This is a genomic window from Paenarthrobacter nitroguajacolicus, assembly GCF_051027655.1.
Taxonomy (GTDB): Bacteria; Actinomycetota; Actinomycetes; order Actinomycetales; family Micrococcaceae; genus Arthrobacter; species Arthrobacter nitroguajacolicus.
The window spans coordinates 952,378-1,010,048 of record NZ_CP073234.1 but is presented as its reverse complement, the minus strand read 5'-3'; the positions used below and the strand labels follow the sequence as shown (position 1 = coordinate 1,010,048).

Here is a 57,671-nt window from a genome sequence, read left to right as displayed (position 1 = left end):
CCTGGGAAACCGACCCTGATCGTGGTGCCTCCCGACGGCAGCGCCTGCTGGCCCGCGGCCCCTACGAGTCCGCAGTCGCTCCCGAAATCGCCGCTTTGGACCCCATCATTGATTCCCGCACCCAGGCGCTGGCAGAGGCGGCAACGGTAGAGATGGTCCGCTTCGACGCCGAGCTGGGCCGGGACACCACACCGTTTGCGGCGTTGCTGCTGCGCAGCGAGTCGGCGTCCAGCTCCCAGATCGAGAACCTGACCGCCGGGGCACGCAAAATCGCATTAGCCCAGCTGGGTGACGCCTCCAGCAAGAACGCCTCGCTGATCGCCTCCAACGTCAGGGCTCTGCAGGCGGCGATCGACCTGTCCGAGGACCTGTCAGTGGAGAACATTGCAGTCATGCACCACGCCCTGCTGAACGCCTCAGACGAAAACATCGCCGGTGAGTACCGGGACGCCCAGAACTGGATCCGCGGCAACTCCCCGCACACGGCCGAGTTCGTCCCGCCTCACCCCGACCGGGTGATGCCGGCGGTCGAGGACCTGGTGGTCTTCATGCAGCGTGACGACATCCCGGCGCTGACCCAGGCGGCGATTGCGCACGCCCAGTTCGAGACCATCCACCCGTTCGCTGATGGAAACGGCCGCACCGGGCGGGCCATCGTCAGCGCGCTGCTAAGGGCAAAGGGCGTTACCGAAAACGTCACCGTGCCCGTGTCCTCAGGATTACTGACGGACACCCGCCTGTACTTTGACGCTCTGGGTGCCTACCGCGAAGGGGACATCCAGCCGATCGTGGAGCGCTTTGCGGAATCCGCTGTCCGCGCCGTCGACAACGGCCGGCAACTGGCGGCAGACATCAAGACGGTAGAAGCAAGCTACCGCGAACGCCTGGCCAGCGGCCCCTCGTCCGTCCGCAAAGTCCTGGACCTGATACCACGGGAGCCGGCACTGACCGCTGACATGGTCGCAGAACACACCGGGGCATCCCTGGCCACCGCATACCGCGCCGTGGAACGGCTGGAGGAAGCACGCGTCCTGGCATCCGCCGGCAAAATCCGCGGCACCCGTGTGTGGGTGGCTCCAGACATCATCGCAGCCCTGGATGCCTTCGCCGACCGGGCAGGACGCCGGAACAGGCACCACTAAGGCCGGAAACGCCCGATATTTTCAGGCTGCCCGTGGCCTTCACAGCATGCCGAAGCAATCGTGTCCATCACGTCTGGCCGACGAACCTAATGCTTAGGCTTCGGGCTTCTGGTTCGCGGTTACCTTGGCATGGAGTCTCGGGCACGAAAAACCCCTCCACCCCGGAAAAATCCGGGATGGAGGGGTTCGTGGAGCCCCCTGTCGGATTCGAACCGACGACCCCCGCTTTACAAGAGCGGTGCTCTGGCCAACTGAGCTAAGGAGGCACGCTCCGGTTACCCGAAGCAAAGCGCAAAAGAGCGCTAGATAAGGTTAGCCCAGACCATCCCCGTCAACGAAATTCACCGCCCAACACCGCCACCACGCAACAGCGGCCAGCCTCCCGCAAGGGTGACCAGCCGCCGTCGTGATTTTTCAAAAGGGGTTAGCCCTTGGCGCCAATTGCTGTCTGGATCTCGGCGTTGAGGTCGGACCTGCCGTCCCACTGCTTGCCATCGATGAACACGGTGGGCGTACCGGTGACGCCGATTGCTGCAGCTTCCTGCGTGGCGACCTTCACCCACGGACGGAACTGCTTGCTGTCGATGCAGGAGTCGATGTTTGCCGCACCAATTTCGGTGGCCATTTTTTTGAGGTCGTTGTCGGAGATGCCTGCTCCGCCTTCAGCCGGCTGGCGTTCGAAGAGCAGGTTGAAAAATTCCGCGTACTTCTCCGGGGAAGAGTTGACTACGCAGGCAGCAGCGTTGGCTGCGCGTGACGAGTAGTTGGTGGTGGACTGGCGGTCCAGGAAGCCGAGGGCGCGGTACTCGACGGAAATCTTGCCTTCGTTGCGAAGGTTCGTGAGTGACTCGCCGTAAGCGGTCTCGAACTGCTTGCAGACCGGGCAGATGAAGTCGATGTAGGCAACAACCTTGACGGGCTTGCCGGCCTCGGCCTCGCCACCCGGTACGGTCACCGTAGCCGGCTTGGTAGCAAGAGGAGCCGGCACATCTGCCACGTTGACGGAGGCGGGTTCGGACTTCACAACTTCCGTGTTGGCAAGCAGCGTGATGCCGCCATGAACGTTGCCGTTGGCCGGTGTTGGCCCCTGGTCAGCCACGGGTGCGTTGTTCTGAGCGTTACCGATAACAACAAAAGCAACCAAAGCGATGATGACCACCACGGCCACCACGATGCCCCAGCCGACAAGGAGCTTGTTGCGCTTCTCCTTCTTCAGCTGTTCTTCGCGGATTGCACGCGCTTTCTCCCGCGCCTGGGCGGTCTTTTCGGCCTTGGACAGGCGTGGTTCGTTTGCGGGGCTCATCAGTTCCTCGGGGTATTCGACGTCAAGTGCATAGCTAGGGCAACGGGGTCAGTTTACGGGAGCAAACTTGAGCTTTGCCCCACACCTCGCGGCCCGGTAGTTGAACGATCAACTGCCGTGGAAGATTCCGCTAGTAGGCTGGGAGTTGAGTCACAGCAACCCCAGGGAGCGTTAATGCAGGATTTGGCAAGCGAAAAACTCGCTAACGAACAAAGCGCCAAGGCTTCTCCAACCAAGAAGCCCACGGCGAGCACGTTCGATTTCATGGTGGTTTCCAACCGGCTGCCCGTGGACCGGTGCAGCAGCGACGGTAACGACGACGGCGGAGATGGCTGGCGTCGTTCGCCCGGCGGCCTGGTCACAGCTCTCGCCCCGATGATGACAAAGTCCGACGGCGCGTGGGTGGGTTGGCATGGCGCCCCGGATGAGACTGTGCGTCCGTTCAGCCACGAAGGCATGGACCTGGTTCCGGTTCAGCTCAGCAGCCACGAAGTGGAGCTGTACTACGAAGGTTTCTCCAACGCGACCATTTGGCCGCTTTACCACGATGTCATCGCACCGCCCGAGTTCCACCGTACGTGGTGGGATTCCTACCGCCAGGTCAACAAGAAATTCGCCGACGCCATCATTCGCCACGCGGCCGAACGCGCCACCGTGTGGGTCCAGGACTACCAGCTCCAGCTGGTTCCGCGAATGCTCCGCGAGGCCCGGCCGGACCTGAAGATCGGCTTCTTCAACCACATCCCCTTCCCTCCCCCGGAGATTTTCGCTCAGCTCCCGTGGCGCCGGGAAATCATTGACGGCTTGCTGGGCGCTGACCTTCTGGGCTTCCAGCGCCCCAGCGACGCAGGCAATTTCATGCGCTCTGCACGCCGGTTCCTGGGTGCCAGCGTCAAGCAGCAGCAGGTTCACGTGAAAGGCCCGGATGGCGAAGTCACCCACATTGCCCGTGCGCAGGCCTTCCCCATCTCCATCGACGTTGACCAGATCCGCGAGCTCGCGGCCAGACCGGACATCATCGAGCGGGCAAAGCAGATCCGTAAGGACCTGGGCGATCCCAAGACCATTCTGTTGGGTGTTGACCGACTGGATTACACCAAGGGAATCGGCCACCGTCTGAAGGCTTTCGAGGAACTCCTCCGCGAAGGCAGCATCAAGGTGGAAGATGCAACCCTCATCCAAGTGGCGAGCCCCAGCCGTGAACGCGTGGAGCAGTACAGGCTGCTGCGCGAGGAGATCGAAGGCACGGTTGGCCACATCAACGGCACCTACGACACCATCCAGAACACGGCAGTCCGCTACCTGCACCACAGCTATCCGGTGGAGGAAATGGTGGCGCTGTACCTCGCGGCGGATGTCATGCTCGTAACCGCCCTGCGCGATGGCATGAACCTGGTGGCAAAGGAGTATGTCACCGCCCGCTCGGAAGACGACGGCGCCTTGGTGCTCAGCGAGTTCGCCGGTGCCGCCGACCAACTCAAGCAAGCACTCCTGATCAACCCGCACGACATTGACGGACTCAAGTCGGCCATCCTGCGTGCCGTGAACCTCCCGCCTAAGGAGGCCCGCCGCCGCATGAAGCTGATGCGCAAGCAGATCCTGGACCACGATGTGGATCATTGGTCAGCCGAGTTCCTGGCTGCGTTGGAGGAAAAGGTGGTGCGTGATGACAGCTGAAAACCTCACCCTGTCACCGGAACTGTTGGACGCCGTCCGACGCATTTCCGGCACGGAGCACCTCCTGGTTGCCCTTGACTTCGACGGTACGTTGTCCCCTCTCGTCGACCACGCGGAGGACGCACGCCCCCTGCCCCGGTCCGCCGCTGCGCTGGAGGCCCTGGCAAAACTGCCACGCACGACGACGGCACTCATCTCGGGCCGCGCACTGGACAGTTTGCGGCTGGTCGCCTCGCCTCCGGTGGATACGCTGCTGATCGGCAGCCATGGCGCCGAGGTCTGGCTGGGTGAGGGTTCTTTGGGCCTGGAACTGGACGAAGATCAGCGGCTGAAGCTTGCCGCGGTTCGTGAGGTTCTGGCGGAAATCGTGAACATCGCTCCGGGGACGTTGCTCGAGGACAAGCCTGCCGGCGTCGTCCTCCACACGAGGATGGCCGACGACGACGTTGCCGAAGACGCCGTCGAGGCCGCCATGCGGGTGCTCCGCGAGCATCCGGGGGTCTACCTGAAGACCGGCAAGCGTGTGTTGGAGACCTCGGTAGTCCACGCATCCAAGGGTGAGGCCGTGGAGTTTCTCCGTCAGGCGACGGGTGCTACAGCCATCCTGTTTGCCGGTGACGACGTCACGGATGAGGATGCGCTGGGCCGGCTGATGGGTGACGACGTCGGCATCAAAGTGGGCCTGGACTTCACCCAGGCGCAGTACCGGGTGGAAGCGCCGGTGCACGTGGCGGAGTTGCTGGAAGCCTTGCTGCGGGAACGCCGGCGGGTGACCGCGGAGGCTTAGCGAGTGACCAGCACAACATGTGACGTTTGTAACATTTAGGTAGTTCGTCCAAAAGTCTGACATACTCTTGGATGTGATGTGACGCACAGTACCGTGCGACGTCACACGATCCTCCCCGGCCATCGGCCGGGGAGTTCAACTGAAGAAAATGAACCATTCACAACGGATCGTCCGGCACGTACCTGCCGGTGAAGGGATTGATAACTGTGGCTACAGTTACTTTTGATAACGCTACGCGTCTGTACCCGGGCACGGATAAGCCCGCCGTCGATAAGCTCAACATCGACATCGCCGATGGCGAATTCCTGGTCCTCGTTGGACCCTCCGGTTGCGGTAAGTCCACCTCGCTGCGCATGCTCGCAGGCCTTGAGGACGTCAACGCCGGCCGCATTCTGATCGGCGATCGCGACGTCACGGACGTACCGCCGAAGGACCGCGACATCGCAATGGTCTTCCAGAACTACGCCCTGTACCCGCACATGACCGTTGCGGACAACATGGGCTTCGCACTGAAGATTGCCGGCGTCTCCAAGGAAGAGCGCGCCGAGCGTGTCCGCGAAGCCGCCAAGCTTCTTGACCTTGAGGCTTACCTGGACCGCAAGCCGAAGGCACTCTCCGGTGGTCAGCGCCAGCGTGTTGCCATGGGCCGTGCGATTGTCCGTAACCCGCAGGTCTTCCTCATGGATGAGCCGCTTTCCAACCTTGACGCCAAGCTCCGCGTCCAGACCCGTACGCAGATCGCATCCCTGACCCGCCGTCTCGGTGTCACCACCGTTTACGTGACGCACGACCAGGTCGAAGCAATGACCATGGGTGACCGCGTTGCAGTCCTCAAGGATGGTCTTCTGCAGCAGGTTGACACCCCGCGCAACCTTTACGACCGCCCGCAGAACGTCTTCGTTGCAGGCTTCATCGGCTCCCCGGCCATGAACCTGCTTGAACTGCCTGTAGTGGACGGCGGCGTCCAGTTCGGTGGAACGGTTTACCCCGTGCCACGCAACATCCTCGAAGAAGCTCACGGCCAGACCGTCACGGTGGGTTCCCGTCCGGAAGACCTTGAGACCGTCGGCAACGGCGAAGGCCTCCAGGTTGAGGTTGACGTCGTCGAAGAACTCGGCGCTGACGCTTACGTCTACGGCCACACCATCCTGGATGGCAAGAGCCACGACATCGTTGCCCGCGTCGACGGTCGTCGCCCCCCGATGAAGGGCGAGTCCATCTTCGTTCGTCCGCAGTCCGGCCACGTGCACCTGTTCGACACCAAGACCGGCCTCCGCCTGGGCGACTAGTCCCCACCGCGGCGCTGACGCGTCTGTACGTTCCGCATTTAGATAGCGGCCCGACCCCTCCCGGTCGGGCCGCTCTCGCGTTAACCTTTCTCCCGGAAAGAACGGCATGAACACCACAGATAACCTGATCCCCCGTCCATCGCACGTCGCGCATGTAGACGGGTCGGCCTTCACACTTGCCCCTGCCGCGCGGATCGCCGCCAACGGCTCAGCGGTGCCGGTCGCCGAGCAGCTCGCCTCGCTGCTGCGCGGCGCCACGGGTTTCGAATTGCCCATCGTTGAGGACACCCGCCCCGGCGACATCTCCCTCGAGTTGACGGACACGTTCGACGGCGGCCCGGAAGCTTATGCGCTAAGCGTCACCGTAGGTGGGGCCGGGCTCACGGCCTCTACTGCCGCTGGACTCTTCAACGGAGTGCAGACGCTCCGTCAGTTGTTCCCAGCCACCATTGAGGGTTCCAACCCGGGTGTTGGCACTTGGGTGATTCCCGCCGTCGAGATTGCGGACGCCCCGCGATTCGCGTACCGCGGGCTAATGCTGGACGTCGCCCGCAGCTTCTTCACCGTGGAGGAGGTGAAAGAGCAGATCGACGTCATGACGCAGTTCAAGCTGAACACCCTTCATTTGCACCTCACGGACGACCAAGCCTGGCGCATCGAAATTCACGATCCCGGGTCCGCGGGCAACCCGTCCGGGCTGCCTTACGCCAATCTGACCGCGATCGGCGGCCAAGGCGCTGTAGAGGTGCCCACGGCGAGGCCGGCGAGGGGGCGCGAAGGGTTTTACACGCAGCAGGACTTCAAGGACATCCAGGCCTATGCCGCGAGCAAGAACGTCCTCGTGGTACCCGAGATCGACCTCCCGGGACACGTCAATGCTGCCCTCGCCGCCATTCCGCAGCTCAACCCTGACGGCCAAGCCAAGCCCATGAGCACTACGGCGGAGGTGGGCTGGTCGACTCTCACCTCGGATTTGCCGGCAACGTATGAGTTCGTCCGGGAAGTCCTCGGCCAGCTCGCGGCCATCACGGTCGGCCCGTACCTCCACATTGGTGGCGATGAAGCCTTGGTGACCGGTCATGAGAACTACGTGACCATGGTTCAGGAGTTTGCCAGGATTGCCGCCGGGACCGGCAAAACGGTGGTCGGCTGGAACGAGTATTCCGCCGGCGCCCTTCCCCATGGCGCTGTGATCCAGTTCTGGCACGGCGACCTCGCTCCGGTTGTCCAACAGGCGGAGTCCGGCGGTTCACCCGTGATCATGTCGCCGGCCGCCAATACGTACCTGGACCAAAAGTACGCGCCCGACTCGCCAGTTGGACTCGAGTGGGTGGAAGGCGGACCGTTCACCTGGGCGGAGTACTACAACTGGGATCCTGCCCAAGGCGGGCTGAAAGATCATCAGATCCTTGGCGTCGAAGGTCCCCTGTGGACTGAAACAGTCCGTGACAACCAGCAAGCCCAGTGGCTCCTTTACCCGAGGGCGATTTCCCTGGCCGAGGTTGCCTGGTCCGGTCAGGAAGTCCGCAACGCGGGTGACTTCCGACGCCGCTTGGGCGCCTTGGGCGAGCGGCTCGCCAGCCAGGGAGTCGCCTTCCAGGAGGCACCCGACGTCGAATGGTCCGCGACGTCGAACTGGCCGTTTCCGGACGCGACGCCGTCCTTCCCTTCCAAGTACGGAACAATTGAGGCATGAGCGAGCAAAACGAAGCCCAGTGGCACGACGAACCCACCGACTACGGGCAGATCGGCAAGCTCCCCAGGACCGAGGCCGCCAGTGCGCAGGACACCGCGCCGCCCGCGAGTGTCATCGGTTCCCTTAACATCACTGCAGCTGCTGCGGATCCGGAATTGCTGGACCTCCCGTGGCATATTGCCTTGGAAGACTGGCCCGCCGAAAACCTGGCCGCGCTCCCCCGCGGTATCTCCCGGCACATCGTCCGCTTCGCGCACTTGGGTGGCTCGGTGATCGCCATCAAGGAAACGTCGGAGCACGTTGCCCGCCACGAGTACCACATGCTGCGGAAGCTGGCCCGACTGGACGTTCCCTGTGTTGAGCCCGTGGCCGTCATTACGGGCAGGACCACCGCGGACGGCAGGCCGCTGAACCCCGTACTGGTCACACGGCACCTGAAGTTCTCCATGCCGTACCGCGCACTGTTCTCACAGATGCTCCGCAAAGACACCCTGACTCGGCTGATCGACGCCCAGGCACTGTTGCTGGTGCGCTTGCACCTTGTGGGCTTCTACTGGGGCGACGTTTCGCTCTCCAACACATTGTTCCGCCGTGATGCCGGCGCCTTCGCCGCGTATTTGGTGGATGCCGAGACGGGCGAGCTCTACCCGGACCTCTCCATGGGCCAACGCGAATACGACCTCGAAATCGCCCGCGTGAACATCGCCGGCGAACTGATGGACCTGCTGGACGGCGGGCTCATCGAGGAAAAAGTGGATCCCGTAGCCACCAGTGAGCTGATCATGGACAGCTACCGCCGGCTCTGGACTGAGCTGACGGAGAAAGAGTCCTTCGAGCTTGGTGAACGGTGGCGCGTGGCCGCCCGCATCAGGCGCCTCAACGAGCTCGGCTTCGACGTGGAGGAGTACGCCATCAAGACCACGGCGGATGGCTCCACCATCCAGCTCCAGCCGAAAGTTGTCGACGCCGGCCACCACCAGCGGCGGCTGCTTCGCCTTACCGGTCTGGACGCCCAGGAGAACCAGGCCCGCCGGCTCCTCAACGACATGGACCAGTTCCGGGCGGACAACAACCCGGACCTGGACGAGGAAATCAGCGCCCATATCTGGGTCAGCCAGATCTTCGAGCCCATTGTGCGTTCCATTCCCCGGCACTTGGCCGGGAAACTTGAGCCCGCGGAAGTGGTGCACGAGGTCCTGGAGCACCGCTGGTACATGAGCCAGAAGCAGGACAGGTACGTCCCGTTGGCTGAGACCGTCCAGTCCTACTTGGACACGGTGCTGCAACACCGCCGTGACGAAGCTGCCATCATGCTGAACCCGGACACGGAACTGCTCAAGATCCTTGAGGTAGAGGTGGAGGAATCCGGCCGGTACGACGACGAGGAAGAGTACCCGGACGCAGACGACTAGCTACGGCTCCAGCGTCTCGGCGAGGCCGGCCAGGACTGGTTCGCGGCCCAGCTCAATGTGCGAGTACGCCAGCGAGTAGGCCAGATCCGGCTTACCCTTCAGGATCGCGTTGCAAAGTTCCGTGTGCTCATCGCGTTGGAGTTCGTTGCTGCGGTTGTGGGCCAGCCCGAAGATCCAGCGCATCCTTCCGAACAGCGGCTTCACGGACTCAATCAGCAGCCTGTTCCCGGATAGGCGAACGATTTCGGCGTGGAGCTCGGCGCTGATCAGGGCGACGTCGTCGGTGCGTTCGTCGTCGATCGCTGCCTTGGAGGCCTCCATAAGTTCTTCCAACCGCCCGCCGTCGCGTCCTTCGGCTACACGCGTGGCGGCCATCCGCGCGGCGAATGTCTCCAGGCAGAGACGGACGTCGAAGAGTTCGTTGACATCGGTCAGGGTCAGTTGGCGCACCACGGCACCGCGGCGCGGGAAGGTTGCAACGAAGCCGTCCTGCTCCAGGCGTTGAATGGCTTCGCGCACGGGAATACGGGAGACGTTGTAAAGCTCCGAAAGTTCGCGTTCCCGCAACCGCATACCTTGCGCATACGTGCCCGTGACGATGCCCTCCAACACCAGTTGGTAGACGTTCTCCGCGCGGGCCTCTTCGTCGCGGCCATTTCCGGTTTCCGGCATCGCCTCAGCCACTGTCGAACTTCCCTTCATGCCAGTGTCCGCTCCATGTGCCGGACGGCGCCGGTCAGCGTTCCAACCGAGCATACACGGGAGGAAACAGCTCATCCGCCGCACGGTTCCGGGCGTCCCTGACGGTGTAGGCGTTGCGCATCTTATCGAAGAGCTCCTGCCCTTTTGCGCGCCAGTAGTCCAGGTCCACTCCCTCGATCACACCGTTGGCCATGATGGTCCTGCCTGCCACCACTGAGAGCACGGCCTGGCGGGCAGTGCCGTTCAGGATCAGGGTCCGGAGCGGGTCGTCGTGGACGCCGTCCCGGATGTCTCCCAGTGAGAAGGCCACGAGATCTGCTTGGGCACCGGGTTCGAGGCGTCCAAGGTCAGGACGCCGCAGTGCGTGCGCTCCTCCCAGGGTGGCGGCGTCGAAATATCCGGCGACGTCGCCGGCGTCATTGGTCCCGGCCATGATCTTGGCGAGCTGGACGCCGGCATCAATGCCGCGGATCAGGTCCGGCGGGAACGAGTCCGTACCCAAGGAGATGTTGATGCCTGCCGCCTTGTAGGCGTCGAAGGAATCCAGCGTGCTGCCATAACGCATGGAAGTCAAAGGGCAGTGAATGATGCTGGCACCGCTGGCCGCCAGTCGGGTGAGGTCGCCGCGGTCCTCGCCGTGGACCGCAGGATTTCGGTCCGTGTAGGTGGCGTGCGGGATCAGCAGGCGTTTGTTGAGCATCCCTACTTCTTCCAAAAGCTCCAAGGGTGTCACTCCGTGCCAGTCAAGGATGAGCTCGCGCTCCACGAGGCCCTGGAGTGAGTGCAGACGCACCAGGATGTCCCGCTCGCTGGACGCTGCTGCGGTGGCCTTAAGCAGCTCGATGTCCAGCGTCTCGATCCTGCACGGTAGCAGGACTCCGTTGACCAACGGGTCATCGAGTTCCGTTGCGTGGTCAATGAAGCGCAAGGCATCGGCCAGCCCCTCCCGCCCGCGGTCGTCGTCGAACATCACTGAACGTTCGTCGTTCTCCGACACGACGTTGACTCCCGAGCGGTACGCCGAGCCCAGGTAGCCGCGCAGGCCCAGGCGTCGGCTGGACTCAGCCATGCCCACGAGTTCTTCGAATGGTTCAGCCCACTCGGAGTGAACTTCCGATGCGATGGGCATGTACGTGGTAATGCCGTGCAGAATCAGCTGGATCAGGGCGTACTCGCGAAGCTGCTGGCGTTCTTCGGCGGTGAAGACGTCAGCGCGGCGGTAACGGAAATAGTCCTCGGACCACTGGTGACCCTTGGCCTGCTCCGGACCTGCCCAACTGTCCAGGATGAGGTGGTCAATGTCCGTGAGGGCATCGAGGTCGATCAGGCCGGGCATGAGCAAGGCATCGCCAAGATCGCGTTCCTCGTCCACCTGACCTGTGTAGTCATTCCCCACGTAGTCAATGGTGTGGCCGCTGTAAACCACGCACGCGTTTTCCAGCAGCACGTGGCGTCCGTTGTGATGGCCCAGCACGTAGCGGGCGGTGACCTTGGTAGGCACGGCGACTCCTGTTTCCTGTCCGCCAAGGACAGCTCGTAATACTCTCTGGTATTCCAAACAGTACATTATTTGTGATTTACATCGCATCAATCCTGCTCTAGTCTATTTTGGTATACAAGAACTCCGGAGCCAGCTCCTGATCATGAAACGAGCAGAACCGTTGACCCAGATACAGTCCGTCGAACCAAGCATCGGCAGCCCGCCGCTCCCTCCGGCAACGTCGCCGGAGGCCAACGCACCTGCCGAAGCACGTTCCCTCCTCGCCACGGCCTGGATGAGGATCCGGCGCAGCAAAATCGCGCTCCTCAGCCTGTGCGTGGTGGTTGCCATCCTGCTGTTCGCCATCCTGGCTCCCGTCCTCAGCGCCATGTCCGGCAACGACCCCTACACGTCCAACACCAGTCCCGAGGTACTGGATGACTTCCAAACCCCCGGGTTGCCGCTCCCCGGCTATATGTATCCCTCGGCCCAGCACTGGTTGGGCGTCGAGCCAGGGTTGGGACGCGACCTGTTCGCCAGGCTCGCCTACGGCGGACAAGTGTCGCTCACCATCGCGCTACTCTCCACGGTGGTTTCAGTGGTCCTCGGAACTGTCCTTGGCGCGGCAGCCGGCTACTTCGGCGGTAAGACGGACGCCATCATCAGCCGCATCATGGACTTGTTCCTGGCCTTCCCGCACCTTCTCCTGGTGCTCTCCCTGACACCCATCCTTCAGTCACGGCTAAGGGACACGCCGCTGGGCGAAGGCAGCTTCCTGCCCATGGCCTCCCTGGTGATCATCCTGGGCTTCTTCGGATGGGCGTACCTCGCCAGAATCGTCCGAGGCCAGGTGCTGAGCCTCCGCGAGCGCGAGTTCGTCGAAGCAGCCCGATCATTCGGCGCCTCACACCTGAGCATTCTCTTCCGCCAGATCATCCCCAACGTCATGGGAGTGGTCCTGGTGTACGCCACCATGCTGATCCCCACCAACATCTCGGCCGAGGCAGCCCTGTCCTTCCTGGGCGTCGGCGTCAAGGACCCCACACCGTCGTGGGGCCAGATGCTCAACGCCGCGCAGTCCGGCAACTGGTACCTCAGCGATCCGTGGTTCCTCGCAGTCCCCGGCATCATGCTCGTCATCACCGTCCTGGCCTTCAACCTTCTGGGCGACGCCGTCCGGGATGCCCTGGACCCTAAAGCTTCGCGCCACTAACACTCATCCCCCGCATCGCCTTTCACCCCCCTCACAAGGAGCATCATGAAAACCCCTGCAAGAGCTCTGGCACTTTCGGTGTTGATCGCCATGGCCGCTACCGGCTGTGGAGCCGGCCAAAGCCAGCCAAGCAGTTCCAAGCCCGCCGGTTCGGTCACGGAACTGGCGCCCAACGTGGTCAAGTCCGGCTTCACTGCCAAGGGCGGCAACATCAACGTGCTGATGTCTTCCGATTTCCAGACTCTGGACCCCGGAAACAGCAACTACGTTCAGACGGCAAATGTTGGCCAGCTGTACTACCGCACCCTGACCATGGCCAAGGAAACGGCGGGCCAGCCGCCAACAGTGGTCCCGGACCTCGCAACGGACACCGGCAAGGTCTCCGACGACGGCCTCAGCTGGACCTTCACCCTCAAGGAAGGCGTGAAGTTCGAGGACGGAACACCCATCACCTCGGCGGACATCAAGTACGGCGTGGAGCGCACCTTCGCGCAGGATGTCTTCACCCAGGCGCCGCAAGAGTTGAACGCAGCGCTCGACGCCGGCGGGTACAAGGGGCCGTACAAGGATCCTTCCGCTGTGCTCAAGGCCGTTGAAACGCCTGATGAGCGCACCGTGGTCTTCCATCTGAAAAAACCGTTCGCCGAGTTCCCGGCGTTGGCATCCCGGTCCAATACCGCTCCTGTCCCGAAGGCCAAGGACACCAAGCTGGACTACACCAACCACCCGGTGTCCTCAGGACCGTACATGGTGGAGTCCTACAACCGTGGCAAGTCCCTGAAACTGGTTCGCAACCCGCACTGGGATCCCGCGACGGACCCCAACCGCTCGGCACTCCCGGACACGTTCAGCTTCTCGCTTTCCACCTCGCAGGCCACCATCAGCCAGCAACTCCTGGCCGACTCGGACCCCAACGCCATCACCCTTGACTCCAATGGCGCGCTCCAAACCTCGGACTCCGCCAAGCTGGCTGATGCCCAGGTGAAAGACCGGGTGGCTTCGGGTCTTCTGGGATGCAACGACGTCCTGAGTTTGAACACGGAGAAAATCAAGGACCCGGATGTCCGCAAGGCGATCGCTTTGGCTCTGGACCGCCAGTCCATCCTGGTTCAGTACGGTGGACGACGCTTCGGTGAAATCACCCAGAGCCCGCTGAATGCCAAGATGCGCGGTTATGTGGAGACCGAGCTCGAACTGGACCCCACGGGTAAGCCCAAATTAGAAGAAGCCAAGAAGCTCCTGGAAGGCAAGGACTTCCCCAAGACCCTGACGTACGGCTACGCCAACAACCGCGATGCGTTCAAGAACACCGGCACGGTTGTCCAGCAGAACCTCAAGGCCCTGGGCATCGAGGTTGAGCTGGTACCGATCCCGGCACCCAACTACTACTCCGTCCTGGCCAGCGAGCAACTGCCGGACATGGGGCGTTCCGGCTGGTGCGGCGGTGCCGACCCGGCGTCAGTCCGCACCTCCGCGGACCCCCTGCTGGGACCGAACAATGAAGGCACCAGCTACGGCTTCTCCAACACGTCCCGCTACTTCGATCCCGTAGTTTCCAAGGCCATGTTCGATCTCCGCAATACGGACGGCACCTCCGAGGAACTGGGCAAGAAATGGTCCGAGGCGTTCGGCTCAGCCCTGAAGACCTACCCAATCGTCCCGCTCATCCGCAGCCACACCAACAGCGTGGTGGGTTCCAACGTCCGCAACGCCCAGGTGGGCTACTTCTTCGGCGGCATCGATCTCTCGATCGTCGGCGTCGAGCAATAACCGGGCTTCGAAAACTATTCGGGCATAGTCCAGAAGGAGAAGCGGGCCGCCTGCCTCAGCGGGCGGCCCGCAACCACCACCATGATGACTTTCATTCTTCGCCGGACCGGTTCGTTGGTCCTGCTTCTCGCCGCGGTCAGCTTTATTACCTTCACGCTTTTCCAGCTCGGCCCCTCTGATCCCGCAGCCGCCGCGTGCGGTCAGGAGTGCACACCCGAGCGCGTGGCCGAGGCCCGTGTTGCTTTGGGCATGGACCAACCTTTCTTCGTCCAGTACGCCGATTACATCCGCGGGCTCTTTTCTTCGCGAATGATCGGCGCCCCGGGTGCGCAGACTCTTTGCGAATGGCCGTGCCTCGGAAAGTCCTTCCAAACCAATGAGAACGTAGCCGACATCATCGGCCGTTCACTCCCTTACACCTTCTCCATGGCCATCGGCGCGCTGGTGCTGTGGACCATTACCGGCGTCGGGCTTGGCCTTCTGGCCGCCCTCCGCAAGGGCTCTCCCGTGGATAAGTTCATTGTGGGCGCCGCCTCCGTGGGCGTTTCACTGCCGATCCCCGTCACGGGCCTGTTCCTGCTGCTCCTGTTCGTCAATCAACTACACTTGTTGCCCTTCACCACCAACGAGATCAACAGCCCGTTCGGCCCGCAAGGTCCGGGAGCCTGGGTGGCCAACTACCTGCTGCCCTGGATTGCGTTGGCCGTGCTTTTCAGTGCCTCCTACATCCGTGTCACCCGGACCAACATGATCGAGACGTTCGGCGAGGACTTCATCCGGACGGCCCGCGCCAAGGGCCTGGCACCACGGATGGTCACGTTCAAGCACGGCGTACGGGCCGGCATCACACCGGTTGTGACCATGCTCGGCATGGACATCGGCTTGTTGCTGGGCGGCGCGGTCCTCACGGAACAGATCTTCTCCGTCCCCGGCCTGGGCTTCACGGCCGTGCATGCCGCCATTTCCGGCGACCTTCCCGTCACCATGGCCATCACCATGCTGGCTGCGTTCTTCGTCATCGTGGCCAACGTCGTGGTGGACCTCGCCTACGCCGCCATCGATCCCCGAGTGAGGCTCCAATGACCCATGTGAACACCACCACTCAGCAGGCGGGCGGCCTCGCCACCGCCCCCTTCCTGGAGGTCCGCGACCTTAGCGTGAAGTTCCCTACGGACGACGGTGTTGTCTCCGCAGTGAACGGGATGGACTTCTCCCTTGAGCGCGGTCAGACCCTTGGCATTGTGGGCGAGTCCGGTTCCGGAAAATCCGTCACCAGCCAAGCGCTGATGGGCCTGCTCAAGGGCACCTCGGCGCAGGTGAGTGGCCAGGCGATGTTCCAAGGCAAGGACCTTGTCACCCTGCCCGAGTCCGCGATGCGCCCGCTCCGCGGCCGCAACATCGGCATGATCTTCCAGGATCCGCTCTCGGCGCTGCACCCCTTCTACACTGTGGGTCACCAGATCGCCGAGGCGTACTTGGTCCACAACAAGGCGAGCAAGAAGCAGGCCCGGGCGACCGCCGTCGACATGCTGGGGAGGGTGGGTATCCCGAGCCCTGACCAGCGCTACGACGAGTACCCCCACCACTTCTCCGGTGGCATGCGCCAGCGTGCCATGATCGCGATGGCGCTGATCTGCGAACCTGAGCTCTTGATCGCGGACGAACCAACCACGGCGCTGGACGTCACAGTTCAGGCGCAGATCCTGGACCTCATGTCCGAGCTCCAAGAGGAAACAAACTCGGCGTTGATCCTCATCACGCACGACCTCGGTGTGGTTGCCGAGGTCTGCGACAACGTGTTGGTCATGTACGGCGGGCAATGCGTCGAGTCCGGGCCGGTGGACGGGATCTTCTACGACACCCAGCACCCCTACACACTGGGCCTGCTCAACTCCATGCCCACGCTCAACAGCGCATCGAGCCAGCTGAACCCCATACCCGGCCAGCCGCCGTCGCTCCTTGACCTCCCCAAGGGCTGCATCTTCAGCGCAAGATGCCAGTACACAGAACTCACCGGCGACGGCATCTGCGCCAACCAGCGGCCTGAACTGCTGGTGGAGGACGGGCACGGCAAACGCTGCCATCTGAGCGGCCCGCAGATCATCACCATTCGGAATTCGCGTTAGGACCGGCCATGGAACATCAGCCAATTCTTCAGGTGGAGAACCTGCAAAAGCACTTCCTGCTGAAGGGCGGCCTGCTTCCGGGCGCCGCCAAACGCTCTGTCAAAGCGGTCGACGGCGTATCGTTCAGTCTCGCCCGAGGCCAGACTTTGGGACTCGTAGGTGAGTCCGGATGCGGTAAATCGACCACTGGCCGTATGGTAGCCCGCCTCATGGACCCGACGGGCGGCCGGATTCTGGTGGACGGCGAGGACATCAGCCAACTTCGCGGCAAGGATCTGTACAACTTCCGGCGCAAGGTCCAGATGATCTTCCAGGACCCCTTCGCGTCCCTGAATCCGCGGCAGACAGTGGGTACAGCTATCGCCGCTCCCATGGTGGCGCAGAGGATCAATCCGCCAGGTGGCCTCAAGAACCGGGTGAAGGAACTCCTGGACCAAGTGGGGCTCAAGCCGGAGCACTACAACCGTTTCCCGCATGAGTTCTCCGGGGGCCAGCGTCAGCGCGTGGGTATCGCCCGGGCGATTTCCCTGAGTCCGTCAGTGATTGTGTGCGACGAACCAGTGTCCGCTTTGGACGTCTCAGTGCAGGCACAGGTGGTGAACCTGATGCAGCAGATCCAGCGCGACACCGGCGTTTCCTACATCTTCATCGCGCACGACCTCTCTGTGGTCCGGCACATCTCCCACGAAGTCGCGGTGATGTACCTGGGCAAGGTCGTCGAGCAGGGGCCTCGGGACGCTTTGTTCAGCGATCCTTTGCATCCGTACACCAAGGCATTGCTCTCGGCAGTACCCCTTCCGGATCCCCGGGCAGCCCGTGAACAGGTGAAGATCCGGCTTCGTGGCGACCTCCCCTCGCCGGCCAACCCACCCAGCGGCTGCGTCTTCCGGACACGGTGCCCGCTCATTGGCACGCTTCCCGAAGAGCAGCGCCAACGCTGCATCGACCAGATCCCCACACCCGCCAAGCCCGAGGCGCCTGCCTGCCACCACACAGCTATGGCCGCAACGGTCCTGGCGGGCGTGCAATAGAAGCAGGCAATAGATTCACTATCAAAGGAGTAACCATTGAATACCCTGATCCGCGCCGTCCGCCCCTGGGGGCAAGCGCTCAGCGACGTCACCCTTGTCGCGGGCGAAGCAGGCGGCAAGATCACCGCCGTCGAACCTCATGATCCAGCCCGCGTGGTTCCGGGTGGCGTTACGGTGGTGGAAGGCCGCGGACGTTTGCTGCTCCCGTCATTCTCGGACGTCCACGTTCACCTTGATTCCACCCGGATCGGCCTTCCGTTCCGTGAGCACACCGGAGGTCCGGGTGTGTGGACCATGATGATGAACGACCGGCAAAACTGGCGCAACGCTGAGGTCCCGTTGCAGGATCGCGTGAACGACACCCTGGGCCGGATGATCGCCCGTGGTACTACCCGGGTCCGCTCCTACGCGCAGGTTGACGTGGACTGCAGGCTGGAGCGTTTCGACGCCGTTGCTGCCGCCAAGGAAAAATTCGCCGGCCAGACCTCCGTGGACATCATCGCTTTCCCCCAGGCCGGGTTGTTGCTGGAGGAAGGGACGGTGGAACTCATGGAGGAGGCGCTGAAAGCCGGCGCCAACGTGATGGGTGGCATCGATCCCTGCACGCTGGACCGCGATCCGGCGAAGCACCTGGACATCGTGTTTGGGCTGGCAGAGAAGTATCAGGTTCCCATCGACATCCACCTCCACGAGCCCGGCGAATTGGGTGTTTTTAGCACAGATCTGGTCCTCGAGCGCACCCGGGCGCTAGGCATGCAGGGGAAGGTGACCATGTCCCATGCATACCAATTGGGCAGCGTCAACGAGGCCACTACGCGTAGGCTCATTGAGGCCTTCGCGGAACTGGACGTGTCCTTGGCTTCGGTTGCTCCGTCTGCTGCAGGCCAACTGCCCATTCCCTTGCTCACCGAAGCCGGCGTTCGTTTGGGGTTGGGCGAGGATGGCCAACGTGACTACTGGTCCCCTTACGGCAACACGGACATGCTGGACCGCACCTGGCAGCTCGCCTTCACGCACGGTTTCCGCAAGGACGAGCTGATCGAGCACTGCCTGGCCATCGCCACCATCGGTGGTGCGAGCATCCTTGACCCCCGCGCAACCAGGCTGAAGGACACGGCCCATCGTCCCGGCGTCGAGGTTGGCGATCCCGCGGAACTGTTGCTGGTGGACGGCGAAACGGTGGCTTCCACGGTGATGGACCGAGGAAGGGACCGCACTGTGATCCACGCCGGAAGGGTTGTGGCGGACCAGCTGGAACTGGTCTAGCTCCCTCGGAACCCGCTCTTGTCCGGGCTCCTCTCCGTTAAACGGTGAGGAGCCCGGACGAGGACGGGTTTCTGCGTGCCGGGCTACTCGCCTCTGGCCGTGGGCGCTTCATCCAGCGGCGTCCACCACGTCACTGCGGGAGTCACTGTGAATCGCCGACCCGTCACCTGGCTGGGAGTGATGCGGATGAACTGGTCCTTTTGGCCTGCTTCCCATGGGAAAAGGAGGAGCCCGACGGTATCCAGCACGTCCTGCGTGAGTTTCACGGCAGATGCTTGGCCCTTGACCACAACGCTCCATGCCACCCCTGTTTCGGCATTAACGCCGTCGGCTTCGATGGCCACGGGCGCGTCGCCCAGGGCTGCATGAAGTTTGGTTCCTTCGCCAGTCCGGAACACCATGGTCCCGTGATCAACCTTGTAATTCACGGGGAAGATGTCCGGGTGGTCGTCCACCACAACGGCAAGCCTGCCCACTGAGACGCCACGGAGGAGCTCCCAGCATTCGTTGGTTTCCAGGATTTTCGTGGCAGGTGTTTCCGGCTGTTGCGTCCCTGATGGTGAGTTAGTCATATCGCCGAGGATACGCCGCGGAGTTGCTGCCCGACAGGCCGTGGCTCGGGTTCCGGGCGGCCAGTCCCGGTCTTGTTCGCTGCGCCCTTCCTCGTACGGCCGGATTATCGAACAAGGCTGGCTTTCGAGACATTCTCGGCCTGTCGGCTTCCCTGATGAACAGTCACCATTGGTCCCCGGATTGCCAGGAACCCGGCACCGGCCAGCACTACGGCTTCGGCGGCGAGCGCCCAGAACGTCAGCTCCCAGCCGCCGGTCATGGTGTGCAGCAACCCGGCGCCCAGCGGACCGAGGGACGCCAACGCGAAGCCAAATCCCTGGCTCATTGCCGAAAGCTTTCCCGCAGGTTGTGGTCCGTCAGATCGGATCACCACCAACGCCATGGCGAGCCCGAATCCGGCGCTCTGCACAACCCCCAGAATCCCGACCATGAGGAACTGCAGCTCAACCGGCGACGTCAGGACTCCCAACAGCGCAAGCGCCACAGACACCCCTAGCCCCGGCGCCATGATCCGCAGGATGGCAGGACGACCGGCCAGCACGGGTGCCAACAAACTTGCCGGTAGCCCGGCCAGGCTGAACCAAGCGAGCAGGGCAGCGGCATCGGCTGCTGCGAGCCCACGGGATACCAAATACACCGCCAGCCAGGATGTGATCGCGAAGTAGAGCATGGCCTGGAGGCCGAAGAACGCTGTCACGGCCCACGCGGTGCGCTGCTTCCGGAGCGGGACGGCCCGCTTTCTCGTGACAATCGTCGACGCCGCGTCCCCGGCCAGCGACCTAGCGGCGCCATCCCCGGCGGGGCCTCCGGCACGGTGGATCAGGAAGGCTCCCAACAGCGCTGGGACAGCCCACACAGCCAGCGCTGATGGCAGGTTGCCGCCGAAAGCGTGCTCCAGTGGCTGGACCAGTCCGGCCCCAAGCGCCGCTCCGAGCCCGAACCCCATGGTGCACAGTCCCGTCCACCAGCCGGTGCCGCGGTTTGCTTTGACGATCTGGGGCACCAGGACACTCGCGGTCATGATCGCCATGCCGGCCAGGAATGTGCCCGGCAGCAGGAGTGCCGGCACGGTCGCCCGAACCACCAGCGCTGCAGCGAGAACCAGCAAAGCAAGAGCCACAGCCCGCCCGGTGCCGAATCGTCTAGCCAGCCAAGGCCCGCTGGGACCGGAAATACCAAACGCCAGCACGGGCAGAGTTCCCAACAAGGGCAGCAGCGCGGGGTCCAGGTTGAAAACTCCCGGAACCTGGTTCATGACCCCGGCGACGGTCGTAATGGCCGGTCGAAGGTTAACTGACACCACAACAAGTGCGAGCAGCATAAGGCCAGTCATCAACCTCGGATTCAATCCCGCCCCAGCCAACCGCTTCACACGCACGTCATTCCCCTCATAGCCACTTTGGTATACCAAGTAAGACTAAGAGGTGATACGCAGAAAGTAAATGCCGTAAACAATGGTGGCTAAGACGACCCCAAGTACGACGCTGTCAAGTTTGGAATACCAAGAACCGCAAAGGCCGTCCGTGGACGGGTTCTGAACGTGATAGAGCGTCACAACCAAACACGAGCGACGTGAAAGAGCGTCACGCTCAAGCACGAGGGACGTGATAGAGCGTCAGAGAGTCGTCCGCAGGGCCGGAACGCGGCAGCGCGCGTCTAAGGGAGGCACGACCGAGCGCGCCGAGCGTTTAGGCCCTGCGGGCCGACTCAAAGGCAAGACCCTAGATAGCCTTCCCCGGGTTCAGAATCCCCTGGGGATCGAACAGTTCTTTGATGCGCCGCTGCAGCTCCCTCACGGGCTCGGGCTGCTCCAGGCCGAGCCATCGCAGCTTGTATTGGCCAACGCCGTGCTCACCTGTGATGGTGCCGCCCATATCGAGGCCGACTCGAATGGATTCGTCCAAGGCAGCATTCAGCCTCTTCAGGGCCTCCGCATCGGTAGCAGGGTCAACCCTGTCCATCCAGAAAGTGGGGTGCAGGTTGCCGTCGCCGGCGTGGGCCACTACTTTGAGCCGGACGTGGAATCGGGTGGCCATCGCCTCGAGTTCGGCTACGAAATCGACCAGCCGCGAGCGCGGGACGGCGATGTCTTCCCCCACCCTGAATTCGTCATCCACTTCGACGCCGCGGCTGTTGCGGCGCATTTCCACCAGCATTTCGGCTTCCGCACTGGCTTCCGTGGTCACTGTTGCGCCGCTTTCAGCGAGGACTTGCCGAACGACGTCGGCTTCTGCAGCCGCACCGAAGCCATCGGTCTGGATCAGAAGTAATGACTTGCCGCGTTTTTGGAGGTCGCCGCCATGGAGTTCGTCGAGCTGCACCAAGGTGCCGTTGTCCAGGAGCTCCATGATGGCGGGCTGTACCCTGGCCTTGCCCACAGCGAGCACTCCGGCGGCGGCGCTGCGGAAGTCCTGGTAGAAGGCGGCGATGGTGTGGACCTCGCGAGGCAGGTACTTCAAGCGGACAGTCACGCCCACCACGATTCCCAGCGTTCCTTCAGACCCGACAAGGAGCGCGGTCAGGTCATAACCTGCGACGCCCTTAAAGGTCTGGTGGCCGGTATGCATCAGCGAACCATCCGCCATGACGACGTCCAGGGCCAGCACGGAATCGCGCGTTACACCGTATTTGGCGCAGCGCAGTCCTCCGGCGTTGGTGGCAACGTTGCCGCCGATGGTGGATATCTTGTAACTCGCCGGGTCGGGCGCGTACATCAGGCCGTGTTTGGCCGCGGCAGCGTTCAGTTCGGCGTTGATAACGCCTGGTTCGACGACGGCGGTCTCGTCGTCGGGGTTGAGGTCCAGGATCCGGTTCATCCGTTCAAGGCTCAGGACGATGCAGCCCTGGGTGGCATGCGCTCCCCCGGAGACACCGGTTCCAGCACCCCGGGCGACGATCGGCACCTGATGCGCCGCGCAACTGCGAACAATATGTTGCACGTCCTCCACGGACTCGGCCCACACCACAGCCAGGGGCAGATGCCTCTCCAGCATTGGACCCTGATCCACCGAGTACACGGTGAGGGTTTCTTCGTCGCCCGCCATCTGCCCGGCCCCAAGTCCAGCGGCAAGCTCCTCCACGAAAGTCCCCTGGATGGCAGGTGGCTTGGCGGCTTCCCCTCGGCCCACCGTGCGTTCCTTGATGCTTTCCCCTGATGTTCCGGCGATGGCTGTTTCGTCCGACAAGGCTTTCCCTCCACATGAGCACCGCGGACACGCCAAACCGGCAGTCTTCGCAGTCTTTTCCTTGCCAGTCTAGCCAGCACCGGCGGGGCATCGGGCAACCTTTAGTGCAGGGGAAGCGGGGTTCCGGGGATCGCCCAGATTCCTGCGGAGATACCTTTCGAGCGTAGACAAACACCTTCGACGCCGGATGGACCGGAAGTTGCCGATGCCGATGCCGATGCCGATGCCGATGCCGATGCCGATGCCACCGTGCCGGAGTGGTGCAGGGGTAGCAGTAGCAACGCCCTAAGCTGCGCGTCGCTGAGAACCGAATCGTCGAGGACCACTTGGGCAGCATCCCTCGAGACGAAGACCAGCACTGAAGACTCCATGGTTTCCCGGACAAAGATCATGGCGTCGCCCTCTGCGTGCAGCCATCGCACACCACCCTCAGTCAGCGCGGGCATTTCCTTGCGTAGCCGCCCGAGGCTTGCGTAGACGGATCGCAAGTCCTTAACCACGCGATGATCGACCACAGGGGCCGGCTTACCTTCCGATCCCGACTCAGCCCACGGCATGGGAGTCCTGGAGTCCTCGCCGTTGAACCCTTCGAATCCAAATTCATCGCCGGCAAACAACACCGGAACTCCCGGCAGGCAGAAGGTGAGCACCGCACCCGCTTCCGGGCCGCCGTCGACCATTACCGTTGCTGCCCGCGCTGTGTCGTGCGTATTGAGCGCGTTCATGTTGTTTTGTCGCACAGCCCAGCTAAATCCCGCTGCGAGGTCTTGATGCGTCGCAAGGAAATCTTCAGCGGAGATCCTGTAGGGCCCCGACTGGGGTGAGCCGAAGAAGTTTACGTTCGGCGCGTCTTTCGCGAGCCAGGACCATAGCGGCCGGGTGAGGTTGGAGTACGTCATGGCACCCTGCCAGTGCTCACCCGTAACGTCGGGGGCGGCATCGGATGTGGACTCAGCGAGCAGGGCCGCGTTCGGGTTGATTTCACGCACACGGTCAGCGATGAGCCGGGCAACTTCATGGTTGAGATCCACAGATCCAAGGCGTCCGGTCATGTTGCCGACGTCGATCCTCCATCCATCCAGGTTGAACGGCGGCTTAAGCCAACGGGACACCACGGAATCATGGTCCGTCACGAAACGCCGGCGGAGAGCTTCCGAGGACCAGTTGAATTTGGGCAGCGACGGCACTCCCCACCACGACTCATAGCTGGAATGGTCCGGGCTGAAGTAGTAGTAGCCGGCTTCCTCTGATCCAGGATCGGCGAGCGCTTTGACGAACCATTCGTGGGCAGCGCCGGAGTGGTTCGCGGTGAGGTCCCCCATGACGCGGATGCCCCGCGCGTGTGCGGCTTCAACCAAATCCACCAGGGCCTGGTCGCCACCCAGGAGCGGATCCACGGAATCGAAGGTGGAAGCGTCGTAGCGGTGGTTGGAACGTGCAGGGAAGAAGGGCGTCAGGTAGAGGACATCCACCCCCAGTTCCTTCAGGTGGTCCAGGTTGCCCGTGATCCCGGGGAGGTCTCCCCCGTAGAACTGTGTGGAGGCTTCCTCGCCCGTTCCCACCACCGGGGTATCCCAGGAGCAAGCGATGGCCCAGTCTGGCGTGGGGTGTCCGTCCGCTTGGGTGGATCGGGCGAACCGGTCCGGGAATACCTGATACATGGTGCCCTTGCCCAGCCACTCCGGCGCCGGGGCGAACGCCGTCAGCCTAAAGTCTGCTGAATCCGAAACGTCCCGGGCGAACAGGCCTTGGGCGTTGAGGTTCCAGTAGCGCCGCCCGACGGTAGTGCCAACCAGTGCGCCACCAGTCGGCGTGTCGGCGGCAGCACCGTCGTCGTGCGTGTCAGTGACTTCCAGCAGGAAGCGGTACTTGGCCACCGGGTTCGCCACCAGCATCGCCGCTTCCCACCAGTCCCAGCTATCGGCGGAGCCGAGCCGGAATGCGGCATCGTAGCGGGGCTCACCGTCCTGGACAGAACGGACCCAGACTTTCGACGCCGGTCCCCAGCCCTGCGGTACGCGGACCCGGAGGCGAACGGTGTCGCCGAGGGACACAGGCCCGGGTGCGGTGTTGGATACGAAGAGGCTCGAGCCGTCGTGGTGCGGAAGGGCGATTGGCATGGTCAGCCTTTCACTGATCCGGCGGTAAGTCCGCTGACGATGTATTTCTGCAGGAAGAGGAACAGTGCCATGACCGGGATCGCGGCGATCACGGCCCCGGCCGCGAAAACGCCCCAGTTCTCGGAGCGCTGCTGGGCCACGTAGGAGTAAAGCCCGACGGCGAGCGTCTGGCTGTCCGGATCGGTCAGCACCACGCTGGCGATGACGAACTCGCTGGAAATGCCGATGAAGGCCAAGAGACCCACAACCGCCAGAATGGGCGTGACCAGTCGCAGGATGATGCCGAAGAAGATCTGCACGTGGCTGGCGCCGTCGATCTTGGCGGCCTCATCCAGTGACTGCGGGACTGTGTTGAAGAACCCGTACATAAGGTAGGTGTTCACACCCAGCGCTCCGCCCAGGTACACCATGATGAGACCCAGCTGGCTGCCCAGCCCCAAGGCCGGAATTACCTGCGAGATCCCGCTGAGGAGCAGGAAGATCGCGACGACGGCCAACAGTTGCGGGAACATCTGCAGCAGGAGGAGGGTCAGGAGTCCCATCCGGCGACCCTTGAAGCGCATGCGGGAGAAAGCGTACGCGGCCATGGCGCCGAGGAAGACAGTAGCGGCGGACGTAACCGTACCTACCACCAACGTGTTCACGAACCAACGGCCGAAGGGTCGGGTGGGGTCACTGAAGAGTGCCACGAAGTTACCGGTGTCGAACCTGGAGAACAGCCCGTTGGAACCCACAAGGGTGCCATTGGAATCCAGGGCAGCGGAGAGCACGTAGAGCAGCGGGAACACGGCGAAGATGGTGGTGACGATGCCCACCACATGCCGCCAGCCTTTGTCCTTGAACCAGACCCCAAAGGGACGGCGCTTTTGCGTCAGCGGCGACGGGCCGCCGTCGACCGTTGTTGTTTCCTTGCTGGAGGCCAGGGTGCGTACGCTCATCAGTTCACGTCCTCGAGTGCTTTGGTCTGCTTGAAGCTGATGGCCGAAATGGTGGCCACGATGATGAAAATGATGATTGCGAGCGCGCTGGCCAGGCCGTAGTCGCGGCCCGTGCCTTGGCCGAACGCGACTTTGTACACCAGCGTGATGAGGATGTCGGTGGAACCGATATCGCGGTCAGTGTCCGCGAAGCGCGGCCCACCGCCGGTGAGCATGTAGATGACGTTGAAGTTGTTGAAGTTGAAGGCGAAGGAAGAGATCAGCAGCGGCGCCACGGACACAAGCAGCAGCGGTAGCTTGATGGAACGGAACACCCGCCAAGCGGAGGCTCCATCCATGCGGGCTGCCTCGTCGATTTCGGACGGCAGCGACTGCAGGGCGCCGGTGCAGACCAGGAACATGTACGGGAAACCAAGCCACACGTTGACCACCAGCACGCTGATCTTGGCCAGGACGGGGTCCGTCAGCCAGCCGATGTTCGCGCCGCCGAGCAAGGTTTGGTTCAGCCACCCGAACTCGGGATTGAGGATGCCGGACCATACCAGGCCGGACAGGAAGGCGGGAAATGCGTAGGGCAGGATCATCAGGATCCGGTACACCTTCTTTCCCCTGAGGTCCTCACGGTTGAAGGTCATTGCCAGGAAGAGGCCCATCACAAAGGTGAGGGCGACGGACGCGATGGAGAAGGTGAACGTCCACAAGATCACGCCCACCAGCGGCCCGCGAAGGCTGGGATCCGTGAAGGCCCGGACGAAGTTGTCCATTCCGACATCGATCTTCCAGCCGGTGGCCAGGGTATCTCCGTTGGCATTGGCGAAGGCGCCCTTGCCGTTGTCGCGGTATTCCGTGCCGGTTTCGATGTCCACGAACGTGTCCGTAGCGGCGTCGTAGTTGAGCGCCGGCTTGAACTGGTAAGCCGTGCTGCCGTCTGCTGTGCGCAACGTTCCATCGGCGGGATCGTCCGAAACCGGGACCGTGATCTTCAGGATCTCCTGCTGGTTGGCCACGATCTCCTGGAACTTCAGCGTCTGGTAGCCCGGCAAGGAGTTGGCCTTGCCCGCTGAGTCCTTGCCGGCGTCCGGGGCTTCGGCGAGCGGATCTCCGGTACTGCCGAATTGCGCCCTCCCCGCAGGATCGGTGAACAGCAGATAGAACTCGTTGCCCTTGGTGAGCACGGATGCCTTGTAAGCAGGCGAATCGGGTACGCGTTTCTGCGCTGTCAGCTGGATGGCCGAAATGGCATCGTCCTTAGTGCTGTTGTGCCCATCGCCGTAGTTGGTGAAGGCGATGTAACCGCTGAATACCACCACCAGGACCTGGAACACCAGCAGGAACAGGACCCCCGGGGCCAGGTATTTGGCCGGCAGCCCGCCTTTCCGGAGGTAGATCCAATTAATGGCCAGGACCACCAACGACGACACTGCCAGCGCAGCCCACGACTGGCTGAGGAAAAGCATCATCAGGACGTACACCGCGAAGGCGTCCACAAGTCCCAGCAGGACAACTTTGAGGATGGTGCCCTTGAGGGAATCCGGATGGCGTGCGGGCTTGGCTGGTCGTGCGGGCTTCGCTGGACGGCCGGTGCTGCTGCTGGAAGGCTCGGCCGGGGCCGCATGGCCTTGGCTGGAGGGCAGTTCGCGGAGATCTGGTTTTGGCATTGTGGATCCTTGGGTGAAGCGGTTGGCGGCAGGTAGGGCCGGGCTGTGGAGTGCCGCCCGGCCCGGGCAGACCGGTGGAGTTATCCGGTTGCGGTACTAGCCGCCGATCTTGGACTTGATGCTGTCTGCCATCTTGGTCCAGGCCTCAGCCGGATCGCCTTGGCCCTTGATGATGGCCAGTTCGGTAGCACCCCAGTCAGCCCACACCGCGCTCATTTCCGGGATGGCCGGCATGGGAACGCCGGTGGCACCGATCTTGCCGAATGCCTCCACCACGGGATCGCTGGCGGCCTTGTCGAATGACGCCTTGAGGGCCGGAGGCCGTCCTCCTGCTGCATACATGGAGTCCTGAGCCGACTCGGAGGTGAGGTAGTTGGTGACGAACTCGTTGGTGGCCAAGGCGTTGGCGCTCTTGGCGCTGATGAAGAAGCCGTTGACGCCGATGAACGGCTGGGCAGGCTCGTTGCCGGCGGTGGGCAGCTCGTCTACGGAGAACTTGATGCCCTTCTTCTGGACATCCGGAACGTTCCACGGGCCCGTCACGAAGTACGGGGATTCGCCGGCCAGGAACTTCTCCTTGGCAATGTCACCTGTGATGTTGGAGTTGATGATCTTCTCGCCGGCATCGCCCCAGGCGGCCAGCTTCTTGGCGAATTCGACGCCCGCAGCGTCACCGATGAGGAGCTGCTTGGCGTCATATTCGCCGTCGGCGTTCTTACCGAAGACCTGTGAGCCCATGGAGGACTGCAGCGGGTACAGGTGGTAGGGATCGCCCTGCTTCGGGTCCATACCCACCAGGAACGGGAAAGTGGCTTTGCCATCTGCCACGGCCTTCTTGCCGTTCGCCACTACTTCATCCAAGGTGGCAGCTTTGCTGTCCACGATGCTGGTGTTGCGTAGCAGGGCAATGTTTTCGATGGCGTAAGGGACGCCGTAGACAGCGCCGTTGTAGGTCATGGCCTTGATGGAGGAATCCTGGAACTGTCCGGCTTTGTCACCCAGCTCGACGGGTGCGATGACACCGTTCTGGACGAACTTTCCAATCCAGTCGTGGGGTCCGACGATCAAGTCGGGCCCCTGCCCGGTGGGCACCTGGGTGATGAAGTCGTCGCGCACGGCGGCGAAGTCCTTGACCACGAGCTTCACCTCGATGCCGGTATCGGACTTGAACTTCTCCGTGATGTCCTTCAATGCCGGTGAACGCTCGGCGTCCACCCACATGGTGATGACACCAGCTCCTGCGGCCTTGAGATCCGGTTTTGCCGCTTCCGAGCTCGGTGCGGTGGAGGCGCTTCCACCGCACGCGCTCAGTGCCAGGGCCGCGGCCACGGAGAGCGCCCCGGTGGCAAAAAGGCGCCGGGTGGTGTGAGTCGCGAGGGTATTGTGCACCTTCATTGGTGTCCCTTTCGTTCTTTTTTGCTTCGACGGCAAGGGCTTGAGGCCCGTCGCATCGCCGGTGACATGGCTCACAACTGCAAGCGCTTCCACACACTACAGTGCTCAAAGCATGTTTGAAAAGCCCACCCCTCCCGAGTAGCGCAAAGACAGCACCCTTAGGACTGGAAACGTTTACAACTTTCAGATTTGTCTTCTACGATGTGTTCATGTCCGTTGATTCCTTGCTCTCGGTTGCGAGCCCCGAGCCCACCACTGTTTTCACGCATGTGACCCCGGTCCACGACGCCTCAATGGCGCACGGATGGTGGCGTTCCGCCGTGATCTACCAGATCTATCCGCGATCCTTCCGGGACCTCAACGGTGACGGCGTAGGCGACTTGGCTGGCATCACTGCCGAACTGCCGCAGTTGGCGGCGTTGGGGGTCGACGCCGTGTGGCTGTCCCCCTTCTATCGCTCACCCCAGCGGGATGCAGGATACGACGTCAGCGACTACTGCGACGTCGACCCCCTCTTCGGCACCCTGCACCACTTCGACGCCCTCATCGCAGAGGCCAACAGGCTCAACCTGCGCGTCATCGCGGACCTCGTCCCCAACCACTGTTCTGACCAGCACGTCGCTTTCCAAGCAGCACTTGCTGCCGGCGCCAACAGCGCGGAGCGGGACATGTTCATCTTCCGTGATGGTCAAGGGCCCGACGGCAACGAGCCACCTAACAACTGGCAATCGCACTTCGGCGGCCCGGCATGGACACGCATCATCGAAGCTGACGGTCAGCCCGGCCAGTGGTTCCTGCATCTCTTCGACTCCTCACAGCCGGACTTCAACTGGGACAACCCTGCCGTCCATGCTGAGTTTGAACGCGTTCTCCGCTTCTGGCTGGACCGCGGCATCTCCGGCTTCCGGGTGGACGTTGCCCACGCGCTGGTCAAGGCCGCTGGCCTCCCCAACTGGGGTGGGCGTGCAGACGGCAACAGCTCCGACGGCTTTCCGGGCCAGGATGCGCCGATGTTCGGCCAGCCCGCCCTGCACGATATCTATCGCCGCTGGCGCTCCATCCTGGAAGAGTACGGACCGGACCGCATCCTGTGCGCCGAAGCCAACGTCGACCCGCTCCCCCGGCTGGCGCAGTGGGTCCGTCCCGACGAAATGCACCAGGCCTTCAACTTCCCCTACCTGCACGCAGGACTGGATGTGAACCGCCTCCGCCACATCATCACCGACTCGCTGGTCTCGCTGGACGCTGTGGGTGCCCCGAGCACTTGGGTGTTGTCCAACCACGATGTCGTAAGGCACGTGTCCCGTTTCGGTTACGACGGACCAGGGCCCCGCGACGGTGACGGCATTGGGCCTGATGACATGCAGCCCAACGAAGAACTCGGACGACGACGCGCTGCTGCGGCCACCATGTTCATGCTCGGACTTCCCGGCGGCGCGTACCTCTACCAAGGCGAAGAGCTGGGCCTACCCGACTCCTCCAGCATTCCCGGCAGCATGCGCCAGGACCCCACGTTCGCCCGCACCGGCGGAGCCCGCATCGGCCGCGACGGCTGCCGTGTGCCGCTCCCCTGGCGTTCGTCAGAACCTCACACCGGGTTCGGCAGCGGCATGGACCCCTGGCTGCCCCAGCCCGAGTCCTGGCCCGCGCTGGCGAGGGACAAGCAAGAGTCCGATCCGGCGTCGCACCTTAACCTGTACCGCCGGATGCTCGCCCTCCGGGCCACGCACCGTCTCGGCGAGGGCTCCCTCGCCTGGGTGGAGGACTACTGCAGTGAGACCTCGCTCGCCTACCTCAACGGCAACACCCTGGTGATCATGAACGTCGGGGCTGAGGCGATGCCACTTCCGGCCGGCGAGACGATACTGCGGAGCTCCGTTGCAGAAGGCAGCGCCGCTGATCTACCAAGCGTTGATCTACTAGGCTCGGGGGAGACAATCTGGCTCACGGCCAGCTAACTTTTCCCCCAAGGAGCAGCATGACCGGCATCAAGGACGTAGCCGAGCGAGCAGGGCTGTCCGTTGCCACGGTCTCACGGGCGCTGAGCGGGAAGGGCAATGTCTCCCCCACGAGCCGCGAACGTGCCCGTGCCGCAGCTGCCGAGTTGGGATTCGTGCTTTCCTACCATGCGTCGAGCCTGGCCTCCGGGCGAACGCACAATGTCGGCTTGGTGGTGCCTTCGGTCCACCGCTGGTTCTTCTCAGCGGTGATCGAGGGCGCCTCAGCGGCATTGCTTGAGGCCGGCTACGACCTCACTCTGTACAACATTGGTGAAAACCCCGCACACCGGCAAAGCGTCTTCAGCGACTTCCTGCTCCGCAAGCGGGTGGACGCGGTCATCGCCGTATCCCTGGAGCTTAGCGAAGACGAAATCGAGCAGCTTCACGCCGTACACCGCCCCATAGTGGGTATCGGCGGCCCCTTACCGGGAGCATCCACCATCAGGATCGACGACTCCGGGATCGCGCTGAAAGCCACCAACCACTTACTGGGTCTGGGGCACACCAAGATAGCGCACATCACCGGCAATGAAGCCTATGACCAAGACTTCCATCTGCCGGGAACCCGCCGCAGCGGTTTTGAAAAGGCAATGAACGACGCCGGCTGCCCGGTCCGGCCCGAATGGATCGTTTCCGCGGACTTCACCATAGAAGGCGCCTACGCGGCTGCGAGGCAACTGCTGGCCAGCGCACCGGAACGCCCCACGGCCGTTTTCGCAGCGTCAGACGAAATGGCCATTGGCACCATCCTTGCCGCCCGGGATTTCGGCCTGCGCATCCCGGACGATCTCTCCGTCATGGGCATCGACGGGCATGACCTGGGCAATGTCCTTGGCTTGACCACCATCGATCAGGATGCCAAGGGCCAGGGGGCATTGGCTGTCCGGACGCTATTGGGTGCCATCAACAACGGGCTGGTTCTGGAACCCGCAGACACAGAGCACCCCACCAAGCTGGTGGTGCGGACAAGTACCGCTGTGCCCAGGCCCGGCGCGTCCTAGGACGTTCCTAGGGCAGCGGCCGTTCCATCACGAGCTCCAGCTTTGACGTGTCCTGCGGATAAGGCCGGCTGGCACCCGTTGTCTCGAATCCGTGACGCCTGTAGAACGCAAGCGCCCTTGAGTTGTACTCATGCACCCCAAGCTCAATGCTTTCCGCTGCCAATTCTTCCGCTGCGGCCTTGCACGCCTCATGGAGGAGTTCGTCGGCCAGTCCCAGCCCGCGATGCTCGGGTGCGACATACACGCTGATCAGCATAGCCTGCAGCGGTTTCTCCGGGCTCTGGGGGTGTTTGACCACCACGCGCATCAGGCCGCACAATCTGCTGCCGTCTTCGCCACCATCGGCAACCAGGGTGATACTGGCGTCCCCGGACATCGCGGCAGCACGCTCCTGCCACTGGGTGTCCGTTTGCCGGCGCGCAGCATCCAGGCTTTCCACGTAGGCCATGGGCGTATCTCTGAGCATCTCCAGGCGGACGGCCCTCAACAGGGCCCAATCTTTCGCGTGGAGCCTACGGATCCTAGGCAACTGCTCCGCCCATGAATCTCACGTAGCGCTCCAGGACACGGGGCCAACCCTCGGCGTAGGACGCGCGCGAGGCCGCGGGGTCTTCGGCGCCCTCCCAACCGTCGTGGACCAAGCGAACCTCAGTGCCCTCTTCCACGGCCCGGAACGATACACGGATCTCGGTGGACCAGAGGGGTGTACTCGCGGGATACCAGCTGGCGTGGAAAGACAATGGCGGCTGCCAATCGTCAATGGTTCCCCACACGGAGGTACGTCCGTCCTCGGCCGTCTCGAGGATCAGGTTCTCTTCGAACTCAACATGTGATCCCTCGCCGAACACGCTCTCTTGGTCCAGCGGCCACCAGAGGTGTGGGTGATCCGTGAATCCCTGGAAGGCATGTGAGACGTTGGTGGGGACCACGACGGTGATGATGAAGGGCTCCAAAGCATCGTCGTCCTGCTGGGACGGCTCGGGCTCCGACTCGGGGTGGCTGAAGAGGTTTTCCATGACCACCAACTCTACCGGGGCAGAAGGCACTCACTTGGGTTAAACAGGACGGCTTCGCTCAAGCGGGACGGTTAAATGCAAAGAGCCCCGACCATAAAGGTCGGGGCTCTTCTCAAATTATGTCCGGCGGTGTCCTACTCTCCCACACCCTCCCGGGTGCAGTACCATCGGCGCTGTGGGTCTTAGCTTCCGGGTTCGGAATGGGACCGGGCGTTTCCCCCACGCTATGACCGCCGTAACCTTGTTACCCGTCCCCGTGTTGTGCCTGGTGTGGGCGTTTTTTCGGGGTGGGAAATCTGTGGTGGTTACAACTGTGGTGTTGTTATTTAGTTGTTGGTTCCTGGAACAAGCGGGTTGTTGTTCGGGAACCACATAGTGGACGCGTGCAGTGTGTTTTGTGTGGTGTAAGTTGTTGGCCTATTAGTACCGGTCAGCTTCACGAGTCTTTAGTCCTCGCTTCCACATCCGGCCTATCAACCCAGTGGTCTGGCTGGGGGCCTCTCACACATAATGTGTATGGAAATCTCATCTTGAAGCGAGCTTCCCGCTTAGATGCTTTCAGCGGTTATCCCATCCGAACGTAGCTAATCAGCGATGCACTTGGCAGTACAACTGACACACCAGAGGTTCGTCCGTCCCGGTCCTCTCGTACTAAGGACAGCCCTTCTCAAATTTCCTGCGCGCGCAGCGGATAGGGACCGAACTGTCTCACGACGTTCTAAACCCAGCTCGCGTACCGCTTTAATGGGCGAACAGCCCAACCCTTGGGACCTACTCCAGCCCCAGGATGCGACGAGCCGACATCGAGGTGCCAAACCATGCCGTCGATATGGACTCTTGGGCAAGATCAGCCTGTTATCCCCGAGGTACCTTTTATCCGTTGAGCGACGGCCATTCCACAATGTACCGCCGGATCACTAGTCCCGACTTTCGTCCCTGCTTGAGATGTCTCTCTCACAGTCAAGCTCCCTTGTGCACTTACACTCGACACCTGATTGCCAACCAGGCTGAGGGAACCTTTGGGCGCCTCCGTTACTTTTTAGGAGGCAACCGCCCCAGTTAAACTACCCATCAGGCACTGTCCCTGACCCGGATCACGGGCCGAAGTTAGATGTCCAAAGTGACCAGAGTGGTATTTCAACGATGACTCCACCCGAACTGGCGTCCGGGTTTCAACGTCTCCCACCTATCCTACACAAGCCACTCCGAACACCAATACCAAACTATAGTAAAGGTCTCGGGGTCTTTCCGTCCTGCTGCGCGTAACGAGCATCTTTACTCGTACTGCAATTTCGCCGAGTTTATGGTTGAGACAGCGGGGAAGTCGTTACTCCATTCGTGCAGGTCGGAACTTACCCGACAAGGAATTTCGCTACCTTAGGATGGTTATAGTTACCACCGCCGTTTACTGGGGCTTAAATTCTCAGCTTCGCCACAAGTGGCTAACCGGTCCTCTTAACCTTCCAGCACCGGGCAGGAGTCAGTCCGTATACATCGTCTTGCGACTTCGCACGGACCTGTGTTTTTAGTAAACAGTCGCTTCCCCCTGGTCTCTGCGGCCCACACCCGCTCACGGAGAGCAAGTCTCCATCACGGGGCAGGCCCCCCTTCTCCCGAAGTTACGGGGGCATTTTGCCGAGTTCCTTAACCATAATTCTCTCGATCGCCTTGGTATTCTCTACCTGATCACCTGTGTCGGTTTGGGGTACGGGCGGCTAAAACCTCGCGTCGATGCTTTTCTTGGCAGCATAGGATCACCGGATCCCCCCATACGGGGGTCCCATCAGATCTCAGGATCGTGCTCGAAGCACACAGGAACGGATTTGCCTATCCCTGACCCTACATCCTTAGACCGGGGCAACCATCGCCCGGCCCGGCTACCTTCCTGCGTCACACCTGTTAATACGCTTACCTCCCGGGATCAGGTCCCGCGCTCGGCCAAAACCCACAACACCACAAGGGTGAGCGGGCAGGCTCCGGGCGGTTAGTATCCCCCGCTTGGCATGGGCGGTTTTTCGCCGGTACGGGAATATCAACCCGTTGTCCATCGACTACGCCTGTCGGCCTCGCCTTAGGTCCCGACTTACCCAGGGCAGATTAGCTTGACCCTGGAACCCTTGATCATTCGGCGGACGGGTTTCTCACCCGTCTTTCGCTACTCATGCCTGCATTCTCACTCGTGTAGGCTCCACCGCTGGTTTCCACCGCGACTTCACTGCCCACACGACGCTCCCCTACCACTCCACACCCCTGAACCACGAAGGCTAGGGCATTATGTGAAATCCACAACTTCGGCGGTGTACTTGAGCCCCGCTACATTGTCGGCGCGGAATCACTTGACCAGTGAGCTATTACGCACTCTTTCAAGGATGGCTGCTTCTAAGCCAACCTCCTGGTTGTCTTCGCAACTCCACATCCTTTCCCACTTAGCACACGCTTAGGGGCCTTAGTTGGTGGTCTGGGCTGTTTCCCTCTCGACTATGAAGCTTATCCCCCACAGTCTCACTGCTGCGCTCTGACTTACCGGCATTCGGAGTTTGGCTGACGTCAGTAACCTTGTAGGGCCCATCGGCCATCCAGTAGCTCTACCTCCGGCAAGAAACACGCAACGCTGCACCTAAATGCATTTCGGGGAGAACCAGCTATCACGGAGTTTGATTGGCCTTTCACCCCTACCCACAGCTCATCCCCTCCATTTTCAACTGAAGTGGGTTCGGTCCTCCACGACGTCTTACCGTCGCTTCAACCTGGCCATGGGTAGATCACTCCGCTTCGGGTCTAGATCACGCCACTACACTCGCCCTATTCAGACTCGCTTTCGCTACGGCTACCCCACACGGGTTAACCTCGCGACGTAACACTAACTCGCAGGCTCATTCTTCAAAAGGCACGCCGTCACAGTTACTTGTGATTACTCACGACTGCTCCGACGGATTGTAAGCACACGGTTTCAGGTACTGTTTCACTCCCCTCCCGGGGTACTTTTCACCTTTCCCTCACGGTACTGGTCCGCTATCGGTCATTAGGAAGTATTTAGGCTTATCAGGTGGTCCTGACAGATTCGCACGGGATTTCTCGGGCCCCGTGCTACTTGGGATACTCCCCAGGCCGTGCACAACATTACGGTTACGGGGCTCACACCCTCTCTGGCCGGCCTTTCAAGACCGTTCACCTATGCCTGCACCTCACCTCACTGGTCCGGCAGAACCAGAACGGAAAGTCCCACAACCCCGCCCATGCAACGCCCGCCGGCTATCACACATGGAAACGGTTTAGCCTGATCCGCGTTCGCTCGCCACTACTAACGGAATCACTATTGTTTTCTCTTCCTGCGGGTACTGAGATGTTTCACTTCCCCGCGTTCCCCCCACGCACCCTATGTGTTCAGATGCGGGTCACACAATCACCTTGCAGCGTTGTGCGGGGTTTCCCCATTCGGACATCCTGGGATCAACGCTCGGTTATCAACTCCCCCAGGCTTATCGCAGATTCCTACGTCCTTCTTCGGCTCCTAATGCCAAGGCATCCACCGTGTGCCCTTAAAAACTTGACCACACAAGATCAATAAACTTACTCGAGAGAACCACGACCACAAGGGCCAGGTTCATTCATAAGAAATTGCTGTAAGAACACACACACCAACCACCCCACCCAAAAGGGTAAAGACGATCAGCCACGTGCGTGTTCTAGATGCTCGCGTCCACTATGTAGTTCTCAAACAACAACCCCGTCAACCAGACCACCACCCACCACAACCCACACCAAAGCGGGGCCGTGCACGATGAACAGTGCTACCGGAAGCAGGAACAAAAGAAACACCAGAAGATGCCCCCATGCATTGCTGCAAAAAGGTCCTGTTGCCTCAGGACCCAACAGTGCGCCAAACACAACCCCACACAATCCACGCCCCGACACGTTCCAAACAACACCACACCCACAAGAGGCACAGGTCGCCGTACTGGCACCAGGACACAACCAGTGAAGGCCATGCCAAACAAGTTTGATTCGTTGATATTCCACCCATGAGCACCCACCGCAGAACAGACGCCTGCGCAATGGGCAACACTGACAACCACCACCACACCCATGCAGGCGCAGCAACCAGCTGTTAGCAGCTCCTTAGAAAGGAGGTGATCCAGCCGCACCTTCCGGTACGGCTACCTTGTTACGACTTAGTCCCAATCGCCGGTCCCACCTTCGACGGCTCCCCCCACAAGGGTTAGGCCACCGGCTTCGGGTGTTACCAACTTTCGTGACTTGACGGGCGGTGTGTACAAGGCCCGGGAACGTATTCACCGCAGCGTTGCTGATCTGCGATTACTAGCGACTCCGACTTCATGGGGTCGAGTTGCAGACCCCAATCCGAACTGAGACCGGCTTTTTGGGATTAGCTCCACCTCACAGTATCGCAACCCTTTGTACCGGCCATTGTAGCATGCGTGAAGCCCAAGACATAAGGGGCATGATGATTTGACGTCGTCCCCACCTTCCTCCGAGTTGACCCCGGCAGTCTCCTATGAGTCCCCGCCATAACGCGCTGGCAACATAGAACGAGGGTTGCGCTCGTTGCGGGACTTAACCCAACATCTCACGACACGAGCTGACGACAACCATGCACCACCTGTAAACCGACCGCAAGCGGGGCACCTGTTTCCAGGTCTTTCCGGTTCATGTCAAGCCTTGGTAAGGTTCTTCGCGTTGCATCGAATTAATCCGCATGCTCCGCCGCTTGTGCGGGCCCCCGTCAATTCCTTTGAGTTTTAGCCTTGCGGCCGTACTCCCCAGGCGGGGCACTTAATGCGTTAGCTACGGCGCGGAAAACGTGGAATGTCCCCCACACCTAGTGCCCAACGTTTACGGCATGGACTACCAGGGTATCTAATCCTGTTCGCTCCCCATGCTTTCGCTCCTCAGCGTCAGTTACAGCCCAGAGACCTGCCTTCGCCATCGGTGTTCCTCCTGATATCTGCGCATTTCACCGCTACACCAGGAATTCCAGTCTCCCCTACTGCACTCTAGTCTGCCCGTACCCACTGCAGAACCGGAGTTGAGCCCCGGTCTTTCACAGCAGACGCGACAAACCGCCTACGAGCTCTTTACGCCCAATAATTCCGGATAACGCTTGCGCCCTACGTATTACCGCGGCTGCTGGCACGTAGTTAGCCGGCGCTTCTTCTGCAGGTACCGTCACTTTCGCTTCTTCCCTACTGAAAGAGGTTTACAACCCGAAGGCCGTCATCCCTCACGCGGCGTCGCTGCATCAGGCTTGCGCCCATTGTGCAATATTCCCCACTGCTGCCTCCCGTAGGAGTCTGGGCCGTGTCTCAGTCCCAGTGTGGCCGGTCACCCTCTCAGGCCGGCTACCCGTCGTCGCCTTGGTAGGCCATTACCCCACCAACAAGCTGATAGGCCGCGAGTCCATCCAAAACCACAAAAGCTTTCCACCACCATGACATGCGCCAGATGGTCGTATCCGGTATTAGACCCAGTTTCCCAGGCTTATCCCAGAGTCAAGGGCAGGTTACTCACGTGTTACTCACCCGTTCGCCACTAATCCCCCAGCAAGCTGGGATCATCGTTCGACTTGCATGTGTTAAGCACGCCGCCAGCGTTCATCCTGAGCCAGGATCAAACTCTCCGTTGAAGTAAAACAAAACCAAACAGACACAACCACACCCACCGGAAATAACGGTAGAACGCGGCTGCACAAAATTCGAAACCAGCTGAAAACCAGACCACCACACACGGGGGTGCATAATGATCCAGCCATAATTTCAACCAATTGAAAAACAATCGGTATCAACAAACTTGGCACACTATTGAGTTCTCAAACAACAGACACACCCGGCACCACCAAACCCCCCACAAGGGGCCAGGATCGCTCCGGAGCAACTTTTCAAACTTACCGGCTGGATCTCTCGGAGTCAAATCGGCCAGCATGACTTGATTTTTCCTTGCGGTATCTTGTCTGCGTGGCGATCTCCACTCGGGGACCAGCGCGGGTACTAACTATACCCCTACTTCCCCGAGATGGCAAAACCCGGCAGCGACACGCTCCCTCCGGCAAGCAAAATCCCCGGAAACACGGGCGGAACGTCCCAAGAAACACAGGGAAGAGGGCCCGGAAGCCAAAGCCTCGGGCCCTCCCCTGTCCTCAGGAACTACTCAGCCGGCGTGAACCAGGAAGCCCCAAGAGGGGGAAGCGTGACAGTCAAAGCTGCCGGCTGGCCATCAGTTCCGGGGGTTGAAGCCTTCAAGGCTCCTGCGTTGACAACTCCCGAGCCGCCGTACGTTTCAGAATCCGTGTTCAGGACTTCCGTCCACTCCCCTGCTGCCGGCACTCCGAGGATGTAGTCCTTGTGCGGACCGCCCGAGAAGTTCACTGCGCAAACCAGCGGCTTGCCATCCTGATCCCAGCGGATGAAAGTCAGAACGTTGTGATCGGCATCTGCGCCATTTATCCACTGGAACCCGCCGGCTTCGTTGTCCCGCTGATAAAGCGCCGGCGTGGACGTGTAGAGCTCGTTGAGGTCCTTGACCAAAAGCTGCAGTCCACGGTGCGCAGGGATATCGGCAAGGAACCAATCCAGTCCGTATTGTTCGGACCACTCGGCTTCCTGGCCGAACTCCGTACCCATGAAGATCAGTTGCTTGCCCGGGTGCGCCCACTGGTAGGCAAAAAACGCACGCAGGTTTGCCAGCTGCTGCCAGCGGTCACCTGGCATCTTGCGAAGCATGGAGCCCTTACCGTGAACTACTTCGTCGTGGCTGATGGGCAGCAGGAAGTTCTCGGTGAAGGCGTAGACCATGGAGAACGTGATGGTGCCGTGGTGCCACTTGCGATTGATGGGGTCTTCGGAAATGTACTTGAGCGAGTCATGCATCCAGCCCATGTTCCATTTGAGCCCGAAGCCCAGCCCGCCGTGGTTGGTGGGCGCCGTGACACCGGGGAAGGCCGTGGATTCCTCCGCGATGATGATAGCGCCGGGGTGGGACTTGTAGACGGTGGCGTTGACTTCCTGCATGAAGGAAATAGCTTCGAGGTTCTCGCGGCCGCCGAACTTGTTGGGCCTCCACTGCCCTTCTTCACGGGAGTAGTCCAGGTAGATCATCGAGGCAACGGCATCCACGCGCAGGCCGTCGATGTGGAATTCCTCCAGCCAATACAGAGCGTTGGCCACCAGGAAGTTGCGGACCTCGCTGCGTCCGAAGTCGAAGATCAAGGTTCCCCAGTCGGGGTGTTCGCCCAAGGCTGGGTCTGAGTGCTCGTACAGCGGCTGGCCGTCGAACTGGGCGAGCGCCCAGGAGTCCTTGGGGAAGTGTGCAGGCACCCAGTCGAGGAGGACGCCGATGCCGGCTTGGTGGAGCGAATCCACGAGGAACCGGAACTCGTCCGGGTGTCCGAATCGTGAGGTCGGCGCGAAATAGGACGTCACCTGGTAGCCCCACGAACCGCCGAAGGGGTGCTCCGCGACCGGCATGAACTCAACATGGGAGAACCCAAGCCACTTCACGTAGTCCACGAGTTCCTTGGCAAGTTCCTTGTAGCCAAGGCCAAGCCGCCAGGAGCCCAAGTGAACTTCGTAAACGCTCATGGGCGAGTTGTGCGGGTCCTTCTGGGCACGGGCACTCATCCATTCCGCATCCTTGAAACGGTAGCTGGCGTCAACCACGCGCGAAGCAGTCAGCGGCGGGACCTCAGTGCCGAAAGCCAACGGGTCTGCTTTCTCCACCCAGTGACCGGCCTTGGTGAGGATCTCGTATTTGTAGCACGCCCCTGCTACAACGCCCGGGATGAAGAGTTCCCACACGCCGGAGGAACCCAGGGAGCGCATCCCGTGGGAGCGGCCATCCCACCCGTTGAAGTCGCCCTTCACACGGACGGCTTGGGCGTTCGGAGCCCAGACAGCGAACGAGACTCCGTCCACCTCGCTCAACGCAGAGCGGTAGTGCTGGACGTGCGCGCCGAGGACATCCCATAGGCGCTCGTGGCGACCTTCGCCGATCAGGTGCAGGTCCACCTCACCCACGGTAGGCAAGTAGTGGTACGGGTCATCGATGGTGACGGGTTCGACGTCGTACACCACTTCCAAACGGTAATCCGGCACGTGGCCGGCCTGCAGCGGTTCCAGGACTGCAGTCCAGACGCCGTGGGCCTCATGGGTCATTTCCGTGCGGCCGGCTTCAGTCACTGCAACCACGGACTTTGCCAGGTGTTTCACCGTACGGATAGTGACGTGGCCGTGATCGTCCAAGTGCGCGCCAAGTACTGAATGCGGCGCGTGGTAAGCGCCGGCGGCCACGCGTTCCAAGGTCTCGGAGTCCACGTGCAGGGGAACTCGGGGCCGTTCGGTGCGTGCAGAGCCAGTCATGTCATTACCTTCCGCTGTAGCTGCCGCATGCTTGCCGCGGCTTGTGTTGTCGAGGATTCGTCGCGATGCGTTCACCGGGATCGACAGCCAGTCGGGCCGGTTCCGCAACTCGTAAACAACCTCGTATAAGGCCTTGTCCAGCCACAATGCCACAAAGAGCGGCGAGCGGCGGTCTATGGTTCCGGGGGTGACTTCGCTGTAACCCTCAAGGAACGCGGCAGCGCAGTCATCCACCCAGGTTTCAGGCACTCTGACGGCCACTTTTTCGTTTTCGCGCGTGGCGGCACCGGCTGCGTAATCGAATGAACGCAGCATGCCCGTGACGTCCCGCAGCGGCAAATCGGGAGTATTGCGTTCATCGATGGTCCGGAGCGGCTCGCCTTCGAAGTCGAGGATGGCCCATCGTCCCGGCTGCCCCTCAGCGCCGGGAACCAAAAGGATCTGTCCCAGATGGAGGTCGCCGTGGACGCGTTGCAACTGGCCGACGTCCCGTGGATCCAGGGCCGCCAGCAGTTCATCGAGGTTCTCGTCATAAGGCCCGACGGCGGACGAGGCTTCCGCCCAGGAGCCGCGGACACGCCTCGCTACAGTCGCGATGATGTCCGGCCCCTGTTCCTGTCCGTCCTGGGTGCCGAACGTTTCTGCGAGCCTTGCGTGAACCGTGGCAGTAGCAGCGCCGAGACCGCGGGCTTCTGCCGTGAAATCCTTGCCGGCTGCGGCTGCCTCTACGGCCAGGCGCCAGGCATCCATCCCGCCGGCAAGGAATTCGTGGGCGACAGTCAGCTCGCCCGTGGCCGCTATGGAACCGCTCGACGCCGGCTCGTGCCACGAGCCGGTAACCCAGCCCAGCGTCGCGGGAACCTCACTGGTTCCCGCTGCTGTCAGGGCCGCCCCAAGTTCCACTTCGGGATTCCTGCCGGCGGCGAGCACCCGGAAGATTTTGACGATCGCTGCGGAGTCGCCGTCGTCAATAATGACGGATGTGTTGGACTGCTCGCCGGACAGGACCTTGACGGAGAGGGGTGTTTTCGGAAGGGCCACACGGCTACGCGAGAGGTGCCCCTGGGCACCGCCCACTTTCCCTTCAGTTCGCATGAGTTCCAGCCAGGCAGTAACAAAGTCCGCATCGTAGACGGCGTCGTACACGAGCTGTAGCCCTAGGTCAGGATCCGTAAATTCGCCCAACAAAGCGGCGGGGGCATCCGCCAGGGGCTTGCTTCGGTAACTCAACGGAACCTGGACGACGTCGGTCCGGGAACCGCCGTCGGCTGTCCTGTGGGTCACCGCCAGCAGCACAACTTCCAGCCCGGTATCTCCCCCGGTAGCCGGCAGCCTGAAAGCGCCCACCTGCTCCAGCGCAAAGTCGGGGCTCTTGACCGGGAACCAGCGCTTGCCTGGCAGCCAGCTCCGGAGAAGTCCTTCAATGGAGGGGTTCAAGTTTTCCTTGCTCATCTCATCCTTTGGAGGTCACCACGGGAATCGCCTGGGTAAAGGGCGATGAGGGATTCGAAAATGCCGAGCGGACCCGCAGCCAATAGAAGCTGTGGCTCCCCAGCATCACGGTCAAGTGACCGTTGTCGCCGACGGCCGGGAAAGGCTGGCCGCCGAAAATATCGCGCAGGCCGCGGCCTGCAAACTCAGGCACGTCCAAGGTTGCCGCGACGGGGTGCTGGGAGAGGTTGAAAACGCACAGAATGGTCTCCGCGTCCTCTCCTTCAGGGTTGCCGGCCGGCAATTCCCTGACGTAGGCCAACACCACCTCATGGTCTGCCTCAATATGCCGGAAGCCGCCCAACCCAAACACAGGGTGGTTCCTCCGGACACTGAGGATCTGGCGGGTCCAGCGCAGCAGCGAACCGGAGTGCGCGGCCTGGGCCTCGACGTTGGCCATGCTGTAGTTGTAAACCAGCGACTGTATGACCGGCAGGTAAAGCTTGCCGGGATCGGCCCCTGAGAAGCCGGCATTGCGGTCGGGGTTCCACTGCATCGGGGTGCGGACGGCATCGCGGTCATCGAGCCAGATATTGTCGCCCATGCCGATCTCGTCCCCGTAGTACAGGAACGGGCTTCCCGGCAGGGAAAGCAGCAACGCGTTGATGAGCTCGATCTCGGAGCGGGAGTTATCCAGCAGCGGCGCCAAACGCCGTCGGATGCCTATGTTGGCCCGCATCCGGGGATCCGGGGCGTACCAACCGAGCATGGCGGCGCGCTCTTCAGCGGGCACCATCTCCAACGTCAATTCGTCATGGTTCCTCAGGAAGGTTCCCCATTGCGCACCCTTCGGAATCTCCGGGGTGTTCCGCAGGGTCTCAATAATGGGAGCTGCCTTCTGGTCCCGCAGGGCGTAGTACAGCCGCGGCATGATGGGGAAATGGAAGGCCATATGGCACTCCGGGGCTTCCTCGGTGCCGAAGTACTCCACCACTTCATGCGGAGGTTGGTTTGCCTCAGCGATGATCACCCTGCCGGGGTAGTTCGAGTCCACCATCCGGCGGAGGTCCTGCAGGAAGGTGTGCGTGGCAGGCAGGTTCTCGCAGTTGGTGCCATCTTCTTCGAACAGGTAGGGAATGGCGTCCGCGCGGAAGCCATCGATGCCCTGGTCCAGCCAGAAGCGGACCACGTCATAGAGGGCCTCAATCACCTTGGGGTTCTCGAAATTCAAGTCTGGCTGGTGGCTGAAAAAGCGGTGCCAGAAGAACTGCCGGCGGATAGGATCGAACGTCCAGTTGGACTCTTCGGTGTCAACGAAGATGATGCGTGCGTCCTGGTACTTCTCGTCCGTATCGCTCCACACATAGAAATCACCGTAGGGACCAGTTGGATCTTTGCGCGACTCCTGGAACCAGGGGTGCTGGTCCGAGGTGTGGTTCAACGGCAGGTCGATGATCACCCGGACGCCACGGGCGTGGGCCTCGGCAACCAAGCGCTTGAAGTCGCTGATGGTGCCGAACTCGTCCAGCACGGACGTATAGTCGGCGATGTCATAACCGCCATCGCGCAACGGGGAATGGAAGAACGGCGGCAACCACAGGCAGTCAACGCCCAGCCACTGGAGGTAATCCAGTTTCTCGATCAGGCCGTGGAAGTCGCCGGAACCATCCCCGTTGGCATCCGCAAAGGCCCGCACCAGTACCTCATAGAAGACTGCCTTGCGGTACCAGTGCGGATCGTGCTGGAGACCTGGGGCGTTCAACTCGAAGGTGTTCTTCGGAGTGAAGTACTGGCTGGGGTTCTGCGGAGAAAAACTCACTAAGGCTGCCTCCGGATGCTAAGTACGTGTGCCGGCTCAACGTGGGCATCCAGGCGGACGTAGTTGTGCTCGCCCCATTCCCAGCTCTCGCCGCTGATCAAGTCGTCCACCCGGAACCGGCCGTCCTCGTTGAAGTCCGAGGGGGCCAGGTGCAGGGCTTCCAAGTTCAGGGACACCGTGCTTTCACGGGTGCTGTGAGGATCCACGTTGACCACAATGATCAAAGTGTCCTTGGTGCCGTCCGGGAGCGTTTTGTGCTTGGAGTACACAATCGTGGCGTCATCGGTGCTGCTGTGCAGCGTCAGGTTCTGCAGATCGCCCAAGGCCAGGTGGTTCTTGCGAATGGTGTTAAGCCTGGTGATGTATGGCGCCAAGGTACGCCCTGACTCAGCCGCACCCTCCCAGTCCCTTGCCTTGTACTCGTACTTCTCGTTGTCGATGTACTCCTCGGCGCCCGGACGGGCCACGTGCTCGTACAACTCATAACCGGCGTAGACGCCCCACAACGGGCTTGCCGTAGCAGCCAATACGGCCCGGATGCGGAACGCGGCGGGACCACCGTACTGCAGGTACTCGGTGAGGATGTCCGGGGTGTTCACGAAGAAGTTCGGCCGGAAGAACGCCGCTGTTTCGTGGCTGACCTCGTGGAAGTACTCCTCCAGCTCGGTCTTGGTGTTCCGCCACGTGAAGTAGGTGTAGGACTGCTGGAATCCTGCGCGGCCCAAAGCATGCATCATCGGCGGGCGTGTGAAGGCCTCCGCCAGGAAGACAACCTCGGGGTTCTTCTTGTTGATCTTGCCGATGAGCCATTCCCAGAACCACACAGGCTTGGTGTGGGGATTGTCCACGCGGAATACCTTGACGCCGTGGCTGATCCACAGTTGGACAATCCGCAGGATTTCCTTGGAAAGGCCGGCCGGGTCATTGTCGAAGTTCAGGGGATAAATGTCCTGGTACTTCTTCGGCGGGTTCTCTGCATAGGCGATTGAACCGTCAACGCGCGTGGTGAACCATTCAGGGTTGGACGTCACCCAAGGGTGGTCCGGAGCTGCCTGCAACGCCAGGTCCAGGGCAACTTCGAGTCCCAGTTCGTTGGCGCGCGCCACGAACGCATCAAAGTCCTCAAACGTACCCAGTTCCGGATGGATGGCGTCATGTCCGCCGTCCTTGGAACCGATAGCCCACGGCGAACCCGGATCCTGCGGCCCCGGAGTCAGCGTGTTGTTGCGCCCCTTTCGGTGCTGGTAACCGATCGGGTGGATGGGCGGCAGGTAGATGATGTCGAAGCCCATCTCCGCGACGGCGTCGAGCCTGTTGGCTGCCGTGCGGAAGTTGCCGGAGGTCCACACGCCAGTGGAGTGGTCCAGGACGGCGCCCTCTGAGCGGGGGAAGAACTCGTACCAGGAACCGCGGCCCGCGAGGTCGCGTTCCACCTGCAGCGGGAAACGTTCGGAAACGGTCACCAGTTCGCGGATCGGAACGCGTCCGACGGCGGCCAGCACCTCGGGGCTGAAACCGGCGCCAAGGCGCTCCTCGGCAGTCTTGGTGGTGTCGGCCAGCACGACGGAAGCGGCACGCAAGGTGCGCTTCTCCACGGCGCTGCGCCCGGCGTCGTCGGCGGCTTCCGCGAGGAGGGCAGCGCCTTCGGCGAGCATCAACTCGACGTCAATGCCGGCCCCTACTTTGACCTCGGCGTTGTGATGCCAGGTGCCGTACCGGTCATGCCAGGCCTCGATGACGAAGGACCAGGCGCCGGTGCCGGTGGGGGTGATCAGGCCTTCCCATCGGTCCAGGCCCTTCCATTGCTCGCCTTGGGCCGGGGTCAGGCGGACTCGCTGACGCTCCTTGCCCTTGGGATCGAGCAGCACAGCGGAGACGCCGAGCTGGTCATGGCCTTCACGGAAGACCGTGGCGCCGACAACCAGGTCCTCGCCTGGCAAGGCCTTCGCCGGGAAACGGCCACCCTCAACCACCGGCTGCACGGCCGTAATGGGGAACCGGCCGAAGCGAAGTCCCTCGGTGATGTCCGTAGTCGTCTTGGATTTCAGAGCGGTGATGGTTCGCGCGGTTTTCGTCACAACCACGACGTTAGCGACAAAAATCACAGAATGCTAAGCACACGACCTATCTCCTCGACGCAAGATGACTTTTACCTAAAAGAAACCCAATCCAGTTCCGGCTGCCATGTGAGTCCGTTAGTGTGGCGCTCGTGAAGGCTATTCGAAGGTTTACAGTCCGTACCGTCCTCCCCGAGCCCATCAGGCCCCTGGCCCGTCTGGCAACCAACTTGCGTTGGTCCTGGCACCGGCCCACACGGGAACTTTTTGCGAGCCTTAACCCGGCTCTCTGGGAGGCATCGCAGCACGACCCCATAGCCCTGCTGGGGTCGATCAGCCGCGAGCAGTTACAGGACCTGGCCAATGACGGCGAGGTTGTGGAGCGCGTGCAGCACGCCGCAGCCGACCTGGACCGATACCTCAGCGAACCGCGCTGGTACCAAGGCCTCGGCGAAGACGCTCCAGCCTGCATCGCGTACTTCTCGCCCGAATTCGGCATCACCGAAGTACTCCCACAATATTCCGGGGGCCTCGGCATCCTCGCCGGCGACCACCTCAAAGCCGCCTCCGACCTCGGTGTGCCGCTGATCGGCGTGGGGCTTCTGTACCAGGCCGGATACTTCAAGCAGTCGCTGTCCCGCGACGCCTGGCAGCAGGAAACTTACCCTGTACTGGACCCTGACGGCCTGCCGCTGACGCTGCTGCGCCACCCGGCCAAGGACGGCGCCCAAGGCAAGCCAGTCCACATTTCCCTCCCGCTGCCCAACGGCCGCGAGCTCCACGCGCACGTGTGGCGTGCCGACGTCGGACGCGTTCCGCTGCTGCTGCTGGACTCCAACGTCCCCTCCAACGACGAAGCCGCCCGCGGCATCACCGACCGCCTGTACGGCGGCGGCGGCGACCACCGTCTCCAGCAGGAACTCCTCCTGGGCATGGGCGGCGTTAAGGCCCTGCGCGTGTACCAGGAGCTCACCGGCACGCCCGCTCCGGAAGTGTTCCACACCAACGAAGGCCACGCAGGGTTCCTGGGGATCGAACGCATCCAGGAAGCCATGTCCGACGCCAACTCGCCCCTCAGCTGGGACGAGGCCCTCGCCGCCGGCCGCGCGTCCACTGTCTTCACAACGCACACGCCCGTACCCGCCGGCATCGACCGCTTCGAGACCGTGCAGATCAAGCACTTCTTCGAAGCCGGCCTCGCGCCCGCTGTGCCCACGGACCGCATCCTGGACCTCGGCCGTGAAAACTTCGACGGCGGCAACCCGTCCGTGTTCAACATGGCAGTCATGGGCCTGCGCCTGGCGCAGCGTGCCAACGGTGTGGCCAAGCTGCACGGTGTGGTCTCCCGCGAAATGTTCGCCGGTCTCTGGCCGGGATTCGACCACTCCGAAATCCCCATCACCTCCGTTACCAACGGCGTCCACGTGCCCACGTGGGTGGACCCCCGCATCTCCACCTTGGCCCGGAACCAGTTCGGCGCGGAAGCCGAAGCCCTGGGACGCTGGGACCTCGCGTACAACGTCAGCGACGAAGACGTCTGGGCCCTCCGCCGGGAGCTCCGCGCACAACTCATAGAAGACGTTCGACGCCGGCTCCGGGCCTCATGGAAGAAGCGTGGCGCTGCCGATGCCGAACTCGGCTGGACCGACTCCGTACTGGACCCCGATGTCCTCACCATCGGATTCGCACGGCGTGTGCCCACCTACAAGCGGCTCACGCTCATGCTGCGGGACCCTGCCCGTTTGAAGGCCTTGCTGCTTGACCCCAAGCACCCCATCCAGCTGGTCATCGCGGGCAAGTCCCACCCCGCAGACGACGCCGGCAAGAAGATGATCCAGGACCTGGTCAAGTTCACGGACGACCCCCAGGTCCGGCACAGGATCGTGTTCCTGCCCAACTACGACATCGCCATGGCGAGGACACTGTTCCCCGGCTGCGACGTATGGCTCAACAACCCCCTCCGACCGCTGGAAGCCTGCGGCACCTCCGGCATGAAGGCCGCCATCAACGGTTCGCTCAACCTCTCCGTCCTGGACGGCTGGTGGGACGAAATGTACGACGGCGAGAACGGCTGGGCAATCCCCACCGCCAACAACAACGCGTCCTCCGAGGAGCGCGACGACATCGAGGCATCAGCACTCTACGAGCTGCTGGAAACCCAGGTAGCACCGCGCTTCTACGGCACCACCGTTGCCCAAGGCGCCGGAGCAGCAGGACCGTCCGAATCCAGCCGTGAAACCGTGCCCACGCACTGGGTGTCCATGATCAAGCACACCCTGGCTAACCTTGGCCCTGCAGTCTCGGCCGAACGCATGCTCCACGACTACGTCAACAACCTCTACTGCCCGGCCGCTGTATCCGGGCGCAGGGCTGTTGCCGAGTCATTCAAGGAAGCCAAGGAACTCGCGGCCTGGACCACCAAGGTTCGGAACGCCTGGCCCGAGGTAGTGGTGGAACACGTTGACTCCGTTGGCGTCTCCGAGGAACCCCAGGTAGGCGACTCACTCCAAGTCAACGCCTACGTGGCCCTCAACAACCTCACCCCGGACGACGTCTCCGTGGAAGTGGCCTTCGGCCGCGCGGAAGACACCGACGAGCTCGAGGACATCGTGGTGGCCGAACTGGACTCCCTGGAAGACCTCGGCGGCGGACGCCACCTGTTCAGCGGCTCCTTGGTGATCAACCGCTCAGGGTCCTTCGGGTACACCGTCCGCGTGTTCCCGAAGCACTCCGCGCTGGCTTCCAAGGCTGAGTTGGGGTTGATCGCGAACGCCTAGACCTTTGTCCTCCGGGACGTTCCTGGCCCGCTGTTCCGTTGTTGTTCAACAACGGATAAGCGGGCCAGCTACGTCGGAGCAGGGCTCCACGTACTTCCTGATTGCCGTCGGCTTCAATCGTGGCGATTCGCCGCCTTGATCCCGGCCGAGATGCTAACAACCGGCGTGGCATGAAGCCGAGAAAGCGGTGCTAGAAGATCTGTTCTGGGACCACTTTTCGATTTATCGCACTTTGAAAAGTCCCACTCCGAGCAGTCTGCTGGGTCAGCGTGAAAGCGCTCCAGCAGGAATCAGCCCCGTTGATCGTGACCGTTGGAGACAGCCGGACACGGCCATCACACAGAAACAGGCCGGTGACAGTTGTTGTCCAACGAAGAAGGCCTCGTCCGTGGCGCGCTGCGGAGGTTTTTCGCGTTCAGAGGTCCGGCCACAACAAGGACAAGACCCCAGAGGGAACCTAAGGGGCTTATATAGCGATCGTGATCGTCTGCGTCGGAGGCGTACAACTTGCATGCTGACTAGCGGAGACTACCTGTCCTGCACGCCTGTTCTTGCCTGTGTCGTCGCACCAGTCGATGTCGAATGGGAAAGCCACGACGGCGGCTTCCCCTGGCGCAGTCTCGGGTGGAACCCTAAAAGTATAAGTAAATCCACCAGCGTCATTCATTGGCGCCAAAGCGTCAAGCACTTTGCGTCCGGATGAATCTTTAATTGTTATCAGGATTCGGGCGTTCTTTCCGTAGCGGGGATCGCATCGCGCATCTTGTGCCCGCACGGTGACCTCTTCGCCGATTCTTGCGGGCGAGGGCGTAACGGAAAAATCAGGGGGGAGACACGGGGGCCGCCCTTGGGAGGAGGAATTGCATCCTGACAATGCCGCGGCAATGATCAGCACGCTCAACGCGGCAACTGGTGCCCGAAGGAAGCCTTGAACTCGAAAAGGACGGCTGGAAGAGAACATCATTTCTTGATTCTCCTCACAGTAGTTGCTCTGCGGAATCCGGTCTCAGAGTTTGTAGCCACATCGTTAATTTGTATCGAAATGATACCTAACGACATCCTTGTTAAGGGACTTTTGGTGGCGGAAGAGAAAATCTCCATTACCCAACTCCCTCCTGCGATCGGCCCGTTGTGGTCATACCTACTTCAAAGCCGAGATTTCCTCTTTTGTGATCTGGGCTGGGATGTTATCGTTCACCGGTCCAACTTTATGCATGAACACTCCATCTGCACCCTTCGTGAAGATTCCGGCATCCCCTCCTGTTACATAGAACTGCGCTGCCGCCTCTCCTGGCAGTTCGGTTGGACGGATAAACACCAAGTATCCCGTTCCGTCCGCATTCAGAATCGGCGATGGCGTCTCGGACATGTCCGAAGTTCCCAGTTGTCTAATCACCACTGTCGTTGGTATGGAGCTTTTGCTTAAAGCAGGTTGGTTTACAGCGGTAGCCAGAGGTGTTGGATGTAACGGCTCTTGTACTTCTAACGTGGACAGGGTGTACGGGATGTCTTCGACTACCGTTTCTTGTTTGAGCACTCTTCCGACCACGACCACTGTGCTGTCAGCAGCCAGATCCGCCATGTCTCTGTACTCTTTCGACCTAGAGGCGTGCACGCCTCCAGCACGTTGTTCCGCCTCCAGCGTTGATAACGTGGACGTCGATGCAGGCGATGGCCTTGCTGAGCAACTGGCTAGGCTGGAGGCAAGAATCAGTCCCGCCAAGATAAGGCCTAATGCTGGCTTTGATTGCATGACTACTCCCTAATAGAGCGCGTTAGCGCCAGCTTGATCGTCGTTGGTTGGCCAGTAGGTTCCGAATGAGTCGTAAGTGCACCGGGGACACGTGTACATGACGGTGCCCCATGAAGAGTGGTCTAAGCCCATGCCGTGACCGAGTTCGTGTACCCAGACAACTCTTTTTTGCCAGTAGGTGTAGCCCTGCGCATAGTAAGTGTTGAGTGTGACCTCGGAGGACCATAGATTGCCGAAGGGGCAGTTCCACTTTGAATAGCCGTCGTAGCCATTGGCTCCGTTATTGATCACGTAAGCCCTCATGGCTCCGCCCGTTGGGTGCATTCCGTCGATGTCGCTGGCGGATGCCCACGAGTAGCCGGCATCGATCAGCGGATCTGTGTATCCGGATACAGCATCATTTTTGTAGGTCATGCTGGAACTTGCCCACTTGCAACCCGTGAAGGCGTAAGCATCCGCAGGGGCTGGCACTGCAATACCAAGACCCAGTATGAGCACGGCACTTCCGGCGATGGACGAAATGCGCAATTTGAGTGCATTCGAAACAGATAACTTCACTGGTCCCCCAAAGCTTCTGGCAAGTCAAAATGGATAAAAGGACAACTGAACTACTCCAGTGCAGGCCCGCATGAAACGAAGCACACTTCGTTGATAATATGCATTAGTTCACTGGGTCAGCCTTGCACTGGAAACTTTTAATTTCAAGCGTTTGAAATAATCAGAAAAATTATAGAAATATTCAACATTTCGCATCACGATTGAGTTGCATGCACCACTTAAGCGGATTTCGGCGGTAGTCATAGCTCATGTGGGAACCAACGCTGATGACATCTCAGCTGCCCGTAAGACCAGCCGATGAAGTTGCCTCTTCGGACGCCTGCCCACACGGGTAGGACGCCGGCGCAGTTAGGGCCCGCTGGGCCCACTAATACTCGAAGACTGCGATAACTGCGAGGTCGCGGCCCGCGTAGCGCTCTGCGTCTTGGAGGATCTCGCAGACCACGCCGAAGGAACGGTCCGTGCGGTAGGCCGCGGGGACTTGCCAGATCATGGTGACCGGGCTGCCTTCGTCCTCTGAGAGGGCATCAGCGTAGTCGTGCAAGGAGTCGTTGAGGGCGTCCAGGTTCACGCCGTAGTACTCAGGGAAATCGAGGACCTGGCCGAAGACCTCAAGGACCGCTTGCTTGGTGCTGGCCGGTGGGACCAGAAGCGTTCGCCGGCCGGCGTCGGAGATCTGCTCCTGGAGTTCTTCGAGGGTCCAGGTGTCAGCCGAATAGATTTTCATGGGCTCCTCTATTTGCCTTCGACGATGAACGTAAAGGACTCGTAATGGTCCGGGGTGTAGTACTTGGCCGAGTCCTTACCCACGATAATTCGGCGGGCGCCCCGGTCCGACTCCCCCGGCGTGGGAACGGTGTACTCCTTATAGAAACCGCCGGATTTCTTGGGCAGCAAACCCTCGAAGTTTCCGAAGTTCACACCGTCGCGGTCGTACGGGTACGGGCCGCCCTTCGCAATCAGGGCAAGGGTTTGGCGCGCTTCCTTGGGTAGCTGCGAAGCATTGATCGTGGGCAGCGTTGAAGGGTTTGCCACAGCGGAGGCGGCCGACGTCGCGGTGCCGGATGCCGGCGTCGTGCTTTGCCCTGCGGTTGGTACGCCGGAGGGCGGCGCTGTTGTGGGCGCCGTCAGCGAGCCTCCGCCCACCATCGCAACCACCAGCACGACGACGGCGATCACCAGTCCCGCGAAGGCCACCAGTTTGTTGCGGTTGCGGTTCATCCGGTGGGCTTCCCTCGATGCTCGGCTAGCTACGTGCGGTAGATGTTGATGGTGTTGGCTTGCAGGATATCCCGCTCGCCGGAGGCCACCAACGCGCCTTTCCGTCGGTCGTGCAAAACCGAGGTGGTAAAGCGCAGCTCAAACATGCGCTTCCCGATGCCCGACTCGCTCAGAATCTCGGGCAAGACCATTTTTACGTCCTGGTTGCTTCCGTTCACCACAATCAAGCCCCGGATTTCACTGTCCTCGTGGCCCATTAGCAGCTGGACCGAGCGGACGGTGGGATCATTCCAGCGCGCCGGAGTCATCTTCTTGCCCTTGTCGTCAAACCACTGAAGGCTCGAGTCGTTGGCCTGCCCTGGGAAGCTTTCAGGTTGGTGACGCAGGAACCAGCGTCGGAGCCGGACCAGTTCACGAGTAGTCCTGAACATGGCGTTGGCTTCCTGCGTCCGGCTCCAGTCCAGCCATGCCGTGGGATTGTCCTGGCAGTAGGCGTTGTTGTTGCCCTGCTGTGTACGGCCGATCTCGTCACCGGCTGTGATCATTGGAACGCCAAAGGACAGCAGCAGCGTCGCCATAAGGTTGCGGATGGACAGTGACCGGGCAGCCACGATGGCCTCGTTCTCGCTGCGGCCCTCGAAACCATGGTTGTAGCTTCGGTTGTCGCCGTGTCCGTCGCGGTTCTGCTCGCCGTTGGCCTCGTTGTGCTTGCGGTCGTAGCTGACCAGGTCCTTCAGCGTGAAGCCGTCATGGGCGGTGATGAAGTTGACGCTGGCAAGGCGGGTGCGGCCGGATGATGCGAAGAGATTGGCAGAACCCGCCATGAGCTCAGCCAAAGACGCCACCGAGCCACCATGTCCACCGGCCTCCATAGCGGCCCGGTCGGACAGCCAGAAGCTTCGGACTCCGTCGCGGAAGTGGTCATTCCAGTCAGACCATCCCTGCGGGAAACGGCCGGTCTGCCAGCCACCGTAGCCCACATCCCAAGGTTCGGCGATCAGCTTGACCTCAGAGAGCACCGGGTCCTCGGCAATTGCTTGCAAGAACGGGTGCTGGGGATCGAAAGTGTTGCTGGCATCCCGGCACAGTGTCACTGCGAGGTCGAAACGGAAACCGTCCACATGGAAGTCATTTACCCAGTACCGCAGGGAATCCAGTGCGAGATCCACCACCACGGGATCACTGAAATCCAGGGTGTTACCGCATCCGGTGGTGTCCAGGTAGCGTCCATGGGCATCGTGCCGGTAATAACGCTTCTCCGCCAGTCCGCGGAAACTCAGCGGCGGTCCGTCAGGCCCGGCCTCGGCGGTGTGGTTGTACACCACGTCCAGGATGACCTCGATCCCCGCCGCATGGAGCAGTTTGATCATGCCCTTGAGCTCATCCTGCACCGCGTGGGGGCCCGCAGTCCGCGCCGCTTCCGTTGCGTAGTCCGAGTGTGGGGCGAAGAAGGCTGCGGTGTTGTAGCCCCAGTAGTTGGTCATGCCCAGGTCCTGGAGGTGCGACTCATCCAAGTGGAAATGAATGGGAAGCAGCTGGACAGCAGTGATGCCGAGTTCAGTCAGGTGCTGGATCATCACCGGGTGCGCCATGCCCGCGTACGTTCCGCGAAGGTGCTCCGGGATGTCGGGGTGGAGCATCGTTTGGCCACGGACGTGTGCCTCATAAATCACCGAAGTGCGCATGGGCGTTCGCGGCGCCTGATCATCGCCCCAGTCAAAGCCTGTCTCCACGTGAACGCTTGTCAGGAACTCGCCCCGCTGGTCCACGGCGCGGCCGTAGGGATCGAGCAGCAGCGGCTGGTCGCCGTCGTCGTCCAGGTCCAAAGCCGGGATGGACAGAGGGAGGCCGCCCTCGCTGGGGGCAGCGCGGAAGCCGTAGCGGGTGCCCGGCGGCATGCCGTCCACAAGGCCGAAGTGCACGCCGTCCTGCACATTGGACAGAATATGCGCGCGCCAAGGTTCGCCTGGAGCTTGGAACACCACTTCCACCCGTTCCAGGTCGGGAGCGAAAACGGCCACGTTCACCGAATGGTTCTGCGTGGTTTCGGCGTCGAAAACCCCGGGCTGGGGCGTGCTCAGTCCGAGGGGCCTGGGCTGCGACGCGTCCAGGGCAGCTTCTGTGTCAAAAATTGGCATAACCATTGCTTGCAAGTTTAGTTCCACGCCAAGTATGTACCGCGCGGGCCTGCCATGTGACGACGTTCAGCGTCGTGATTTCATTACTTGCCCGAAACTGGCGGGATTTCATCCGCCGCTCACGTGCTGGAATGCTGCCTTCGCACTCTCCGCGATTGAGCTGGTTCGCATCGATTGTGTCGCGCTCTGCTGCCCCGGATCAGTCCGCTTGGCATACTGGGACGGAAACAACTGGAGGTTTTATCGTGCGCGTGGCACTCGCCCAAGTCATCACCGGCCGGGATCTGGCCGAGAACCTGCGGCTCCTTGAGGAGTACGCCCGCCGGGCCAAGGACGGCGGTGCCGAGCTGGTGGTCTTCCCGGAAGCAATGATGCGCGCGTTCGGAAACTCGCTGCTGGACATTGCCGAACCATTAGCTGGGCCGTGGGCGAGCCGGGTGCGGTCCCTCGCTGACGAACTTCAGTTGGTGATCGTGGCTGGCATGTTCACGCCTGGGACTCCCTCCGATTCGGGATCCCCGCGCGTGCGGAACACGCTCCTCGCCACCGGACCCGGCGTGGAAACGAGCTACGACAAAATACATCTTTTCGACGCGTTCGGCTTCGCGGAATCGGACACCGTTGAGGCCGGTACGGATCCGGTAACGTTCGACGCCGGTGGCCTCACCTTTGGGTTGGCCACCTGTTACGACATCCGTTTCCCTGCACTCTTTACGGCCAACGCACAGCGCGGAGCCATTGTGAATATCGTTTCCGCCTCGTGGGGATCCGGACCGGGTAAGGCCGAGCAGTGGCAACTTCTGGCCCGCGCCCGCGCAGTGGACACCACCACGTTCGTGCTCGCCTGCGGCCAGGGCGATCCCGCCACTCAGGGCGTTGAGGTCAAAGGGACCGCGCCCACCGGAGTGGGGTACTCCGCCGTCGTGTCCCCGTTCGGCCAGGTATTGGAAGCCCTGGAGGGCGAACCGGGCGTCATTTTCTACGACCTCGACCCCGCCGTCGTGGAAGATGCCCGCACCAAACTCCCAGTGCTGGCCAACCGCCGCGACTTCTAACCCTTCCCACCAACGCTCACTCACATCCCCAACCCTTCCCACCAACGCTCGATCACATCCCCAACCCTTCCCACCAACGCTCACTCACATCCCCAACCCTTCCCACCAACGCTCGCCCACATCCCTAACCCTTCCACGGTGCGGTCGTAGGGTTTTCTGGGACAGCGTGAGGGGAAAATGCGCTTCGGATGAACACGCCCAGAAGAAAATACGGTGCGGCGTTTCGTGAGGAAAGGTCAGCGCCTTCTTTGCCGTGAAGCAAAAGTAGACGGCTTCCACGAGTACAACTAAGCGGAGAAGGCCAACCAATCCGGGGCCGCCGTGCCGGCGTTGAAGGTATCCGACAGAGCATCGGCCGCAAGCCCGCGGGACATGAGCGAGCGTTAGGCGCAAGCCCGCGGGACATGATCGAGCGTTAGGCGCAAGCCCGCGGGACATGATCGAGCGTTAGGCGCAAGCCCGCGGGACATGAGCGAGCGTTAGGCGCAAGCCCGCGGGACATGAGCGAGCGTTAGGCGCAAGCCCGCGGGACATGAGCGAGCGTTAGGCGCAAGCCCGCGGGACATGAGCGAGCGTTAGGCGCAAGCCCGCGGGACATGAGCGAGCGTTAGGCGCAAGCCCGCGGGACATGAGCGAGCGTTAGGCGCAAGCCCGCGGGACATGAGCGAGCGTTAGGCGCAAGCCCGCGGGACATGAGCGAGCGTTAGGCGCAAGCCCGCGGGACATGAGCGAGCGTTAGGCGCAAGCCCGCGGGACATGAGCGAGCGTTAGGCGCAAGCCCGCGGGACATGAGCGAGCGTTAGGCGCAAGCCCGCGGGACATGAGCGAGCGTTAGGCGCAAGCCCGCGGGACATGAGCGAGCGTTAGGCGCAAGCCCGCGGGACATGATCGAGCGTTAGGCGCAAGCCCGCGGGACATGAGCGAGCGTTAGGCGCAAGCCCGCGGGACATGAGCGAGCGTTAGGCGCAAGACCGCGGGACATGAGCGAGCGTTAGGCGCAAGCCCGCGGGACATGAGCGAGCGTTAGGCGCAAGCCCGCGGGACATGAGCGAGCGTTAGGCGCAAGCCCGCGGGACATGATCGAGCGTTAGGCGCAAGCCCGCGGGACATGAGCGAGCGTTAGGCGCAAGCCCGCGGGACATGAGCGAGCGTTAGGCGCAAGCCCGCGGGACATGATCGAGCGTTAGGCGCAAGCCCGCGGGACATGAGCGAGCGTTAGGCGCAAGACCGCGGGACATGAGCGAGCGTTAGGCGCAAGCCCGCGGGACATGATCGAGCGTTAGGCGGAAGCCCGCGGGACGTGAGAGAGCGTGCAACTCAAACACGCGAAAGGCGCCGCGAGGGCCATCCGGAAGCGTGCGTCAAAGCGACGAAGGAGCAGCACGCGGAGGATGGCGCTTGCGGCGCCTTAGCGCGGAGGATGGCGCTTGCGGCGCCTTTGCAGAGGGCTAGCTAGCGCGCTGCCTCGACACTTCGTACAGCGAGATTCCAACGGCCATGGATGCGTTGAGGGACTCCATGGCGGAGTCGATCGGGATCGAGACGATCTGGTCGCAGTTCTCGCGGACCAGCCTGCTGAGGCCCTTGCCTTCGGAACCGACCACAATGCAGACGGGTTCGGTGGCAACGGTGAGGTCGGGCAGCGAGACGTCGCCGTCGCCGTCCAAGCCAAGGACGTAGATGCCCATGTTCTTGAACTGCTTGAGCGCG

37 protein-coding genes, 1 tRNA gene and 3 rRNA genes (2 of these 41 only partly in view) are annotated in these 57,671 nt (G+C 61.8%); 16 read left to right on the top strand and 25 right to left on the bottom strand.

Features of this window, described 5'->3' with window-relative positions; translation table 11 throughout:
• Positions 1-1,142: the 3' portion of a Fic family protein gene (locus KCX59_RS05110; RefSeq protein WP_179019908.1), read on the top strand. The gene continues 133 nt to the left of window position 1, outside the view; the window shows 1,142 of its 1,275 coding nt (coding positions 134-1,275); the start codon falls outside the window, past its left edge; the stop codon is at positions 1,140-1,142.
• A 189-nt stretch (positions 1,143-1,331) separates the two neighbouring features.
• On the opposite strand, the gene KCX59_RS05105 is transcribed toward KCX59_RS05110, so the two are convergent.
• Positions 1,332-1,408 (bottom strand) — tRNA-Thr (locus KCX59_RS05105).
• Between the two features lie 158 nt (positions 1,409-1,566).
• Positions 1,567-2,445 carry a DsbA family protein gene (locus tag KCX59_RS05100; protein WP_091465549.1) on the bottom strand — a complete coding sequence of 293 codons (879 nt, stop codon included), beginning with the start codon at positions 2,443-2,445 and terminating at the stop codon, positions 1,567-1,569.
• 174 nt (positions 2,446-2,619) lie between these two features.
• On the opposite strand from KCX59_RS05100, the gene KCX59_RS05095 reads away from it, so the two are divergent.
• The 5 genes from KCX59_RS05095 (at position 2,620) to KCX59_RS05075 (ending at position 9,306) form a co-directional block, all read left to right on the top strand.
• Positions 2,620-4,122: an alpha,alpha-trehalose-phosphate synthase (UDP-forming) gene (locus KCX59_RS05095; protein WP_179019906.1), complete on the top strand. Its 1,503-nt coding sequence runs from the start codon at positions 2,620-2,622 to the stop codon at positions 4,120-4,122.
• Positions 4,112-4,909, top strand: a complete 798-nt coding sequence (gene otsB, locus KCX59_RS05090; RefSeq protein ID WP_091465546.1) for a trehalose-phosphatase — start codon at positions 4,112-4,114, stop codon at positions 4,907-4,909. Before KCX59_RS05095 ends, otsB begins: the two co-directional genes overlap by 11 nt.
• Before the next feature lie 206 nt (positions 4,910-5,115).
• Complete coding sequence (locus KCX59_RS05085; RefSeq protein WP_089593814.1) at positions 5,116-6,198, top strand: ABC transporter ATP-binding protein; 1,083 nt, start codon at positions 5,116-5,118, stop codon at positions 6,196-6,198.
• A 106-nt stretch (positions 6,199-6,304) separates the two neighbouring features.
• Positions 6,305-7,894, top strand: a complete 1,590-nt coding sequence (locus tag KCX59_RS05080) for a beta-N-acetylhexosaminidase (RefSeq protein ID WP_179019904.1) — start codon at positions 6,305-6,307, stop codon at positions 7,892-7,894.
• Positions 7,891-9,306 (top strand): DUF4032 domain-containing protein, encoded by a 1,416-nt coding sequence (locus KCX59_RS05075; RefSeq protein ID WP_159708694.1) that lies wholly within the window; start codon positions 7,891-7,893, stop codon positions 9,304-9,306. The genes KCX59_RS05080 and KCX59_RS05075 overlap by 4 nt, the downstream gene beginning before the upstream one ends.
• Here the strand turns inward: KCX59_RS05075 and KCX59_RS05070 are convergent, their stop codons facing one another.
• Both KCX59_RS05070 and KCX59_RS05065 read right to left on the bottom strand, forming a co-directional pair.
• A complete protein-coding gene (locus KCX59_RS05070; RefSeq protein WP_243836685.1) occupies positions 9,307-10,008 on the bottom strand; it encodes a GntR family transcriptional regulator in 702 nt (233 codons plus the stop codon). It abuts the gene before it with no gap.
• Positions 10,009-10,042: 34 nt separating this feature from the next.
• Positions 10,043-11,509 carry a chlorohydrolase family protein gene (locus tag KCX59_RS05065; protein ID WP_179019902.1) on the bottom strand — a complete coding sequence of 489 codons (1,467 nt, stop codon included), beginning with the start codon at positions 11,507-11,509 and terminating at the stop codon, positions 10,043-10,045.
• A 142-nt stretch (positions 11,510-11,651) separates the two neighbouring features.
• Here KCX59_RS05065 and KCX59_RS05060 point away from each other — a divergent pair, with 142 nt between their 5' ends.
• The 6 genes from KCX59_RS05060 (at position 11,652) to KCX59_RS05035 (ending at position 18,894) form a co-directional block, all read left to right on the top strand.
• Positions 11,652-12,701 (top strand): ABC transporter permease, encoded by a 1,050-nt coding sequence (locus KCX59_RS05060; protein WP_256871736.1) that lies wholly within the window; start codon positions 11,652-11,654, stop codon positions 12,699-12,701.
• Positions 12,702-12,746: 45 nt separating this feature from the next.
• Entirely contained in the window at positions 12,747-14,471 is a 1,725-nt protein-coding gene (locus KCX59_RS05055) for an ABC transporter substrate-binding protein (RefSeq protein WP_178996081.1), read from the top strand.
• Positions 14,472-14,552: 81 nt separating this feature from the next.
• Positions 14,553-15,554, top strand: coding sequence for an ABC transporter permease (locus KCX59_RS05050; RefSeq protein WP_178996079.1), 1,002 nt, complete (start codon positions 14,553-14,555; stop codon positions 15,552-15,554).
• Entirely contained in the window at positions 15,551-16,597 is a 1,047-nt protein-coding gene (locus KCX59_RS05045; protein WP_179019900.1) for an ABC transporter ATP-binding protein, read from the top strand. Before KCX59_RS05050 ends, KCX59_RS05045 begins: the two co-directional genes overlap by 4 nt.
• 8 nt (positions 16,598-16,605) lie before the next feature.
• Positions 16,606-17,628, top strand: coding sequence for an ABC transporter ATP-binding protein (locus tag KCX59_RS05040; RefSeq protein ID WP_179019898.1), 1,023 nt, complete (start codon positions 16,606-16,608; stop codon positions 17,626-17,628).
• Between the two features lie 36 nt (positions 17,629-17,664).
• Entirely contained in the window at positions 17,665-18,894 is a 1,230-nt protein-coding gene (locus KCX59_RS05035; RefSeq protein WP_179019897.1) for an amidohydrolase family protein, read from the top strand.
• An 83-nt stretch (positions 18,895-18,977) separates the two neighbouring features.
• On the opposite strand, the gene KCX59_RS05030 is transcribed toward KCX59_RS05035, so the two are convergent.
• From KCX59_RS05030 to KCX59_RS05000, 7 genes are all read right to left on the bottom strand, one after another.
• Positions 18,978-19,466, bottom strand: a complete 489-nt coding sequence (locus KCX59_RS05030) for a pyridoxamine 5'-phosphate oxidase family protein (protein WP_179019896.1) — start codon at positions 19,464-19,466, stop codon at positions 18,978-18,980.
• Positions 19,467-19,570: 104 nt separating this feature from the next.
• A complete protein-coding gene (locus tag KCX59_RS05025) occupies positions 19,571-20,788 on the bottom strand; it encodes an MFS transporter (RefSeq protein ID WP_256871735.1) in 1,218 nt (405 codons plus the stop codon).
• Positions 20,789-21,188: 400 nt separating this feature from the next.
• The gene (locus KCX59_RS05020; protein WP_178996070.1) at positions 21,189-22,652 is read right to left on the bottom strand and encodes an FAD-binding oxidoreductase; all 1,464 of its coding nucleotides are present in this window, start codon (positions 22,650-22,652) and stop codon (positions 21,189-21,191) included.
• A gap of 101 nt (positions 22,653-22,753) precedes the next feature.
• On the bottom strand, positions 22,754-24,772 hold the full coding sequence (locus KCX59_RS05015) for a glycoside hydrolase family 13 protein (protein WP_179019894.1): 2,019 nt from the start codon (positions 24,770-24,772) through the stop codon (positions 22,754-22,756).
• A 2-nt stretch (positions 24,773-24,774) separates the two neighbouring features.
• Complete coding sequence (locus KCX59_RS05010) at positions 24,775-25,710, bottom strand: sugar ABC transporter permease (protein ID WP_091465525.1); 936 nt, start codon at positions 25,708-25,710, stop codon at positions 24,775-24,777.
• Positions 25,710-27,368, bottom strand: coding sequence for an ABC transporter permease subunit (locus KCX59_RS05005; protein ID WP_179019892.1), 1,659 nt, complete (start codon positions 27,366-27,368; stop codon positions 25,710-25,712). The genes KCX59_RS05010 and KCX59_RS05005 overlap by 1 nt, the downstream gene beginning before the upstream one ends.
• Positions 27,369-27,464: 96 nt before the next feature.
• Positions 27,465-28,763: a sugar ABC transporter substrate-binding protein gene (locus tag KCX59_RS05000; RefSeq protein ID WP_179019891.1), complete on the bottom strand. Its 1,299-nt coding sequence runs from the start codon at positions 28,761-28,763 to the stop codon at positions 27,465-27,467.
• Positions 28,764-28,972: 209 nt separating this feature from the next.
• Here KCX59_RS05000 and KCX59_RS04995 point away from each other — a divergent pair, with 209 nt between their 5' ends.
• Together KCX59_RS04995 and KCX59_RS04990 are read left to right on the top strand one after the other, a co-directional pair.
• A complete protein-coding gene (locus tag KCX59_RS04995; protein ID WP_256871731.1) occupies positions 28,973-30,721 on the top strand; it encodes a glycoside hydrolase family 13 protein in 1,749 nt (582 codons plus the stop codon).
• Between the two features lie 20 nt (positions 30,722-30,741).
• A complete protein-coding gene (locus KCX59_RS04990; RefSeq protein WP_178996060.1) occupies positions 30,742-31,764 on the top strand; it encodes a LacI family DNA-binding transcriptional regulator in 1,023 nt (340 codons plus the stop codon).
• A gap of 7 nt (positions 31,765-31,771) precedes the next feature.
• On the opposite strand, the gene KCX59_RS04985 is transcribed toward KCX59_RS04990, so the two are convergent.
• The 8 genes from KCX59_RS04985 to KCX59_RS04950 all read right to left on the bottom strand — a co-directional run bounded on the left by KCX59_RS04985 (position 31,772) and on the right by KCX59_RS04950 (position 46,486).
• Positions 31,772-32,230, bottom strand: coding sequence for a GNAT family N-acetyltransferase (locus tag KCX59_RS04985; RefSeq protein ID WP_179019987.1), 459 nt, complete (start codon positions 32,228-32,230; stop codon positions 31,772-31,774).
• A 55-nt stretch (positions 32,231-32,285) separates the two neighbouring features.
• Positions 32,286-32,780 (bottom strand): SRPBCC domain-containing protein, encoded by a 495-nt coding sequence (locus KCX59_RS04980; protein ID WP_178996056.1) that lies wholly within the window; start codon positions 32,778-32,780, stop codon positions 32,286-32,288.
• A 121-nt stretch (positions 32,781-32,901) separates the two neighbouring features.
• A 5S ribosomal RNA gene (rrf, locus tag KCX59_RS04975) occupies positions 32,902-33,018 on the bottom strand.
• Positions 33,019-33,179: 161 nt separating this feature from the next.
• A 23S ribosomal RNA gene (locus KCX59_RS04970) occupies positions 33,180-36,333 on the bottom strand.
• Positions 36,334-36,903: 570 nt separating this feature from the next.
• Positions 36,904-38,424, bottom strand: a 16S ribosomal RNA gene (locus KCX59_RS04965).
• Together the 16S, 23S and 5S rRNA genes form the textbook arrangement of a ribosomal RNA operon.
• 517 nt (positions 38,425-38,941) lie before the next feature.
• Positions 38,942-42,604 carry a 1,4-alpha-glucan branching enzyme gene (locus tag KCX59_RS04960; protein ID WP_179017098.1) on the bottom strand — a complete coding sequence of 1,221 codons (3,663 nt, stop codon included), beginning with the start codon at positions 42,602-42,604 and terminating at the stop codon, positions 38,942-38,944.
• Position 42,605: 1 nt separating this feature from the next.
• Positions 42,606-44,402 (bottom strand): maltose alpha-D-glucosyltransferase, encoded by a 1,797-nt coding sequence (gene treS / locus KCX59_RS04955; protein WP_179017097.1) that lies wholly within the window; start codon positions 44,400-44,402, stop codon positions 42,606-42,608.
• Positions 44,402-46,486 (bottom strand): alpha-1,4-glucan--maltose-1-phosphate maltosyltransferase, encoded by a 2,085-nt coding sequence (locus KCX59_RS04950; protein WP_179017099.1) that lies wholly within the window; start codon positions 46,484-46,486, stop codon positions 44,402-44,404. The genes treS and KCX59_RS04950 overlap by 1 nt, the downstream gene beginning before the upstream one ends.
• Before the next feature lie 125 nt (positions 46,487-46,611).
• On the opposite strand from KCX59_RS04950, the gene glgP reads away from it, so the two are divergent.
• Complete coding sequence (glgP, locus tag KCX59_RS04945) at positions 46,612-49,236, top strand: alpha-glucan family phosphorylase (protein WP_178993422.1); 2,625 nt, start codon at positions 46,612-46,614, stop codon at positions 49,234-49,236.
• 1,141 nt (positions 49,237-50,377) lie between these two features.
• On the opposite strand, the gene KCX59_RS04940 is transcribed toward glgP, so the two are convergent.
• The 5 genes from KCX59_RS04940 to glgX form a co-directional block, all read right to left on the bottom strand.
• Positions 50,378-50,818, bottom strand: coding sequence for a hypothetical protein (locus tag KCX59_RS04940; RefSeq protein WP_179017096.1), 441 nt, complete (start codon positions 50,816-50,818; stop codon positions 50,378-50,380).
• A 180-nt stretch (positions 50,819-50,998) separates the two neighbouring features.
• Positions 50,999-51,403, bottom strand: coding sequence for a matrixin family metalloprotease (locus tag KCX59_RS04935; protein WP_179017095.1), 405 nt, complete (start codon positions 51,401-51,403; stop codon positions 50,999-51,001).
• Between the two features lie 511 nt (positions 51,404-51,914).
• Positions 51,915-52,274: a barstar family protein gene (locus tag KCX59_RS04930; protein WP_179017094.1), complete on the bottom strand. Its 360-nt coding sequence runs from the start codon at positions 52,272-52,274 to the stop codon at positions 51,915-51,917.
• 8 nt (positions 52,275-52,282) lie between these two features.
• Entirely contained in the window at positions 52,283-52,768 is a 486-nt protein-coding gene (locus KCX59_RS04925; protein ID WP_179017093.1) for a ribonuclease domain-containing protein, read from the bottom strand.
• 29 nt (positions 52,769-52,797) lie between these two features.
• Positions 52,798-54,912 (bottom strand): glycogen debranching protein GlgX, encoded by a 2,115-nt coding sequence (gene glgX, locus KCX59_RS04920; RefSeq protein ID WP_091465495.1) that lies wholly within the window; start codon positions 54,910-54,912, stop codon positions 52,798-52,800.
• Between the two features lie 239 nt (positions 54,913-55,151).
• On the opposite strand from glgX, the gene KCX59_RS04915 reads away from it, so the two are divergent.
• Entirely contained in the window at positions 55,152-55,961 is an 810-nt protein-coding gene (locus tag KCX59_RS04915; RefSeq protein WP_179017092.1) for a carbon-nitrogen hydrolase family protein, read from the top strand.
• 1,448 nt (positions 55,962-57,409) lie between these two features.
• Here the strand turns inward: KCX59_RS04915 and rlmB are convergent.
• Positions 57,410-57,671, bottom strand: partial view of a 23S rRNA (guanosine(2251)-2'-O)-methyltransferase RlmB gene (gene rlmB, locus KCX59_RS04910; protein WP_017198049.1) — the 3' end only. 728 nt of this gene lie beyond the right edge of the window; 262 of the gene's 990 nt are visible here — the last part of the coding sequence; its start codon lies beyond the right edge, outside the window — the gene reads right to left on this strand; the stop codon is at positions 57,410-57,412.

What these genes read in the sequence shown, in the direction of transcription:
- KCX59_RS04980 (WP_178996056.1), bottom strand. Translation starts at nt 32,780, where the DNA reads ATGGAAAACCTCTTCAGCCACCCCGAGTCGGAGCCCGAGCCGTCCCAG.
- KCX59_RS05000 (WP_179019891.1), bottom strand. Translation starts at nt 28,763, where the DNA reads ATGAAGGTGCACAATACCCTCGCGACTCACACCACCCGGCGCCTTTTT.
- otsB (WP_091465546.1), top strand. Translation starts at nt 4,112, where the DNA reads ATGACAGCTGAAAACCTCACCCTGTCACCGGAACTGTTGGACGCCGTC.
- KCX59_RS04990 (WP_178996060.1), top strand. Translation starts at nt 30,742, where the DNA reads ATGACCGGCATCAAGGACGTAGCCGAGCGAGCAGGGCTGTCCGTTGCC.
- KCX59_RS05025 (WP_256871735.1), bottom strand. Translation starts at nt 20,788, where the DNA reads ATGCTGCTCGCACTTGTTGTGGTGTCAGTTAACCTTCGACCGGCCATT.
- KCX59_RS04995 (WP_256871731.1), top strand. Translation starts at nt 28,973, where the DNA reads ATGTCCGTTGATTCCTTGCTCTCGGTTGCGAGCCCCGAGCCCACCACT.
- KCX59_RS05100 (WP_091465549.1), bottom strand. Translation starts at nt 2,445, where the DNA reads ATGAGCCCCGCAAACGAACCACGCCTGTCCAAGGCCGAAAAGACCGCC.
- KCX59_RS05075 (WP_159708694.1), top strand. Translation starts at nt 7,891, where the DNA reads ATGAGCGAGCAAAACGAAGCCCAGTGGCACGACGAACCCACCGACTAC.
- KCX59_RS05045 (WP_179019900.1), top strand. Translation starts at nt 15,551, where the DNA reads ATGACCCATGTGAACACCACCACTCAGCAGGCGGGCGGCCTCGCCACC.
- glgX (WP_091465495.1), bottom strand. Translation starts at nt 54,912, where the DNA reads ATGGTTATGCCAATTTTTGACACAGAAGCTGCCCTGGACGCGTCGCAG.
- KCX59_RS04960 (WP_179017098.1), bottom strand. Translation starts at nt 42,604, where the DNA reads ATGAGCAAGGAAAACTTGAACCCCTCCATTGAAGGACTTCTCCGGAGC.
- KCX59_RS05055 (WP_178996081.1), top strand. Translation starts at nt 12,747, where the DNA reads ATGAAAACCCCTGCAAGAGCTCTGGCACTTTCGGTGTTGATCGCCATG.
- KCX59_RS04985 (WP_179019987.1), bottom strand. Translation starts at nt 32,230, where the DNA reads ATGCTCAGAGATACGCCCATGGCCTACGTGGAAAGCCTGGATGCTGCG.
- KCX59_RS05010 (WP_091465525.1), bottom strand. Translation starts at nt 25,710, where the DNA reads ATGAGCGTACGCACCCTGGCCTCCAGCAAGGAAACAACAACGGTCGAC.
- KCX59_RS05070 (WP_243836685.1), bottom strand. Translation starts at nt 10,008, where the DNA reads ATGAAGGGAAGTTCGACAGTGGCTGAGGCGATGCCGGAAACCGGAAAT.
- KCX59_RS04935 (WP_179017095.1), bottom strand. Translation starts at nt 51,403, where the DNA reads ATGACCTACAAAAATGATGCTGTATCCGGATACACAGATCCGCTGATC.
- KCX59_RS05040 (WP_179019898.1), top strand. Translation starts at nt 16,606, where the DNA reads ATGGAACATCAGCCAATTCTTCAGGTGGAGAACCTGCAAAAGCACTTC.
- KCX59_RS05050 (WP_178996079.1), top strand. Translation starts at nt 14,553, where the DNA reads ATGATGACTTTCATTCTTCGCCGGACCGGTTCGTTGGTCCTGCTTCTC.
- KCX59_RS05015 (WP_179019894.1), bottom strand. Translation starts at nt 24,772, where the DNA reads ATGCCAATCGCCCTTCCGCACCACGACGGCTCGAGCCTCTTCGTATCC.
- KCX59_RS04930 (WP_179017094.1), bottom strand. Translation starts at nt 52,274, where the DNA reads ATGAAAATCTATTCGGCTGACACCTGGACCCTCGAAGAACTCCAGGAG.
- KCX59_RS05060 (WP_256871736.1), top strand. Translation starts at nt 11,652, where the DNA reads ATGAAACGAGCAGAACCGTTGACCCAGATACAGTCCGTCGAACCAAGC.
- KCX59_RS05005 (WP_179019892.1), bottom strand. Translation starts at nt 27,368, where the DNA reads ATGCCAAAACCAGATCTCCGCGAACTGCCCTCCAGCCAAGGCCATGCG.
- KCX59_RS05095 (WP_179019906.1), top strand. Translation starts at nt 2,620, where the DNA reads ATGCAGGATTTGGCAAGCGAAAAACTCGCTAACGAACAAAGCGCCAAG.
- KCX59_RS05030 (WP_179019896.1), bottom strand. Translation starts at nt 19,466, where the DNA reads ATGACTAACTCACCATCAGGGACGCAACAGCCGGAAACACCTGCCACG.
- KCX59_RS04940 (WP_179017096.1), bottom strand. Translation starts at nt 50,818, where the DNA reads ATGGCGGATCTGGCTGCTGACAGCACAGTGGTCGTGGTCGGAAGAGTG.
- KCX59_RS05080 (WP_179019904.1), top strand. Translation starts at nt 6,305, where the DNA reads ATGAACACCACAGATAACCTGATCCCCCGTCCATCGCACGTCGCGCAT.
- KCX59_RS04925 (WP_179017093.1), bottom strand. Translation starts at nt 52,768, where the DNA reads ATGAACCGCAACCGCAACAAACTGGTGGCCTTCGCGGGACTGGTGATC.